The 55,319-nt window shown below is 70.4% G+C and carries 57 protein-coding genes and 1 pseudogene (1 of these 58 running past the window's edge); 32 read left to right on the forward strand and 26 right to left on the reverse strand.

Translation table 11 applies throughout. The annotated features are described in order from the left end of the window. The 3 genes and pseudogenes from ABZ880_RS45445 to ABZ880_RS45455 all read right to left on the reverse strand — a co-directional run. A pseudogene (locus ABZ880_RS45445) lies at positions 1-200 on the reverse strand (sugar ABC transporter substrate-binding protein); the annotation flags it as partial. Between the two features lie 288 nt (positions 201-488). After that, entirely contained in the window at positions 489-1,940 is a 1,452-nt protein-coding gene (locus ABZ880_RS45450) for a cytosine permease (RefSeq protein ID WP_361276598.1), read from the reverse strand. 105 nt (positions 1,941-2,045) lie between these two features. Continuing rightward, complete coding sequence (locus ABZ880_RS45455) at positions 2,046-3,491, reverse strand: glyceraldehyde-3-phosphate dehydrogenase (RefSeq protein ID WP_361276601.1); 1,446 nt, start codon at positions 3,489-3,491, stop codon at positions 2,046-2,048. Positions 3,492-3,676: 185 nt separating this feature from the next. Here ABZ880_RS45455 and gndA point away from each other — a divergent pair, with 185 nt between their 5' ends. Then, on the forward strand, positions 3,677-5,116 hold the full coding sequence (gene gndA / locus ABZ880_RS45460; protein WP_361276603.1) for an NADP-dependent phosphogluconate dehydrogenase: 1,440 nt from the start codon (positions 3,677-3,679) through the stop codon (positions 5,114-5,116). Positions 5,117-5,179: 63 nt separating this feature from the next. After that, complete coding sequence (locus ABZ880_RS45465; protein ID WP_361276606.1) at positions 5,180-5,659, forward strand: hypothetical protein; 480 nt, start codon at positions 5,180-5,182, stop codon at positions 5,657-5,659. Here the strand turns inward: ABZ880_RS45465 and ABZ880_RS45470 are convergent. Continuing rightward, positions 5,611-5,856: a PLDc N-terminal domain-containing protein gene (locus tag ABZ880_RS45470; protein WP_361276609.1), complete on the reverse strand. Its 246-nt coding sequence runs from the start codon at positions 5,854-5,856 to the stop codon at positions 5,611-5,613. The two genes, ABZ880_RS45465 and ABZ880_RS45470, sit on opposite strands and share 49 nt — an antisense overlap. Before the next feature lie 189 nt (positions 5,857-6,045). On the opposite strand from ABZ880_RS45470, the gene ABZ880_RS45475 reads away from it, so the two are divergent. Then, positions 6,046-7,539: a cytosine permease gene (locus ABZ880_RS45475; protein ID WP_361276611.1), complete on the forward strand. Its 1,494-nt coding sequence runs from the start codon at positions 6,046-6,048 to the stop codon at positions 7,537-7,539. Then, a complete protein-coding gene (locus ABZ880_RS45480) occupies positions 7,536-8,078 on the forward strand; it encodes an isochorismatase family protein (RefSeq protein ID WP_361276614.1) in 543 nt (180 codons plus the stop codon). The genes ABZ880_RS45475 and ABZ880_RS45480 overlap by 4 nt, the downstream gene beginning before the upstream one ends. Before the next feature lie 6 nt (positions 8,079-8,084). On the opposite strand, the gene ABZ880_RS45485 is transcribed toward ABZ880_RS45480, so the two are convergent. Then, a complete protein-coding gene (locus ABZ880_RS45485; protein WP_361276617.1) occupies positions 8,085-8,228 on the reverse strand; it encodes a hypothetical protein in 144 nt (47 codons plus the stop codon). A gap of 173 nt (positions 8,229-8,401) precedes the next feature. Between ABZ880_RS45485 and ABZ880_RS45490 the strand changes: the two genes are divergently transcribed. From ABZ880_RS45490 to ABZ880_RS45500, 3 genes are all read left to right on the forward strand, one after another. Then, the gene (locus ABZ880_RS45490) at positions 8,402-9,121 is read left to right on the forward strand and encodes a peptidase E (RefSeq protein WP_361276620.1); all 720 of its coding nucleotides are present in this window, start codon (positions 8,402-8,404) and stop codon (positions 9,119-9,121) included. 128 nt (positions 9,122-9,249) lie between these two features. Next, the gene (locus ABZ880_RS45495) at positions 9,250-10,491 is read left to right on the forward strand and encodes an acyl-CoA dehydrogenase family protein (RefSeq protein WP_361276623.1); all 1,242 of its coding nucleotides are present in this window, start codon (positions 9,250-9,252) and stop codon (positions 10,489-10,491) included. Between the two features lie 124 nt (positions 10,492-10,615). Next, positions 10,616-11,014, forward strand: a complete 399-nt coding sequence (locus ABZ880_RS45500) for an SseB family protein (RefSeq protein ID WP_361276626.1) — start codon at positions 10,616-10,618, stop codon at positions 11,012-11,014. 250 nt (positions 11,015-11,264) lie between these two features. Here ABZ880_RS45500 and ABZ880_RS45505 read toward each other — a convergent pair whose 3' ends face one another. The 9 genes from ABZ880_RS45505 to ABZ880_RS45545 are packed head-to-tail and all read right to left on the reverse strand — an operon-like array spanning position 11,265 to position 20,033. Beyond that, a complete protein-coding gene (locus tag ABZ880_RS45505; protein ID WP_361276629.1) occupies positions 11,265-12,617 on the reverse strand; it encodes an FAD-linked oxidase C-terminal domain-containing protein in 1,353 nt (450 codons plus the stop codon). Between the two features lie 20 nt (positions 12,618-12,637). Then, positions 12,638-13,744 carry an acyl-CoA dehydrogenase family protein gene (locus ABZ880_RS45510; RefSeq protein WP_361276632.1) on the reverse strand — a complete coding sequence of 369 codons (1,107 nt, stop codon included), beginning with the start codon at positions 13,742-13,744 and terminating at the stop codon, positions 12,638-12,640. After that, on the reverse strand, positions 13,741-14,748 hold the full coding sequence (locus ABZ880_RS45515) for an ABC transporter substrate-binding protein (protein WP_361276634.1): 1,008 nt from the start codon (positions 14,746-14,748) through the stop codon (positions 13,741-13,743). The genes ABZ880_RS45510 and ABZ880_RS45515 overlap by 4 nt, the downstream gene beginning before the upstream one ends. A 42-nt stretch (positions 14,749-14,790) precedes the next feature. Then, the gene (locus ABZ880_RS45520; protein WP_361276636.1) at positions 14,791-15,891 is read right to left on the reverse strand and encodes an LLM class flavin-dependent oxidoreductase; all 1,101 of its coding nucleotides are present in this window, start codon (positions 15,889-15,891) and stop codon (positions 14,791-14,793) included. 23 nt (positions 15,892-15,914) lie between these two features. Then, positions 15,915-16,880: an ABC transporter substrate-binding protein gene (locus ABZ880_RS45525; RefSeq protein WP_361276639.1), complete on the reverse strand. Its 966-nt coding sequence runs from the start codon at positions 16,878-16,880 to the stop codon at positions 15,915-15,917. Further along, positions 16,877-17,593 carry an ABC transporter ATP-binding protein gene (locus tag ABZ880_RS45530; RefSeq protein WP_361276642.1) on the reverse strand — a complete coding sequence of 239 codons (717 nt, stop codon included), beginning with the start codon at positions 17,591-17,593 and terminating at the stop codon, positions 16,877-16,879. Before ABZ880_RS45530 ends, ABZ880_RS45525 begins: the two co-directional genes overlap by 4 nt. Positions 17,594-17,595: 2 nt before the next feature. Further along, a complete protein-coding gene (locus ABZ880_RS45535) occupies positions 17,596-18,474 on the reverse strand; it encodes an ABC transporter permease (RefSeq protein ID WP_361276645.1) in 879 nt (292 codons plus the stop codon). Between the two features lie 12 nt (positions 18,475-18,486). Next, positions 18,487-19,329: a sulfurtransferase gene (locus ABZ880_RS45540; RefSeq protein ID WP_361276648.1), complete on the reverse strand. Its 843-nt coding sequence runs from the start codon at positions 19,327-19,329 to the stop codon at positions 18,487-18,489. Next, positions 19,320-20,033, reverse strand: a complete 714-nt coding sequence (locus tag ABZ880_RS45545) for a lysophospholipase (protein WP_361276651.1) — start codon at positions 20,031-20,033, stop codon at positions 19,320-19,322. The genes ABZ880_RS45540 and ABZ880_RS45545 overlap by 10 nt, the downstream gene beginning before the upstream one ends. Positions 20,034-20,391: 358 nt before the next feature. Between ABZ880_RS45545 and ABZ880_RS45550 the strand changes: the two genes are divergently transcribed. Both ABZ880_RS45550 and ABZ880_RS45555 read left to right on the forward strand, forming a co-directional pair. Continuing rightward, positions 20,392-21,246, forward strand: coding sequence for a LysR family transcriptional regulator (locus ABZ880_RS45550; RefSeq protein ID WP_361276654.1), 855 nt, complete (start codon positions 20,392-20,394; stop codon positions 21,244-21,246). A 41-nt stretch (positions 21,247-21,287) separates the two neighbouring features. Continuing rightward, positions 21,288-21,722 carry a VOC family protein gene (locus tag ABZ880_RS45555; RefSeq protein ID WP_361276657.1) on the forward strand — a complete coding sequence of 145 codons (435 nt, stop codon included), beginning with the start codon at positions 21,288-21,290 and terminating at the stop codon, positions 21,720-21,722. On the opposite strand, the gene ABZ880_RS45560 is transcribed toward ABZ880_RS45555, so the two are convergent. Beyond that, a complete protein-coding gene (locus ABZ880_RS45560) occupies positions 21,719-22,366 on the reverse strand; it encodes a TetR family transcriptional regulator (RefSeq protein WP_361276659.1) in 648 nt (215 codons plus the stop codon). The genes ABZ880_RS45555 and ABZ880_RS45560 overlap by 4 nt on opposite strands. Positions 22,367-22,468: 102 nt before the next feature. On the opposite strand from ABZ880_RS45560, the gene ABZ880_RS45565 reads away from it, so the two are divergent. Genes ABZ880_RS45565 through ABZ880_RS45575 form a run of 3 tightly spaced genes read left to right on the forward strand, consistent with a single transcriptional unit; the run spans position 22,469 to position 24,434 of the window. Then, entirely contained in the window at positions 22,469-22,843 is a 375-nt protein-coding gene (locus ABZ880_RS45565; protein ID WP_361276661.1) for a nuclear transport factor 2 family protein, read from the forward strand. 34 nt (positions 22,844-22,877) lie between these two features. Then, complete coding sequence (locus ABZ880_RS45570) at positions 22,878-23,291, forward strand: nitroreductase family deazaflavin-dependent oxidoreductase (RefSeq protein WP_361276663.1); 414 nt, start codon at positions 22,878-22,880, stop codon at positions 23,289-23,291. Between the two features lie 33 nt (positions 23,292-23,324). Then, complete coding sequence (locus tag ABZ880_RS45575; RefSeq protein ID WP_361276666.1) at positions 23,325-24,434, forward strand: hypothetical protein; 1,110 nt, start codon at positions 23,325-23,327, stop codon at positions 24,432-24,434. A gap of 69 nt (positions 24,435-24,503) precedes the next feature. Here ABZ880_RS45575 and ABZ880_RS45580 read toward each other — a convergent pair whose 3' ends face one another. Continuing rightward, entirely contained in the window at positions 24,504-25,313 is an 810-nt protein-coding gene (locus tag ABZ880_RS45580) for an SDR family oxidoreductase (protein WP_361276669.1), read from the reverse strand. 63 nt (positions 25,314-25,376) lie between these two features. Here ABZ880_RS45580 and ABZ880_RS45585 point away from each other — a divergent pair, with 63 nt between their 5' ends. Next, positions 25,377-26,162 (forward strand): helix-turn-helix transcriptional regulator, encoded by a 786-nt coding sequence (locus ABZ880_RS45585; protein ID WP_361276672.1) that lies wholly within the window; start codon positions 25,377-25,379, stop codon positions 26,160-26,162. Positions 26,163-26,232: 70 nt separating this feature from the next. Then, positions 26,233-27,315 (forward strand): hypothetical protein, encoded by a 1,083-nt coding sequence (locus ABZ880_RS45590; RefSeq protein ID WP_361276675.1) that lies wholly within the window; start codon positions 26,233-26,235, stop codon positions 27,313-27,315. On the opposite strand, the gene ABZ880_RS45595 is transcribed toward ABZ880_RS45590, so the two are convergent. Continuing rightward, positions 27,312-28,226, reverse strand: a complete 915-nt coding sequence (locus ABZ880_RS45595) for an oxidoreductase (RefSeq protein WP_361276678.1) — start codon at positions 28,224-28,226, stop codon at positions 27,312-27,314. The genes ABZ880_RS45590 and ABZ880_RS45595 overlap by 4 nt on opposite strands. A gap of 100 nt (positions 28,227-28,326) precedes the next feature. Between ABZ880_RS45595 and ABZ880_RS45600 the strand changes: the two genes are divergently transcribed. After that, positions 28,327-28,923: a TetR/AcrR family transcriptional regulator gene (locus ABZ880_RS45600; protein ID WP_361276680.1), complete on the forward strand. Its 597-nt coding sequence runs from the start codon at positions 28,327-28,329 to the stop codon at positions 28,921-28,923. A 111-nt stretch (positions 28,924-29,034) separates the two neighbouring features. After that, positions 29,035-29,523 (forward strand): anthrone oxygenase family protein, encoded by a 489-nt coding sequence (locus tag ABZ880_RS45605; RefSeq protein ID WP_361276683.1) that lies wholly within the window; start codon positions 29,035-29,037, stop codon positions 29,521-29,523. Here ABZ880_RS45605 and ABZ880_RS45610 read toward each other — a convergent pair. From ABZ880_RS45610 to ABZ880_RS45635, 6 genes are all read right to left on the reverse strand, one after another. Then, positions 29,520-29,930, reverse strand: a complete 411-nt coding sequence (locus ABZ880_RS45610) for a MarR family transcriptional regulator (RefSeq protein ID WP_361276686.1) — start codon at positions 29,928-29,930, stop codon at positions 29,520-29,522. The genes ABZ880_RS45605 and ABZ880_RS45610 overlap by 4 nt on opposite strands. Positions 29,931-30,006: 76 nt before the next feature. Next, the gene (locus tag ABZ880_RS45615; protein WP_361276689.1) at positions 30,007-30,357 is read right to left on the reverse strand and encodes a VOC family protein; all 351 of its coding nucleotides are present in this window, start codon (positions 30,355-30,357) and stop codon (positions 30,007-30,009) included. Positions 30,358-30,555: 198 nt separating this feature from the next. Continuing rightward, positions 30,556-31,587: a LacI family DNA-binding transcriptional regulator gene (locus ABZ880_RS45620; protein WP_361276692.1), complete on the reverse strand. Its 1,032-nt coding sequence runs from the start codon at positions 31,585-31,587 to the stop codon at positions 30,556-30,558. Then, positions 31,584-32,489: a carbohydrate ABC transporter permease gene (locus tag ABZ880_RS45625; RefSeq protein WP_361276695.1), complete on the reverse strand. Its 906-nt coding sequence runs from the start codon at positions 32,487-32,489 to the stop codon at positions 31,584-31,586. The genes ABZ880_RS45620 and ABZ880_RS45625 overlap by 4 nt, the downstream gene beginning before the upstream one ends. Further along, a complete protein-coding gene (locus ABZ880_RS45630) occupies positions 32,486-33,409 on the reverse strand; it encodes a sugar ABC transporter permease (RefSeq protein WP_361276697.1) in 924 nt (307 codons plus the stop codon). Before ABZ880_RS45630 ends, ABZ880_RS45625 begins: the two co-directional genes overlap by 4 nt. Further along, a complete protein-coding gene (locus tag ABZ880_RS45635) occupies positions 33,406-34,725 on the reverse strand; it encodes an extracellular solute-binding protein (RefSeq protein ID WP_361276700.1) in 1,320 nt (439 codons plus the stop codon). The genes ABZ880_RS45630 and ABZ880_RS45635 overlap by 4 nt, the downstream gene beginning before the upstream one ends. 229 nt (positions 34,726-34,954) lie before the next feature. On the opposite strand from ABZ880_RS45635, the gene ABZ880_RS45640 reads away from it, so the two are divergent. The 3 genes from ABZ880_RS45640 (at position 34,955) to ABZ880_RS45650 (ending at position 39,154) form a co-directional block, all read left to right on the forward strand. Beyond that, positions 34,955-36,976 (forward strand): beta-galactosidase, encoded by a 2,022-nt coding sequence (locus tag ABZ880_RS45640; protein ID WP_361276702.1) that lies wholly within the window; start codon positions 34,955-34,957, stop codon positions 36,974-36,976. Between the two features lie 133 nt (positions 36,977-37,109). Continuing rightward, positions 37,110-38,669, forward strand: coding sequence for a glycosyl hydrolase 53 family protein (locus ABZ880_RS45645; protein WP_361276704.1), 1,560 nt, complete (start codon positions 37,110-37,112; stop codon positions 38,667-38,669). Between the two features lie 197 nt (positions 38,670-38,866). Then, entirely contained in the window at positions 38,867-39,154 is a 288-nt protein-coding gene (locus tag ABZ880_RS45650; protein WP_361276706.1) for an ArsR family transcriptional regulator, read from the forward strand. Between the two features lie 6 nt (positions 39,155-39,160). Here ABZ880_RS45650 and ABZ880_RS45655 read toward each other — a convergent pair whose 3' ends face one another. Continuing rightward, positions 39,161-39,994: a ribonuclease BN gene (locus ABZ880_RS45655; RefSeq protein WP_361276708.1), complete on the reverse strand. Its 834-nt coding sequence runs from the start codon at positions 39,992-39,994 to the stop codon at positions 39,161-39,163. Between the two features lie 155 nt (positions 39,995-40,149). On the opposite strand from ABZ880_RS45655, the gene ABZ880_RS45660 reads away from it, so the two are divergent. From ABZ880_RS45660 to ABZ880_RS45680, 5 genes are all read left to right on the forward strand, one after another. Beyond that, a complete protein-coding gene (locus ABZ880_RS45660; RefSeq protein ID WP_361276710.1) occupies positions 40,150-41,112 on the forward strand; it encodes an SMP-30/gluconolactonase/LRE family protein in 963 nt (320 codons plus the stop codon). Between the two features lie 170 nt (positions 41,113-41,282). Next, positions 41,283-41,744 carry a fluoride efflux transporter CrcB gene (gene crcB / locus ABZ880_RS45665; RefSeq protein WP_361276712.1) on the forward strand — a complete coding sequence of 154 codons (462 nt, stop codon included), beginning with the start codon at positions 41,283-41,285 and terminating at the stop codon, positions 41,742-41,744. Continuing rightward, positions 41,741-42,121, forward strand: a complete 381-nt coding sequence (locus tag ABZ880_RS45670; RefSeq protein ID WP_361276714.1) for a DUF190 domain-containing protein — start codon at positions 41,741-41,743, stop codon at positions 42,119-42,121. The genes crcB (ABZ880_RS45665) and ABZ880_RS45670 overlap by 4 nt, the downstream gene beginning before the upstream one ends. After that, entirely contained in the window at positions 42,118-42,492 is a 375-nt protein-coding gene (crcB, locus tag ABZ880_RS45675; protein ID WP_361276716.1) for a fluoride efflux transporter CrcB, read from the forward strand. Before ABZ880_RS45670 ends, crcB (ABZ880_RS45675) begins: the two co-directional genes overlap by 4 nt. 72 nt (positions 42,493-42,564) lie before the next feature. Continuing rightward, positions 42,565-43,401, forward strand: a complete 837-nt coding sequence (locus ABZ880_RS45680) for an undecaprenyl-diphosphate phosphatase (RefSeq protein ID WP_361276718.1) — start codon at positions 42,565-42,567, stop codon at positions 43,399-43,401. A gap of 146 nt (positions 43,402-43,547) precedes the next feature. Here the strand turns inward: ABZ880_RS45680 and ABZ880_RS45685 are convergent, their stop codons facing one another. Then, positions 43,548-44,237, reverse strand: a complete 690-nt coding sequence (locus ABZ880_RS45685) for a GAF and ANTAR domain-containing protein (protein ID WP_361276720.1) — start codon at positions 44,235-44,237, stop codon at positions 43,548-43,550. Positions 44,238-44,438: 201 nt separating this feature from the next. On the opposite strand from ABZ880_RS45685, the gene ABZ880_RS45690 reads away from it, so the two are divergent. From ABZ880_RS45690 to ABZ880_RS45725, 8 genes are all read left to right on the forward strand, one after another. After that, positions 44,439-45,116: a FadR/GntR family transcriptional regulator gene (locus tag ABZ880_RS45690; RefSeq protein WP_361276831.1), complete on the forward strand. Its 678-nt coding sequence runs from the start codon at positions 44,439-44,441 to the stop codon at positions 45,114-45,116. Further along, positions 45,113-46,570, forward strand: coding sequence for an amino acid permease (locus tag ABZ880_RS45695; protein WP_361276722.1), 1,458 nt, complete (start codon positions 45,113-45,115; stop codon positions 46,568-46,570). Before ABZ880_RS45690 ends, ABZ880_RS45695 begins: the two co-directional genes overlap by 4 nt. Before the next feature lie 28 nt (positions 46,571-46,598). After that, on the forward strand, positions 46,599-47,615 hold the full coding sequence (locus tag ABZ880_RS45700) for an asparaginase (RefSeq protein ID WP_361276724.1): 1,017 nt from the start codon (positions 46,599-46,601) through the stop codon (positions 47,613-47,615). Positions 47,616-47,767: 152 nt separating this feature from the next. Further along, positions 47,768-49,183: an aspartate ammonia-lyase gene (aspA, locus tag ABZ880_RS45705; RefSeq protein ID WP_361276726.1), complete on the forward strand. Its 1,416-nt coding sequence runs from the start codon at positions 47,768-47,770 to the stop codon at positions 49,181-49,183. A gap of 328 nt (positions 49,184-49,511) precedes the next feature. Further along, positions 49,512-50,540 (forward strand): UDP-glucuronic acid decarboxylase family protein, encoded by a 1,029-nt coding sequence (locus tag ABZ880_RS45710; RefSeq protein ID WP_361276728.1) that lies wholly within the window; start codon positions 49,512-49,514, stop codon positions 50,538-50,540. Between the two features lie 5 nt (positions 50,541-50,545). Continuing rightward, positions 50,546-52,408 carry a glycosyltransferase gene (locus tag ABZ880_RS45715; RefSeq protein WP_361276730.1) on the forward strand — a complete coding sequence of 621 codons (1,863 nt, stop codon included), beginning with the start codon at positions 50,546-50,548 and terminating at the stop codon, positions 52,406-52,408. Positions 52,409-52,469: 61 nt separating this feature from the next. Continuing rightward, positions 52,470-53,492 carry a UDP-glucose 4-epimerase GalE gene (galE, locus tag ABZ880_RS45720; RefSeq protein ID WP_361276732.1) on the forward strand — a complete coding sequence of 341 codons (1,023 nt, stop codon included), beginning with the start codon at positions 52,470-52,472 and terminating at the stop codon, positions 53,490-53,492. A 37-nt stretch (positions 53,493-53,529) separates the two neighbouring features. Further along, on the forward strand, positions 53,530-54,957 hold the full coding sequence (locus ABZ880_RS45725) for a UDP-glucose/GDP-mannose dehydrogenase family protein (protein WP_361276734.1): 1,428 nt from the start codon (positions 53,530-53,532) through the stop codon (positions 54,955-54,957). Here the strand turns inward: ABZ880_RS45725 and ABZ880_RS45730 are convergent. Then, positions 54,891-55,319, reverse strand: partial view of a right-handed parallel beta-helix repeat-containing protein gene (locus ABZ880_RS45730; protein WP_361276736.1) — the final stretch only. 1,320 nt of this gene lie beyond the right edge of the window; only the last 429 of its 1,749 coding nucleotides appear in the window; its start codon lies off the right edge, out of view; its stop codon occupies positions 54,891-54,893. The two genes, ABZ880_RS45725 and ABZ880_RS45730, sit on opposite strands and share 67 nt — an antisense overlap.

A 55,319-nucleotide genomic window follows, 5' to 3' on the forward strand; every position in this document is an offset into this window, starting at 1 on the left:
AGGTCCCAGAAGGTGTCGCCGGGGGAGGCGTGGGTGACCATGGCGACGGTCATGCGGGGGGTGGTGGCCTTGCCGGCGGAGGCGGCGGCGTCGTTTTCTTCGGACTTCTTGCCGCCGGAGCTGCTGGAGCAGGCGGTGGCGAGCAGGGCGCCGGTCAGGGCGACGGCGGTGAAGGCGGCGGCTCGGTGGTGTCTGTGCATAGTCCCTTGCACCTCGCTGTGCGGTCGGGCGGATCGTGTGGGCAGCGCGGAAACCCGGGTGTGGCGGCGCGGGGGAGCGGTCTGCAGCGGTCATCGGTGGGGACCGCCTGCTTCACCGTCGCTAGAGCGCTTCATTAGCGCGCTCTAGTAGCACGCACTATGGAGCGCCCTCGGAGAGATGTCAACAGGTATGTCAGGACGTATCGACAAAAGACTCTGTGAGGTGCCGAAAGGCCTGGTGAGGCCGCCGACCCGGGCCGCCGCCCCGTGTGTGCCGACGGGGAACCGTCAGGGTTCGCGGTGCTCGTGCGCCGCCTGTTCCAGCGCCTCCGCCTCGGCCTCCGCGATCCGCTGCTCGGCGTCCACGTCGATGGAGCGGGTCAGCAGCCAGTACAGCACCGCGGCGACCGGCAGCCCGACGAACAGCGAGATGTCGGCGCCGTCCAGCGCGTCGGCGACGGGGCCGACGTACAGCGTGCCGACGGAGAAGAAGGGGACCATGACGCCGAAGCCGACCAGATACGCGATGATGCCGTGCCATCCCCAACGGCCGTAGATCCCGTGGGGGTTGAAGATCTCCGCGATGGCGTAGTGGCCGCGGCGCACCACGTAGTAGTCCATCAGGTTCACCGCGGTCCACGGGATGAACAGATAGAGCACCAGCAGCAGGAAGTTGTTGAAGTTCTCCAGGAAGTCGGAGGTCGCGGCCAGCGCGCCGACCAGGGAGAGCGCCGCGGTCAGGCCGATGGTCACCAGCCGTACGCCGAGTGTCGGCCGCACCCGTTTGATCGAGTCGATGGCGCTGATGAGCGTGAGCGAACCGCCGTACATGTTCAGCGCGGTGACGGAGACCAGGCCAAGGACCGCGAACAGCAGCACGATCGCGCCGAACCCGCTGAACACCTTGTCGCCCGCCGCGTTGATCGACCTGATGGTCTCGAAGTCCTTGCCCGCCCAGGCGGCCAGCAGCGCGCCGAGGACCATCAGCCAGATGCCGCCGAGGGCCGAGCCGAAGTACGTCCAGTAGAAGGTCTTGCGGACGGTGACGTTCGGCGGGAGATAGCGGGAGTAGTCGGAGACGTAGATCGCCCAGCTGATCTGGTAGCCGGCGACCACGCCGAACTGGGCAAGGAACGGCGTCCACTTGAAGGCGCCGAGGTCGAACGAGCCCGCCGGGTAGTGCAGCGTGACCAGGACACCGACGGTGAAGATCCCGAAGACGACCAGGAAGGAGTACGTCAGGAACTGCTCGGCCTTGTGGATGACGTCGTAGCCCACCAGCGCGATGACCAGGGCGACGACGGTGACCACGACCACCCACAGCTTGACGCCGCCGTGGACGGTGGTGTGCATGGCCTCGCCCGCGAGGATGGTGTTGAAGACGTTGAAGCCCGCGTACTGGACGTAGGCGAACAGCCACACCAACAGGGCACCGACGTAGCCGAACTGGGGCCGCGACTGGATCATCTGCGGCAGGCCCAGCTGCGGGCCCTGCGCCGAGTGGAAGGCCATGAAGAAGGTGCCGAGGACGGTGCCCGCCACGATCGCGATCAGCGACCAGATGAGGTTGCCGCCCTCGGTGATGCTGATCAGGCCCACCGCGAGCGTGGCGATCTGGGCGTTCGACATGAACCACAGCGGGCCCAGGTGCCAGAGCTTGCCGTGGCGCTCGTCCAGCGGGACGTAGTCGATGGAGCGGATCTCCAGGCCCGATACCCGGGGCTCTGATGCTGCGGTCACGGCGCCTCCAGAGTGCTGATCCGCCCCTGTGGCCCATGCATTCCCCGGAAGCGTCCGGTCAAGTGGTCGCATTGCCGACCCTTGACCGGACATTTCGCGGACGGGTCAGACCGCCGGGCTCGGGAAGGTCGGGTACTCCACCCCGGAGACGTGCTGGACGACGCGGATGACCTGGCAGGAGTAGCCGAACTCGTTGTCGTACCAGAGGTAGAGGATCGCGTTGTCGCCGTCGACCTTGGTGGCCCCGGCGTCGACGATCGAGGCGTGCCGCGAGCCGATGAAGTCGCTGGAGACCGCGTCGGGGGCGGTGGTGAAGTCGATCTGGCGCCTCAGCGGGGAGGTCAGCGACACCTCGCGGAGGTAGTCGAGGACTTCCTCGCGGTCCGTCTCGCGGCCGAGCCGCAGACTCAGGATGGCGATCGAGACGTCCGGCACGGGGACCCGGATCGAGCTGCCGGTGATGGGCGCCTTGAGGTCGGGCAGCGCCTTCGCCACGGCGGAGGCGGCACCGGTCTCGGTGATCACCATGTTGAGCGGCGCGGAACGGCCGCGACGGTCCGCCTTGTGGTAATTGTCCAGCAGGTTCTGGTCATTGGTGAACGAGTGGACCGTCTCCACGTGGCCGCGCAGCACACCGAACTCGTCGTCCATCGCCTTCAGCGGCGGCACGATCGCGTTGGTGGTGCAGGAGGCGCAGGACAGGATCTGCTCGTCCGGCTTGATCCTGTCGTGGTTGACGCCGTGCACGATGTTCGGGACGTCACCCTTGCCCGGCGCGGTCAGCACAACCTTGTCGACGCCGGGGCGCAGGTGCTGGGACAGGCCCTCGCGGTCGCGCCACTTGCCGGTGTTGTCGATCAGGATGGCGTTGCTGATGCCGTACGCGGTGTAGTCGACCTCGGACGGGTCGTTCGCGTAGATCACCTTGATCGCGTTGCCGTTGGCGAAGATCGTGCTGCTCTCTTCGTCCACGGTGATCGTGCCCTGGAACTGGCCGTGGATCGAGTCCCGGCGCAGTAGCGAGGCCCGCTTGACGATGTCCTGCTCGCCCCCGCCGCGCACCACGATCGCGCGCAGCCGCAGGCCGTTGCCGGAGCCGGCCTTCTCGATCAGCAGCCGGGCCACGAGCCGGCCGATGCGCCCGAAGCCGTACAGGACGACGTCCCGGCCCCCGCCGCGCTCGATCTTGTTGGCGCCCGTGGCACCCGCGACGGCCTCGGCGGTGAACGCCTCCACCGTCAGACCGCGGTCGTCGCTCTTGTAGCTCGCGGCGAGCCTGCCGATGTCGATCTGGGACGGACCCAGGTCCAGCGAGGTCAGCGTCTGCAGGAACGGCAGGGTCTCGGTGACCGAGAGCTCCTCGCCGGCGATCTGCCGGGCGAACCGGTGCGTCTTGAGGATGCTGACCACCGACTTGTTCACCAAGGAGCGGCTGTGCAGCAGGACGGTGACGTCCCGCTCGCGGTGCAGCTTCCCGATGATCGGGATCATCGACTCCGCGGTCTCCTCGCGGGTCTTCCAGTTGGTGAACGAGTCGTCGTTGACAGTCACAGATCCATCTTTCGAGCTAGGCAGCGCTCAGATGATAAACCGTCGATGTTTCGTTTGATCGATCGGGGGTGCCGGAGTGGTGAACGCCACCTGGATCGAGACGATCCGGCCGCCCGTCCGTACCTCACGGTCATGGGGCCGCCCCGCCCCGCCACCGCCAACGCACCGATCGAGGGACGAACACCATGAACGCAACCGCAGCCATCGGCGTGACCGGCCTGGGTGTGATGGGCCGCAACCTGGCGCGCAACTTCGCCCGCCGCGGCTTCACCGTCGCCGTCCACAACCGCACGGTCGGCCGCACGCGCGCGCTCGTCGAGGTGTACGGCGACGAAGGCACGTTCGTCCCCGCCGAGAGCGCCGAGGAGTTCGTGGCCGCCCTCGAACGCCCCCGCCGGCTCATGATCATGGTGCAGGCGGGTGCCGCCACCGACGCGGTCATCGACGAGTTCGCCCAGCTCCTCGAGCCCGGCGACATGATCATCGACGGCGGCAACGCCCACTTCGCCGACACCCGCCGCCGCGAGGCCGCCCTGCGCGAGCGTGGCATCCACTTCGTCGGCACCGGCGTCTCCGGCGGCGAGGAGGGCGCGCTCGAGGGACCGTCCATCATGGTCGGCGGCTCGGCGGAGTCGTACGACGTCCTCGGCCCGATGTTCGAGACCATCAGCGCCAAGGTCGACGGCGAGCCCTGCGCCGCCCACATCGGCAGCGACGGCGCCGGGCACTTCGTCAAGATGGTCCACAACGGCATCGAGTACGCCGACATGCAGCTCATCGCCGAGGCCTACGACCTGCTGCGCCAGGTCGCCGGCTACCAGCCGGCCGAGATCGCGGACATCTTCCACCGCTGGAACGAGGGCCGGCTCGGCTCCTACCTGATCGAGATCACCGCCGAGGTGCTGGCCCACACCGACCCCGAGACCGGGCAGCCGTTCGTCGACATCGTCCAGGACGCCGCCGGCCAGAAGGGCACCGGCCGCTGGACCGTGCAGACCGCACTCGACCTGGCCTCCCCGGTCACCGCCATCGCCCAGGCCACCTTCGCCCGCGCCGCCTCCGGCCAGAGCGAACTGCGCGCCGCCTACTCCGGGCTGCCCGGCGGCACCCGGCCCCAGCTCAGCCGCACCGAGGCCGACCGCTTCGCCTCCCAGGTCGAGCACGCCCTGTACGCGTCCAAGGTCATCGCCTACGACCAGGGCTGGAAGATGATCCAGGACGCGGCCGCCGAGTACGGCTGGAAGATCGACCTCGGCACCGTCGCCCGGATCTGGCGCGGCGGCTGCATCATTCGCGCCTCCTTCCTCGACCGCATCCGCGCCGCCTACGCCGCCGACCGCGACCTGGTCAGCCTGCTCGGCGAGATGGAGTTCGCGATGGAGATCACCGATGCACAGGTCCCCTGGCGGGAGATCGTCGCCTCCGCCGCCCGCCGCGGCATCCCCGTCCCCGCCTTCTCCGCCGCCCTCTCCCACTACGACACCCTGCGCGCCGACCGGCTGCCCGCCGCCCTCCTGCAGGGCCAGCGCGACTTCTTCGGTGCCCACACCTACCGGCGCACCGACCGCCCCGGCACCTTCCACACCCACTGGTCCGCCCCCGAGCGCCACGAAACCACGGCCTGACCAGCACCGTCCGGACGGACGCGGCGCCGTGACCATCCCCGGGGACCCCTCGTTCCCGACTGCATGATCCACATCAAGCGCGGACTCGTCACGGCCGCCGTCGCACTCGCCGGCCTCGCGGGCCTGACCGCCCCCGCCGCCCGCGCCACCGACAACGTCCCCTGCCACAACCCCACCAAGAAGGACCTCACCGACCCCGGCACCGGCCGCGCGTGGCCGGGGACGGAGGTCAGGTACTGCAACCTCACCCAGGGCCATGTCCCGGTGTACGCCACGCGTTCACCGGGCACCCCCGTCGTCGGGTATCTCGAACAGGGCGCCGCCAACTGGTTCGTCACCGAGTTGAAGGGCCAGACCTTCCGCGCCGGGTCCGCCGAGAACTTCTGGTGGGGCAGCGCCAAGGCGGACAACGGCCGCTGGGGCTGGGTCCCCGAGGTCTACTTCGCGGGCGGCGCCAACAACGAGGACGACGCAGGCCTGCTCATGCCCGGCGGCTACACCTGCGCCAACATCTGCCCGCCGCTGCCGTTCTGGGCGCGCTGAGGCTCGACTTCCGGCCCCTTGCCGAGGTAGAGCCAGGCCAGGCCGCCCAGGACCGGGGCCCAGAGCAGGGCGAGCACCCAGACCGTCTTCGGCAGGTAGCGCGTCCGCGCGGGCGGGGTCCTGACGCAGTCCACGAGCGTGTGCAGGTACAGCGCGACCACCAGGGCGTAGAGGGCGAAGACGGCAACGGTCGACATGGGCTGGTTCCTTCCCGATGGGCCCGGCGCCGCCAACGGGCACGGGGCTCCTGTCTGTTCGCCCCTTCATCGGACGAGGCCGCCCGATCGGTTCACGGCGGATGCCGACGCGTCCGCCCCATTGATCATTGACGCCCGACCGGCCCCCACTTAGCCTCCAGCAAACACACCAGAACAGGCAGGTCGACGATGGCAGACATCCCCGACGGCAGAGTGGTGGCGGGCCGACAGCTCCAGGTCGAGACGCACGGCCTCGACGTCATCAAGGACGCCGAGCGCAAGGGCAGCCCGCGGACGCTGTTCTGGCCCTGGTTCGGCGCCAACGTCTCCGTCCTCGGCCTGAGTTACGGCGCCTTCGCCCTCGGTTTCGGGATCTCCTTCTGGCAGGCGCTGATCGCCGGCGTCATCGGCATCGTCTTCTCGTTCCTGCTCTGCGGCTTCGTCGCGGTGGCCGGCAAACGCGGCTCCGCGCCCACGATGGTCCTCAGCCGCGCCGCGTACGGCGTCCGGGGCAACCGTCTGCCCTCGGTGATCTCCTGGGTCCTCACCGTCGGCTGGGAGACCGTGCTGTGCGCACTCGCCACCATGGCCACCGCCACCGTCTTCGACCGGCTCGGCTGGGGCGGCGGCACCGAGACCAAGGTGGTCGCCCTCGTCCTGGTCGGCGCGCTCACCGTCGTCGGCGGCGTGATGGGCTTCGACCTGATCATGCGGCTGCAGACCGTGATCACCGTCGTCACGGGCGTGCTCACCGTCGTCTACATCGGCCTCGTCGCCGACCAAATCCACTGGAGCACCGTCAGCGCCCTCCCGGCGGGCTCCGCCCAGGAGTTCATCGGCGCGCTGGTCTTCATGATGACCGGCTTCGGCCTCGGCTGGGTCAACGCCGCCGCCGACTACTCCCGCTATCTGCCGCGCAGTTCCTCCAGCCGCGGCGTGATCGGCTGGACCACCTTCGGCGCCTCCGTGGCCCCGCTGCTCCTGCTGGTCTTCGGCCTGCTGCTGGCCGGCTCCTCCACCAAGCTCAACACCGCCATCGCAGCCGACCCGATCGGCGCGCTCACCATCATCCTGCCGACCTGGTTCCTGGTCCCGTTCGCGGTGGTCGCCGTGCTCGGCCTGGTCGGCGGCGCGGTCCTCGACATCTACTCCTCCGGCCTGGCCCTGCTGTCGGCGGGTATCCGCATCCCCCGCTACGTGGCCGCCTTCGTCGACGGCGTCCTGATGATCGCGGGCTCGATCTACATCGTCTTCTTCGCCGACGACTTCCTCGGCCAGTTCATGGGCTTCCTCACCACCCTCGGCGTCCCCATCGCCGCCTGGTGCGGCATCATGCTCGCCGACCTGGCCCTGCGCCGCCGCGACTATGACGAGGGCGACCTCTACCGCCCCACCGGCCGCTACGGCGACGTACCGCTCACCCCGCTGCTCCTCACCCTGGCCGCCACCGCCCTCGGCTGGGGCCTGGTCACCAACTCCGCGGCCAGCTGGCTGACTTGGCAGGGCTACCTCCTCGAGCCGTTCGGCCTCGGCGGCAAGTCCGGCGCCTGGGCCTACGCCAACCTGGGTGTCCTCGCCGCCCTCGCCCTCGGCTTCCTCGGCACCCTGGCCCTGACCCGCACCCGGGTCCGCAGCCAGGAGGCCCAGGCCCCGAGCCCGGCGGACGAAGGAGCAGCCGTATGACCACCGGCCTGCTCGCCGTGATCGACATGCAGCGCGTCTTCGCCGAGCCGGACAGCCCCTGGGCCACCCCTCGCTTCACCGAGGCCGCGGCAGGAGTGCGACGCCTGCTGCCGGCCTTCGGTGACCGCGTGGCCTTCACCCGCTTCGTGGCCCCCGCGAAACCCGAGGGCGCCTGGCGCGCGTACTACGACCGGTGGTCCTTCGCGCTCCAGCCGCCGGACGACCGGCTCTGGGAGCTGGCCGACGAGTTCGCCCAGCACACAGGGCGTGTCGTGGACGCCACGACCTTCGGCAAGTGGACCCCGGAACTGGCCCGGCTCGTCGGCCCCGAGGGCCGCCTGGTCCTGGCCGGCGTCAGCACCGACTGCTGCGTCCTGTCCACCGCGCTCGCCGCCGCCGACGCCGGCATCGAGGTGCTGGTCCCCGCCGACGCCTGCGCGGGCGCGGACGACGACTCGCACGCCAAGGCGCTGCAGGTCATGGACCTGTACCGGCCGCTGGTCCGCGTGACCACCGTGGCGGAGCTGCTGGAGGGGTGAACAGCGCTACAGCAGGCCGATGTTGGTGAGCGGGAAGTTCCAGTCGTTGCTCTCGACGTTGCCGCGGCCGTCGTGAGCCGCGGCGGGTACGGCGAACAGGATCAGCCCGGTGAGGGCAGCGGTCAGGGCGGCGACGACACGACGCTTCACGGTTCCTCCTCGACGAGAGCCTCGACCACCCTGCCTCCGAGCCGGTCGCTCCGCTCGCCCGGACACGCCGTCCAGCCTGCGCATTCAGTCGCTTGGTGGCGATATCCCATTGCCAGCGCGGCTCACGCCACGGCAGGGTTCCCGGACACCCCGTCCCTCCAGGAGGCGCTCCCGTGTCCGCTGCTCCCGTACAGCACCGCCTGGCCCTCCTCGGCGGCGGCTTCAGCCTCGACGACGACGGAGTGCTGGACGACTGGCTGCTCAGCCACGCGCCCACCGCCCGCCCGCGCGTCTGCTTCCTGCCCACCGCCAGTGGAGACGCCCTCGCGTATGTCGAGAGATTCCTCGCCGCGTTCCGCTCGCGCGAGGACTGCGAGGCGTCCGTACTGTCGTTGTTCCAAAGGGAGTTGGACGACGAAGGGCTGCGCTCGTTCCTCTTGGCGCAGGACGTCGTGTACGTCGGCGGCGGCAACACGGCGAACATGCTGGCCGTGTGGTGGGTGCACGGCGTGGATCGACTGCTGCGCGAGGCCTACGACCGCGGCACCCTGCTGTGCGGCATCAGCGCCGGCGCCAACTGCTGGGCCGAGGGCTCGCACACCGACTCCTTCGGCCCCCTCACCTTCCTCCCGGACGGCCTGGGCCTGCTCCCCGGCTCGGTCTGCCCGCACTACGACAGCGAACCGGGCCGCCGCCCCTCCTACCGGGCAGCCGTGGCCGACGGAGCACTGCCCGCCGGCTGGGCGCTGGACGACGGCGTGGGCGCGCTGTTCACGGACGGCCGGCTGACGGAGACGGTGAGCAGGCTGCCGGGCGCCCGGGTGTACCGGGTGGAGCGGGACGGGCGGGGCGGGGCGGACGAACGGGCGCTGCCGTGCCGCCTGCTCAAGTGAGTGGCGTCGAGTGAGTCGCACCGGCGGGAAGACCTTGGCCTTATCCGGTCGGTACCGCAAGGCACTTGCCGTGTTCAATCACTCGTATCGCGTCACGAAACCGACGGCCCCACCCGTCAGGAGGCACCGTGCTCGCCGCTCCCGAACCCACCCTCACCGAAAGCGAGATCATCGAGCGCGCCGTAGCGCTCAGGCCCGTGCTGCTCGAACGGCAGCCGGAGACCGAACAGTTGACGCACTACCCCAAGGACACCCACGACGACTTCCTGCGGGCCGGCTTCTACCGGATGCTCCAGCCGCGGCGCTACGGCGGCTACGAGTTCGGGCTGCCCGCCTTCTACCGCGTGGTCACCGAGATCGCCCGTGGCTGCCCCTCCACCGGCTGGGCGCTCTCGCTCACCGCCGCCCATGTGCTCCAGGTCGCCACGCTCTTCGACGAGAAGGCGCAGGACGAGATCTTCGGCGCCGACGGCGACTTCCGGGCCGCGTCCACGGTCGTGCCGGTCGGGGTGGCACAGCCCGACGGCGACGGCCATGTCGTCCTCGACGGCACCTGGCCGTACTCCTCGGGGGCGCCGTACTCCACCCACTACGTGGGCCAGACCCTGCGCGCCCCCGCCACCCCCGGCGACCCGCCCGGGCCGCCCGTGCTGTTCGTCGCGCCGCGCGCGGTGTGGACGGTGCTCGACGACTGGCACGGCGTCCTCGGCCTGCGCGGCAGCGGCTCCAACAGCATCCACATGGAACAGGCCCGCATCCCCGCGTACCTCACCCGGGAGGCCTTCCTGCTCGACCTGCCCGTCGAGGGCGGCAGCGTCGGCTCGAAGCTGCACGGCAATGCGATGTACGCCGGGCGGGCACCGAGCTTCTTCCACGGCGAACTGGCTGCCATCATGATCGGCACCGCGTACGCCGCCGCCGACGAGTACGCCCGGGCCGTCGCCGCCCGCCCGCTCGCCCTGGAACCCGACCGCACCCGCGCCGGCCTGCCCGACTACCAGCGCCACCTCGGCGAGGCGCTCGGCCTGATCGACATGGCCGAGGCGGCGCTGCGGCGGACCGCGCAGGACTGGATGGAGGCGTGCCGGCGCAATGTGGCCGGCGAAGCACCGTTCACCGCCGTCGAGGACAACCGGCTCGCGCTGATGTTCCTCAACGCCGGGCGCACGGCATGGGACGTACTGCAGGGCACCCTCTTCCGCACCGCCGGTTCCCGGCATGCCCGCGACGGCGAGCGGATGCAGCGCTACTTCCGGGACGCGGCCACGTACTGGTCCCATGTGGGCGCCGGCATGTACGAGCCGCTGACCCGCCGGGTCGGCTGCGACCGCTTCGGCCTGCCCTCGGATGACATACCGCTGATTCCCTGACGGCCCGGTTCCCTGGGGAAAGCAGGAATGTCCTGGTCCGGAGCGGGTACGCGAGCAGGACCCGTGCCCGGGAGCGATCTTGCCCGGGGCGGGCCGTACGACCGCCGCTACCAGGGGATCTGCCATGGACACACCTGCCAACGACCACACCACCACACCGGCCCGGCAGGCGCTGGACGCGCTGGCCGTGAACACCGAGGACGAGAGGGCGCTGGACACGCTCGCCCTGAGCGAGGTGCTGGTGCCCGTGCCCGACGACGCCGGTCAGGAGGACGGCGACCCGGGCGCGGTGGCCCTGCCGGTCCTGGAACAGCCGGGCGGCGACCCGGTGGTGCCCGTGTTCACCTCGGAGGGCGAGATGGCCGAGCTGCTGCCGTTCGTCTCCCGCTACCGCCTGGTACCACTGGGCGCGCTGGCCTCGCAGTGGCCCGCCGATGATCTCTCGCTCACCATAGACGCCGGCTCCGAGCACCCGCTGACGCTCACCTCCGAAGGCGTACGGACGCTGCTGTCCCGGCCGTAGGACGGGCCCGGGAAGGGGGCGGACGTCCTCCGCCCCCTTCCCGCACCCGGGCTCCCGCGCGGCCCGCAGTTGAACGGCGCCGACCCCGCTCACGCCCGGCGCCTGCGGTCGCCGTGCCAGACGATACGACCGCCGCGACCGTCGCGCCGCTCCCGGATACGCGCCACCCGTCCGCAGAACACGGCGGATCGTGGCATTTCCGCGCCCCGCATGCAGAGAGTCGCGCGCACCCGGAGAATCGCCGGCGCCCTCAGAGACTCTTGCCGGGGTTGAGAATCCCTCGCGGGTCGAACACGTCCTTCAGCCGCCGCTGCAACGCGTGCGCGGCGGCCCCGAGTTCGTCGGCGACCCACTGCCGTTTCAGCACGCCCACGCCGTGCTCGCCGGTGAGCGTGCCGCCGAGCCGCAACGCCAGGGCGAAGATCTCGCCGGCCGCCTCCCAGGCCGCGTCCGGCAGCCGGTCCAGGGACGGGTCGACCACGATGATCGGGTGCAGATTGCCGTCCGCCGCGTGCGCAATGGTGAACACGGGCACGCTGTGCCGCGCGGAGATGTCCCGGATCTCGCGCACCGCCTCGGCCAGCCGGGAGCGCGGCACCGCGATGTCCTCGATCAGCGGTCGGCCCAGCCGTTCCAGAGCGGGCAGCGCGAGGCGGCGCGCGGCCAGCAGCCGCTCGGCCTCCGCCGGGTCCTCCGTGGTCTCCACCGCCGAGGCCTGCGGCGTCAGCACCTGCGCGATGGCCGCCGCCTCGGCCGCCGCACCGGCTCCGTCGCACTGCACCACCAGCAGCGCCGCACCTCGCTGGCGCAGCGCCGGGTCGATGGCTTGCAGCACCGGCCCGTCCACCAGCTCGGCCAGCGCGGGCACGACGCCGGCGCGCGCGATGGCGTACGACGCGTCGGCCGCCGCCTCGAAGGAGTCGAACCAGGCCGCGAGGGTGGCCGTGGCCACCGGGACCGGCCGCAGCCGCAGGGTCGCCGAGGTGATGACGGCGAGGGTGCCTTCGGAGCCGGTGAGCAGCGCGGTGAGGTCGTAGCCGGTGACGCCCTTGACGGTCCTGCGGCCGGTGGTGATCACCGTGCCGTCGGCGAGCACGGCCTCGAGGCCGAGCACGCTGTCCCGCGTCACCCCGTACTTCGCGCAGCGCAGTCCGCCCGCGTTGGTCGCGATGTTCCCGCCGATCGTCGACAGCGCCGCGCTCGCCGGATCGGGCGCGTACCGCAGGCCGTGCGCGGCGGCCGCCCGGTCCAACTCCGCGGTGATCACGCCCGGTTCGACGACCGCGAGCTGGTCGTCCGCCGAGAGCTCGAGGATGCGGTTCATCCGGGACAGGTCCAGGACGAGCGCGCCCTGGCCTGCCGTCGCCCCGCCTGACAGGCCCGTGCCCGCGCCGCGCGGAACCACCGGGACGCCCAGCGCGTGCGCGTGCCGGAGGGTGACGGTCACGTCCTCGGTGCGCCGGGCGTGCACGACGGCGAGGGGTTCGCCGGCTGCCGGGGTGCCGGAGCGGTCGGTGGTGTGCGCGGCGAGCGCGGCCGGGTCGGTGTCCAGCCGGTCGGGTGGCAGATCACGGGCGAGCAGGCCGAGGAACTGCGCTGACACGGTGGTTTCCGGTGCTGCTGTCACGGGTTCAGGGCCTTCGTTCCGATCGCGAGCAGGGAGATGTCCTCCTGGGGCGCGTGCACGGGCGCGCACTGGATGTCGCGGAAGTGCCGCTCCAGCGGGTTGCCTCGGGCCAGCCCCGGATTGCCGAGCAGCCGCACGGCGAGCTCCACCGCGCGGACCCCGTGCCGGTCGGCCAACACCCGTGCGCCCAGGGCCTGTTCGGGCGTGTACGAGGCGTCGGGGGCGTCGAGTTTCGCGGCGCCGTCGAACACCAACTGTTCGGCGCCGGCAAGCAGTACCTCGATCTCCCCGGCGGTCCGCCGGAAGCGTTCCGTACGGGCCACCGGATGACCGAGGTTGGCGGGCACCCGCTCGCCGGCGAAGGCGTGGAAGAAGGACTGCGCGGCCCGGGCCACACCCAAGTAGAGCGCCGCCAGCGGGAGATGAAGCGCGGCACCCGCCCGGTTGTCCTGCTCAGCGGCCGGCCCGTGCGGGCCGATCCCGATGACGTGCTCGTACGGGACCTGCACGTCCCGGAACGTCACGTCGTGACTGCCGCTGGCCCGTAGCCCCAACTGGTCCCAGCGGCCGGTGACTTCGATGCCGGGCGAGCCGCCGGGCACCAGGAAGGTACCCACCCGGGGCTCTGCCTCGTCGGTGGTCGCCCAGACCAGGAACAAGTCGAGCCCGTCGGCACCGGTCACGAACCGTTTCGTACCGCTGATCGCCCAGCCGTCGGCCGTGCGCCGCGCTCGGGTGGCGGGCAGGCCGCCCCGGGCGGGGGAGCCCAACTCGGGCTCCACGCGCGCGTGGTTGATCAGGACGGGGCGCTCGAACGACTCCTTGACCACCCGCGCGTACACCTCCTGCGGCCAGTGCGGCTGGGCGGCCTGGCGGGCGTGGGTGTTGAGTGTCATCGCCGCGATCAGGGCGACCGACGGGTCGAGCCGTCCCAGGGAGTGCAGGATCCGGGCGCTCTCCTCGACGCCCCCGCCCCGGCCGCCGTACCGCTCGCCGATCGTCGCGGTGAGCAGACCTGCGTCGTGCACGATCCGCAGGGACTCGGCAGGAAAGGCGGCCGAACGGTCGTACTCGGCGGCCAGTTCCGCGATGCGCTCAGTCACAGGGCCTTCTTCAGGTCGGCGTTCAGGTCGGTGGTCCAGAACGACTTCACGTCCAAGTGCTGCTTGAGGGCGCCGAGTTGGGTGAAGGCATCGGCGACCTTCTGCTGCGAGGCGATGGTGTCGTCCCCGACCGTGCGGGCCTTGGTCGGGCGCTGTGCCTGGGCGTCGACGAGGTCCTTCTTCGCCTGGGCGAGGGGCTGGTGGGTGGCCTCGGCGGTGATCTTCGCGAAGCCGTCCTGTTGGCCGTCGCGGACGTAGGTGTAGGCCTTGGTGATCCGTGCGATCAGATCGGCGGCGGCCGCCTTCTGCGCCGGGCTCGTCAGCACGCTGTCGCGCGCCGACCAGAGGAAGTTGCCGGACAGGATGTCCTTGCCGGAACCGACGGTGGTCGCGCCCTGCTGGTGGGCGGTGATGATCGACGTGCCGTAGGAGGCGAAGGCATCGATGCCGCCGCCGTTGAGGGCGGCGAGCCCGTCGTTGGGCAGGAGCGGCTTGGCGTCGATGTCGGACCACTTCAGGCCCGCCTGCTGCAGCAGCTTGTACAGGAAGTAGTGGGCGGTGGTGTTCTGGACGTAACCGACCTTCTTGCCCTTCAGGCCGGCGATGTCGGTCACCTTCGAGCCCTTGGGGACGACCACCTCCTGGTTGAGGGTGGCTCCGCGCTGCACGGCGACGACCTTGAAGTTGGGCTTGCCGTCGGCCGCCGCGAAGACCGGCGGGATCTCGCTGGAGGAGGCGAGGTCCAGCGCCCCGGCACGGATGGCCTGGAGCTGCTGGTCACCGCCCTGGAACAGGCTCCATTTGACCTTGTACGGGGTGTCGTCGAGGTGGGCGTACTTGAGTACCGCCTCTTCGACCCTCCAGCCGGTGGAGCCGACCCGCAGGGTCACGGAGGAGACGTCGGAGGAGGACTCGGCCTTGGCGTTGCCTCCGCAGGCGGCCGCGAAGGGCAGCAGCAGGGCGAGGGCGGCGGCGGACGTGCGCAGGGTGCGGCGGAACAACACGGGATCTCCATGAGCGTGTTCGCAATCCGAAGGGGGACAGGGTCAGGCGGCCCGGGAGGTCGCCGCTCGGTGGGCGAGTTCCTGCCTCACCAGCGGCAACACGTGACGGGCGTAGTCGATCGCGTCGTTGAGCGGGTCGTAGCCCCGGATCGACAGCAGGTCGCAGCCGATGTCGACGTAGTCGAGCAGCGCCTTGGCGACCGTCTCCGGGGAGCCGACCAGGGCGGTCGAGGCTCCGGCGGCGTTGGTGGCGACCGCCGGCGCGGTCCACAGGCAGCGGTCGTGGACCTCGCCGCGCTCGGCGATGTCGAGGAGGCGCTGGGAGCCGACGTTGGCCGGGCGGCCGGTGGTTCGGTAGTGGCGGAGCAACTCGGTGTTCTGCGCCTGGTCCCGGAGTACGCCCAGCGTGCGGTGCGCCTTCTCCCAGGCCAGTTCGTCGGTGGGTGCGATGATCGGGCGGAACGAAACCCATATACGGGGGCGGGGGCGTCCCGCGGCATCCGCGACCGCGTTCACCGCGGCGATCTGCTCGGCCGTCTCCTTCAGCGGCTCGCCCCACAGCCCGAAGATGTCGCCCTGCTGCCCGCCGACCCGGTAGGCGTCCTGGGAGGAGCCGCCCACGGAGATCGGGATCAGCCCGTTCACGGGCTTCACGTCGGAGTAGTAGCCCTCGAACCGGAAGTACTTGCCCTCGTGCGAGACCGGCCCTTCGGCCTGCCACACCTTGCGGAGGATCTGGATGTACTCGTCCGAACGCTCGTAGCGCTCGGCCTTGCCCAGGTAGTCGCCCTCGCGGTGCTGCTCCTCGTCGCTGCCGCCGGAGATGATGTGCAGCGTGAGCCGGCCGTTGCTGATCTGGTCCAGGGTGGCCAGGGCGCGGGATGCATGGGTCGGGAACACGACGCCGGGGCGGTGGGCCAGGATCGGCCGGATCCGCTCCGTGTGGGTGGCGACGAACTGGGCGATCTGGAAGGCGTCGGGCGAGGCCGAGTGGTAGGCGACCAGGGTGTGGTCGAAGCCGCCGTCGTCCAGGGCGCGGGCGTACTTGCGCAAGTGGTGGATGTCGAGGCCGGTCCGGCTCGAGGCGGCGGGGCCCGACGCGCCGGCATCCGTGTGGACGGCGCTGATGAACTCGACAGGCATGGTCAACTCCCTTGTCGAAAAGGTCACTTGAGGAGAGAGGTGTCGGCCGACTTCGCCACGTCGACGTTCGGGTCCAGCACGCCGATGCCGTTCATGAGGTCGGCCACGCCCTGCACGGTCTTGTTCACGTCGGCCGTGATCGGCAGGACCTTGCTGTACGCGGCGGAGGCGAGCGTCTTGGCGACGGTGGCGTCGGCGCCGTTGCGCTGTTCGATGGCCTTGGCGTAGGCCTCCTGGTGGGTGCTGGTCCACTTCAGGGCCGTGCCGAGGCGCTTGAGGAAGTCGGCGAGCGCGGCCTTCTTCGAGGAGTCGGCGAGGGCCTTCTCGGAGGCGTTGATGAACCCGATGCCGCTGACCCGGCCGTCCCCGCCGTCGACGAGGAGCCTGCCGCCCTGCTCCAGGGCGACGGCCTGGTAGACGCCGAAGATCGCCCAGGTCTTGATCTTCCCGGAGGCGAAGGCGGCCTGCGCGTCGGTCGGCAGCAGGTACTGGACCTTGACGTCCTGGTAGCTGAGGCCGTTCTGCCTGAGGGCGTTGGCCAGCAGATACTCCGAGACGCTGCCCTTGGCCGAGGACACCACGACCTTCTGGCCCTTGAGGTCCTTGACGCTGTCGATGCCGGAGTCCTTGCGGACGACGATGCCGACGTGCGTGCCGTCGTTCTTCAGCGCGGCGACGTTCTTGACCTTCACTCCGCCGCTGAGCGCCTGCAGCGCCGGCAGATCGGCGGAGTACCCGGTGTCGGCGGCACCCGCCTGCACCGCCTGGTACAGCGGGGCCGCGCCCTCGAACTCGGCCCACTTCACCTGGTACTTGGCGCCCTTGAGCGCGCCGGAAGCCTCGACGATGGTCTGCAGGGTCTTGGCCTGGTCGCCGATGGTGAGGGTGGCCTCCTTGGAGGAGGCGTCCGCCGAGGAGTCCGCGCCGCAGGCGGTCAGCGTCAGCAGGGCGGAAAGGCTCAGCGTGGCGGCGGCGATTCTGCGGATCACGAGGGGGTTCCTTCCAGGGTGTGGGTCACGCCGAGCCAGTTCAGGAGGCGGGCGCGCAGGGTCACGAACTCGGGGGCGGTCAGATCGCGGGGGCGGGGCAGCTCGACGGTCAGCTCATGGGCGATGCGGCCCTCGTCCATCACCAGGACGCGGTCGGCGAGCAGCAGCGCCTCCTCCACGTCGTGGGTGACCAGGAGGATCGCGCAGCCGTGCAATCGCCACAGCTCGGCGACGAGTTGCTGCACCTTGCCGCGGGTCAGTGCGTCCAGGGCGCCGAACGGCTCGTCCAGCAGCAGCAGTTCGGGCTCGCGCACCAGGGCGCGGGCGAGCGAGACGCGCTGGGCCTGGCCGCCGGAGAGGGTCTTGGGCCAGACGGTGGCGCGGTCCGCGATGCCGACCTCGTCGAGGGCCTTCAGCGCGAGGGTCTTGTCGGGTCGCCCGGGCAGCCCGAGGACGACGTTGCGCCACACCTTCAGCCAGGGCAGCAGCCGCGGCGACTGGAAGGCGGCACTGCGCCGCGCGGGCACGGTCACCTCGCCGCCGATCTCGTCGTCGAGTCCGGCGAGGATCCTCAGCAGTGTCGACTTGCCGCAGCCGCTGTGTCCGAGCAGGGCCACGAACTCGCCCTCGTGGATGTCGAGATCGAGGTCGTGCAGAACGGTGTTGCCGTCGAAGGCCCGCGAAAGCCCCCGTATTTCCACGCTGTTGGGCATCTCTAGGCCTCACCCTCGAAGTTGGCCCGCCAGGTCAGCAGCCGCCGCGACAGGATCCGTACCGCGAAGTCGCAGGCCAGCCCCAGCAGCGCGTACACCACGAGGCACAGCACGATGACGTCCGTGCGGAAGTACTGCTGGGCGTTGCTCATCAGATAGCCCAGCCCCGCGTCCGCGTTGATCTGCTCGGCGAAGACCAGCGCCAGCCAGGCGGTGGACAGCGCGTACCGGAGCCCCACGAGGGCACCGGGCAGCGCGCTCGGCAGAATCACGTACTTGATCAGGCCGAACCGGCCGAGGCCCATCATCCGTGCGGCCTCGACGAGTTGGGCGTCGGTGGAGCGGATGCCGCCGTAGATGTTGAAGTACAGCGGATACGTGACCCCTAGCGCGACCAGCGCGATCTTCGGTGTTTCCTCGATGCCGAACCACACGATGAACAGGGGGATCAGGCCCACCCAGGGGATCGCCCGGAACATGCCCATCGAGGAGTCGATGACGTCCTCGCCGAGCCGGAACAGTCCGGCCAGCAGGGACAGGCTCAGCGCGACCGACGCGCCGATCGCGAAGCCGATGGCGGCCCGGCGCCCCGACGCGGCGATGGCGCTGGGCAGTTCACCGCTCTTCGTCAGCTCGACAGCCTGTCGTGCGACATCGACGGGGGAGGCCAACACGGACTCGGGGAGCACTCCGGTGGCGGAGGTGAGGAACCACAGGAGCACGAGACCCACGGGTCCCGCGGCCCGGCGCACGGAGCGGGGGACGGTGAGGCGGCGGCCGCTCTTCGCGGTGCCGCGGATGGTGACACGGGTGGCCGGTGCGGGCGCCTCGGGGAGGTCCTGCTTCGACAGCACACCCGCGTCGAGCGGTTTCGTCGTCATGGCGGGGTTCCTTCAGGAGGGTGACGGCCCGGTCGCGGCCGGGCGGGCGGGATCGGCGGACCACGCGGACCAGGAGCCGGGGAAGAGCACCGCCTCGAACCCGGCGATCTCCAGCGCGGCGATCTGATGGGCGGCGGTCACCCCCGAGCCGCAGTAGACCCCGATGGGCTTCGCCCGGGTCGCCCCCTCCCCCTCGAACCGCTTGCGCAGCTCGTCGGCGGGCAGGAAGGTCCCGTCGGCCGCGAGGTTCTCCCCGGTCGGCGCGGACACCGCACCCGGGATGTGCCCCGCCCGCGGATCCACCGGCTCCACCTCACCCCGGTACCGCTCACCCGCCCGGGCATCCAACAGCAGCCCCTCTACGGCGAGTTCGGAGGCACCGTCGGCGTCGGTGACCGGCAGATGGCCTGCGCGCAGCACGACGTCCCCGGCCGGCGGATCGGCCGGAACCCCGGACTCAAGCGGCAGCCCGGCGGCCCGCCACGCCCCCAACGCCCCGTCGACCAGCGTCACGTGCGCGATGCCGGCGTACCGCAGCAGCCACCAGGCCCGCCCGGCGGCTGTGTTGCCCAAGTCGTCGTAGACAACGACCTGTTGGGCCTCGCGCAGCCCCCACTTCCTGGCCGACGCCTGCAGATCCGCGAGGTCGGGCAGCGGATGCCGCCCGCCCTCCGGGCTCGGCGGAGCGGCCAACTCCCGGTCCAGGTCCGCGAAGACGGCGCCAGGGATGTGTCCCTCGGCGTAGTGCTCGCGACCATGCGGATCGCCCAGCGCCCAGCGGACGTCGAGCACGACGGGCGGGGTGTCGGAGTCGAGCAGCTCACGGAGCTCGAAGGCAGTGATCGTCACACCCATGCCAGGTCGCCCTCCGCGATCGCGGGCAGCTCGGCCGACAGCCGCAGCCGCTCCAGGAACAGCACGACCGTGGCGGCGGAGGTGCGGTGCAGCGCGTCGTTGAGGACGTCGTGCCGACCGCCGGCGAAGGTCACCGTCCGCACGCCCGGATGCCCCTGGTAGGCACTCAGCGCGTCCCCGACCGGGCTCACCACGTCGTCCTTGCCGTGCAGGGCGAGGACCGGGACGTGCACCAGGTCGAGTCGCAACTCCGGCAGGTCCGGGGTCACTTCCAGGGCTCCCCGCCGGAAGTCCGGGTCGTGGGTGAGGCGGCCCTGATGCGTGGGGCAGGCGGTGCGGGCCTGGACCTCTGTTTCCCAACTCCCGGACGTCCAGGGCGCGGTGGGCAGGCCGGCCAGGATCAGCGCGTCGAGGCCTGCCGTCTGCTCGGCGGCCAGGTGCGCGGCGAAGCGGGCGCCCGTGTCCGAGCCGACCAGCACCTTCGGGCCGGGCAGCGACTCGTCGGCGAGCAGCTTGGCGGCCTCGTCGAGCACGGACGGATCGGCGGACGCGTCGCCGAGGGCGCGCACCCGGTAGGCGTCGAAGGCGAGTCGGCGGCCGAACCGCTCGTACACACCAGGGTGCTCACCGCGCCCCGCGAGCACGATCAGCGTGCCGCGGGCGGCGAGGCCTTCGGGTTCGTCCCAGGAGAAGGATGACGACATGAGGGGGCAACTCCCTTTGCGGAGCCGGGCGTTCGGGGCAGGGGTAGGCAGCCGTGCAGGGCATGCGGGCAGCCGAGAGGGGCTGTCACGTGTCAGCGAAGGTCAGCTGACAGTCAGTGACGAGCAGGCGTGATCAGCTCGGACGGTGGCGGCGCACCGAGGGGAAGCTCAGCGACAGCGCGCGCTGCACGCCACGCCGAAGTCGATGACTCGGCGCTGCGTCAGCAGGGCAGCAGAAGCGGTCGCGTGCAACATGCGCCCATCATGACCGGCGGCGGTCGACCGCGTCCAACGATGATTCCGCATCGAAACCGATCAGGTATCGCGATCGATCGGCGGCAGCGGTTAGTGTCACGGCATGCCCCAACCTGTCCTCGACATCGTGGCCCTGCGCAGCCTGACCGCGATAGCCGACTGCGGCGGCTTCCATCGCGCCGCCCGGACGCTCGCCCTGAGCCAGTCGGCGGTCAGCCAGCACGTCCGCAGGCTGGAGAAGACGCTGGGGTGGCCCGTCGTGGAACGCGAGGGCCGCGGCACCCGGTTCACCCCCGAGGGTCGCCTGCTGCTGGAACAGGCCCGTCGCATCCTCGCCGTGCACGACGAGGCCGTACGCACCCTGCTCGACGCGGACGGCGACACCGTCACCGTCGGCTCCACCGAGCACGCCGCCGACCAGTTCCTGCCCCGGCTGACCGCCGCCGTCCAGGAGGTGCGTCCCGGCTGCCGGGTGCGCTTCCGTATCGACCGCTCCGCCCGTCTCGTGGAGGCCGTGGAGCGCGGCAGCGTCGACGTCGCGGTGTACGTCACCGAGGCCGCCGCCACCGAGGGCACACCTGTCGGCGGACTCCCGCTGACCTGGCATGCGGTGCCGGGCTGGGAGCAGCCGACCGCGCCCGCCCCCGTGCCGCTGGTCGCCATCGAGGACCCTTGCGCGATCCGCCGCCGCGCCATCGCCACCCTCGCCGCCCACGGGGTGCCCGCCACGGTCGTCGGCGACGCCGGATATCTCGCGGGTGTCCTGGACATCGCCCGCACCGGCGAAGGGGTGGCCCTGCTCGCCGCGGTCGGCCCCGCCCCCGACGGCCTGACCCCCTATGAGGGCCTGCCGTCCGTCACTCCGATCCCCATGAGCGCCCTGGCCCGCCCGGGCGCGGACCCGGCAACGGTCGAGGCCGCCTTCACCGCCGTACGGGATCTGCTGCGGCAGGGCTGAGATCGCACCGCTGCCCACCACGGGCGCAGTACCGTCGTCGCATGGAACAGCGCATCACACTGATCACGCTGGGTGTCTCCGATCTCGCACGCTCCAAGGCCTTCTACGAGGCACTGGGCTGGCGCGGGCAGGAAGTCCAGGAGACGGTCTTCTTCCAGGCGGGCGGCCTGGGACTGGTCCTGTGGGGCCGGGACGAACTCGCGCGGGACTGCGGCCTGGAACCCGGTCCGGCGAGCGGCTTCGGCGGGATCGCCCTCGCGCACAACGTCCGGTCCGAGGCGGAGGTCGACGCCCTGCTCGCGGCCGTCGAACCGGCGGGCGGGACCATCACCAAGCCCGCGGCCGTCAACGCCATCGGGTTCTACTCCAGCGCCTTCGTCGACCCGGACGGCCACGCCTGGGAGATCGCCCACAACCCCGGATTCCCCCTGGCCGAGGACGGTTCGGTGACGCTCCCCGACTTCGGCGGCGTCTAGGAGCTCCCCTCGGAGGCGTAGTCCCGGAGCCCGTCCTCCAGCAACTCGAAGGCCCGCTCGGCCAGTTGACGCACCTCGGTGGCGAGGCGGACGGGCGCCTCGTCCGACAGGACCCGATGCCGTACGTGGGCGATCAGTGCGCGGTGGACTGCGAAGAGGGCGTCTGCCGCGACCCGGGCCGTGACGTCGTCGTCCGCAGCGGCCGACTCGGCGGCCAGCGCGGCGGCGAGGGCGTCGACGCAGGCGGTGAGGGCACGCTGCTCGCGGGACTGGAGGGCCGGGCTGTCCGCGATCATGCGGTTCATGGTACGGAGCCGGGTGAGCGCGAGGGCGTCACCGGCCTCGACCTGGGCCAGCAGCCCCGAGGTCGCCAGCAGCCGGCGCCGGAAGGCGGCGAGCGCCGACTCGCCGGGAGGACGGGTGCGGACCGCCTCGACGAGCTGTTCCCCGAAGGCCTCGAAGCGCGAGTAGAAGAGGTCCTCCTTGGTGGGGAAGTAGTTGAACACCGTCGCCTCGGAGACCTGTGCGGCACGGGCCACCTCGACGACCGTGACCCGGTCGAAGCCCCGCTCGGCGAAAAGCCGCCACGCGGTGTCGCCGATCCGGTCCCGCATCTGCTGCTTCTTCAGCTCCCGGAGACCCATGTGTCTCTCCACCCGCTCTTTCATAGGGTCACTCTAACTTTAGGGTTACCCTAGCAATGGCGCTCGACACGGTTCGTGGCACACCTGAGGAGGTCGACATCCATGGCTGCACGGAAAGAAGTCCTCGACCTGGTGCACAGCTGGACGCAGGGTGAGGAGCGCAACGACGTCGAGAGCGTGGACGCGCTGCTCACCGACGACTTCGCCGGCGTGGGGCCGCTGGGGTTCGTCCTGGGGCGCAGGCAATGGCTGGAGCGGTTCCGCAAGGGCCTGGTGAACCGCGCGTTCACCGTGCAGGATCCACAGGTGCGCGACTACGACGCCGCGGCGGTCGTGGTCGGCGTCCTGGCACAGGAGACCAGCCTGAACGGCGAGGACAAGTCGGACCGGTTCAGGGTCACACTCCTCGCGGTGCGCCAGGACGACGGCTGGCGGCTCGCCCATCTGCACATCGGTGCCCTGCAGCAGCGGAACTGACGAGGAATCAGAGGGACCGAAGGAGAGCACACCCATGAAGGACCGCACCTACCTCAAACCGCCCTGGATGCAACGGCACGTCGGCAACCGCCTCGCACCGCTCTTCGGCCGCTCCGTCGTCTCCCGGCTGTCGGTGCGCGGCCGGCACAGCGGGCGCTGGCGGACGGTGCCCGTCGCCGTCCTGGAGTACGAGGGTGAGCGCTACCTCGTCTCCTATCGGGGCCTGAGCGACTGGGCCCTGAACCTGCGCGCCTCGCCCGACTGCCGGCTCACCGTCCGCGGCCGCACCGAGGACCTCACCACCCAAGAGGTCCCGGAGTCCGAGCGTCCGCCCCTGATGGCGGCCTACCGCGAGAAGTACGGCAGCATGCCCACGGTCTCCGCGGTCCTGACCGCGCTCCCGGACCCGGCCGACCACCCGGTCTTCCGCCTGAGCGGCCGCAACTGATCGTCGGCCCGTGAAGCGGTCCACAATGGCCGCATGGATTGGATCTCGGGCGTGGCAGGCGGGCTGCTCCTGGCGGTCATGTTCTTCAGCGTCCTGCGCACCCTGGTGGTGCCCCGAGGCCTCTACTCGGCGCTGGTGTTCCGGCTGTGGTGGTTCCTGCGCCGTCTGCTCAGGCTCTTCGCACCCCACGGCGGCTACGACGCCATCGACCGCGCGCAGACCTGGCTCGCTCCGCTGATCCTGATCGGCATGCTCGCGACCTGGCTCGGCGGAGCACTGGTCGGCTACGGCCTGCTCTTCCACGCCGTGTCCGGGCTTGACTGGGGCAATTCCTTCCGCGAGGCGGGCTCCAGCCTGCTCACCCTCGGCTTCGCCGGCGGCGCCAGGCTGCGCCTGTCCGTCGTCGACTTTCTCGCGGCGGCCACCGGTCCGGTCCTCATCGCCCTGCAGATCGCCTACCTGCCGACGCTGTACGCCGCCTACAACCGGCGCGAGCTGGAGGTGACCCTGCTGCAGTCCCGGGCCGGGGAACCCGCCTGGGGGCCGGAGATCCTGGCCAGGCAGTGGCTGGTCGACACCGAGACCGCGCTGCCCGAGCTGTACCGGGCCTGGGAGCGGCTGGCCTCCGACATGGGCGAGAGCCACTCCACCTACCCCGTACTGATCGCCTTCCGCTCGCCCCGCCCGTACCGGCACTGGCTGGTCGGCCTGGTCGCGGTGATGGACGCCGCGGCCATGCAGCTCGCGCTCAACCCGCGCCTCGCCCCGCCCGAGGCACGCCTGGTGCTGCGCGCCGGGTTCACGGCCCTGCGGGACATCGCCCGGTCCGTACGCCTGCCCTTCGACCCGGACCCCGCCCCGGACGGCGCCGTCCAGCTCACCTACGCCGAGTTCGACGCGGCGGTCGCGATGCTGGCGGCGGCGGGCTTCCCCGCCGAACGCCCCACCGCCGAGGCCTGGCCCCACTTCCGCGGCTGGCGGGTCAACTACGAGGCGACCGCCTACGCGTTGTGCCGCCGGTGCGACGCGGTGCCGGCCCTGTGGACCGGACCGCGCGACTTCGACTCGGCCCCGATTCCACCGCGCAGACCGGCGGACCGCCGCCCCGGGGAGGGGCGGCCGGGGGTGCCGCCGTCGGGCTAGGTGCGCATCGGTGACAGCGCCCGACCGCTTCCTTGTCGCCTGCCGGCTCAAGGCGCGCCGCCTCGACGGTCAGGCTTTCGCGGCCAGCGGGCGCCACGCGTCCCAGATGGCAAGTCGCTGCTGGTAGGCGGCTTCTACGACGGGATAGGGGTAGGTGCCGAGGAACAGCCGCAGGGGCGGGTCGTCGGTGTCGACCAGTTCGAGGATGACGTCGGCGGTGGCCTGCGGATCCTGGGGTGCGCGGGCGGTGGCACCGGCCCGGCGTGCCTCACGGACCGGCTCGTAGGCGGCGATGGGTTCGGTGTGCACCGCGGAGTGGCCGGACCAGTCGGTGCCGTAAGGGCCGGGTTCGACGATCGTGACGCGGATGCAGAGCGGGCCGACCTCCTGGGCGAGTGCTTCGCTCATCCCCTCGAGCGCCCACTTGGAGGCGTTGTACAGCCCGAGGGTCGGGAACGCGGCCAGGCCGCCGAGGCTGGACACCTGCAGGATGTGTCCGCTGCCGCGGGCGCGCAGGAACGGCAGGGCGGCCTGCGTCACCCACAGCGGACCGAGCAGGTTGGTGTCGAGCTGGGCGCGGGCCTGCGCCTCGGTGGTCTCCTCGACCATGCCGAAGAGGCCGTAACCGGCGTTGTTGACGACCACGTCGAGGTGGCCGAACTCGTCGACGGCTTGCTGCACGGCAGCGGTGACGGCGGCGCGGTCGGTGACGTCCAGACGCAGGGGGAGAACGCTGCCGCCGTAGGTGTCGACGAGGGAGCGCAGGGACTCGGGGCGGCGTGCCGTGGCGGCGACCCGGTCGCCGCGGGAGAGAGCGGCCTGGGCCCAGATCCGGCCGAAGCCGCGGGACGCGCCGGTGATGAACCATGTCTTCGTCATGTCTCCACCGTGCGGGGGCCGCCGAGCCGCAGCCAGCACCCCGGGAGGGTTACCTTCGAGACCATGGCGAGCGACAACGTGCTGGGGGAGTTCCTCAAGGCCCGGCGGGGACTGGTCGCGTCCTCGCGCGCCGACCTGCCGACCCTCGGTCGACGCCGGGTCCCGGGGCTGCGCCGGGACGAACTGGCCCGGCTGGCCGGGATCAGCGAGCCGTACCTGACCCGGCTGGAACAGGGCGTCGACCGGCACCCCTCGCCGCAGGTGCTGGGGGCGCTCGCGCGGGCACTGGAGCTGGACGCCGACACCGCCGCGCACCTCTTCGCGCTCGCCGCCCCGGATCCCGTACGGCCGTCACACACCGAAGTCGACGCGGGCGTGCACCAGTTGCTGGATGCGGCGGTGGACAGCCCGGCGTATGTGCGCAACCGGCGCTTCGACGTGCTGGCCGCCAACAAGTGGGCCCGGGCGCTCGCCCCGATGTACGAGCCCGGACACAACCTGGCCCGGGACATGTTCTTCGACCCGCAGGTGCGTCGGCTCTTCCCCGACTGGCCGGAGATCGCCGCGCAGACCGCCGCGGCCCTGCGCGCCGAGGCCGACCTGCGCGATCCCGCGACCGCGTCGCTCATCGCCGAGCTGGAGGCGGACGACGACTTCCGCAGCCTGTGGGCGCGGCACGACGCACGGCCCTCCCGCGACGAGCTCAAGCGGTTCGTGCACCCGGAGGTCGGTGAACTGGCCCTGCGGCGGCAGGCGCTCACCGTCGGCGGCGCCGAACAGCAAGTGATCATCGTCTACCAGGCGGCTCCCGGCAGCCCCTCCGCGGACGCCCTCGCACGGCTGCTCTGACCATCCACCTGCCTCCGCGGGCGGTGGAGCCGACTGCCGGGCCGTGTCGACGGCTTGCTACGGTCCAGCCGTGTCCGCAGAGATCTCCCGGCTCGTCGACGAACTCGTCGCGCAGATGAGGGCCGAATCCGGCCCTGGCTACCAGCAGGCCCTGGGGCGGCTGGCCGAGGCCGCCCGCAGCGGGAGCGACAGCGCAACCGCGGTCGTCGAGGCACTCGCACCGTGGCTGCCGCGCATGGGCGGCATCTTCGCCAAGACCGTGGTGCTGGCGGGAGCGTGCGTGGAGTGGGGCGGCTCGCCCACGGCCCTGGTCGACGTGCTGCCGGAGCGGGCCGCACTGGCCATGGACATGAACGCGCTGGTGCCGGACCTCTGGGCGCGGGCGTCCAGGTGGAGGAAGCTGCCGGAGCCGAAGAGCTCGAACTGCACGCGCCTGGTGAACACGCTGCGCAAGCTGGCCCGGCCCGAAGAGGGCCTCCACGAGGAGGGCATGGCGCAGATCGCCATGTCCTGGTTCGACATGGAGGACTGGCTCCAGGCACTGATCGCTCTCCTTGCCGACCCCCGCTTCCGGACCGCCGTCGCCGCCCCGGTCAAGGCCGAACTGCGCGAGCACGCCGCCGCGGTCGCTGACCGTTCCCAACGCGCCGCCTGGGTCGGCCGGTTGGCCGCGGTCCTCGACGACGAGCCGCTGCTCGTCCTGGACCCCCGCACCCGCAGGGGCTACGCCCTGACGATGGGCGGCATCGGGGACAACTTCCAGCTGCACACCCTCCTCGCGGACCGGCTGATCGGCGATCCCGAGCAGGGGCTGGTCGCGGGCGAGCGCCCCGCGCGCACGTGGGTCGAGGCGGCGACCGACTCCGACCCCAACCTGGGTCCATGCGAGCCCGCGATACGCCGTTTCCGCCTCTTCGACGGCCATGGCGCCTACGTGTACCCCGAGGGCATCCCCGCCGACATCGAGCCGCTCGACGGCATCCGTGTGCTGGTCCTGCATCCGGCCAACGGCACCTTCGGCATGGGCATCGGCCGGGTCTTCCAGCACATGGAGCCCACCCTCCGGCTGGACCGCGTCCTCCAACCGGCCGACACGGAGGCCTGGTTCGACCGGCTCGCACCCGCTGTCGAGGACGACCTGATGGCGGGTTAGGCCGTGACCGCGGCCGGCTGCGGGAAGGTGACGCCGGTCAGCTCCTCGGAGACGGTCCACAGACGGCGGGCGACGGCCGGGTCGCTGGCCGCCGGCGAGCGGCCGACCAGGGTCGGGGCGCCGCGCATCTCGCCGAGGCCGTCCGGGCCGACGTAACTCGCGCCGGGCAGGTCCTGCACCGCCGCGTACAGCGTGGGCAGCGCGCCGGCCTTGCTGTTCTGGGCCATGAAGCGGTTGCTCGCCCACATCAAGGCGCGCCGCAGCGCACTCGCGTCGTGGCTCTGCAGGTTCGTGGCGGCATACCCGGGGTGCGCGGCCAGCGCGCGTACGGACGAGCCCGACTCGGCCAGCCTGCGCTGGAGTTCCAGGGTGAACAGCAGGTTGGCCAGCTTGGACTGGCTGTACGCCGTGATGGGCGCGTACTCGCCGGTGAGGTTGAGGTTGTCGAAGTGGATGTACGGGGTGCCCGGCATCTTGTGCGCGCCGGACGACACGGTCACCACCCGGTCGGTGATGTGCGGCAGCAGCAGGTTCGTCAGGGCGAAGTGGCCCAGGTGATTGGTGCCGAACTGCATTTCGAAGCCGTCCTTCGTGGCGGACTCCGGGAGGTTCATGACACCGGCGTTGTTGACGAGCAGGTCCAGGTCGCCGCGCCAGCTCCCGGCGAACTCGCGCACGGAGGCGAGATCGGCCAGGTCGAGGCGGCGCACCTCCACGCTTCCGTGCACGCCTGCGGCGGCGGCCTCGCCGCGCTTCGGATCCCGCACGGCGAGCACCACATGTGCGCCCGCTCCGGCCAGCGCCTGCACGGTGGCGATGCCGAGTCCGCTGTTGGCGCCGGTCACGACGGCGGTGCGGCCGGTCTGGTCGGGGATGTCGGTCACGTTCCACTTGCTGGGTGTAGTAGCCATGGCCGCCAATGTAGGCGGTGCCAACAATGCTGTCAATGACAACAATGGTGACGGCGACAACAATGTAGGCGGCACAAACATGACGGATACACTGACGACCATGCACACCCGCCATCGCCGCTATCACCACGGAGACCTGCGCTCCGCGCTGCTGACCCGGGCCGAGGAGACGCTCCGGGAAAAGGGGCCGGCCGCGCTGTCGCTGCGCGAACTCGCCCGCGATCTCGGGGTCAGCCATGCCGCGCCGAGCCGCCACTTCAAGGACAAGCAGGCCCTGCTGGACGCGCTGGCGCTGACCGGCTTCGAGCGGCTGACCACCGTCCTCGCAGCGTCACAGGACGGCGCCGGAGAGACGTTCGCGAAGCAGGTCGACGCGATGGTCCGCGCGTATGTGGGCTTCGCCCGGGACAACGCCGAACTGCTCGACCTGATGTACTCGATCAAGCACGACCCCGAGGCCTCCCACGCGCTGCTCGACGCCGCTCACCGCTGGTCGGAACTGGTCGTCCGCCTGATCGGCGAGGGTCAGACCAGGGGAGAGGTGCAGGAGGGACCGATGGAACGCGTCGGCCTCCCGGTCTTCGCCACCCTGCACGGCTACGCCGACCTCGCGGTGACCGGCATGCTGCCCCCAGAGGCGGACGAACACGGACTGGACGACGTGATCGCATTCATCCTGCGGGGGTGTGCGCCCTAGCTCTCCCGTCGCCCGGGGCTGGGGCGGCGGTGGATCGCTCACGCCGTCACGCCGCGGCAGTTCCGTTCGTCAACCCAAAGGGGGCCCGTATCCCCGGAGGGAGCGTGCGCGATGACGCAAGCCACGGTGGCAAGGATCGCGCGGCACGTGAGCCTTCTGGGCTGCGGAATGCTCGCGGGAATCGCCGTCACCGTGCTCTTCCTCGAACTGGCGCTACGACGGCTGAGCGGCCCGGAGTACGTCCGCGTCCGCCAGGCCGAGTTCACCGTCTTCACCAGGTTCATCGGCGCCGTCTTCGTGCCGACGCTCATCGCCGTGGCCATGCTGGCCCTCCAGGAACGGAGGCGACCCGTCGCACGCCGCCCGGAGGCCGTCGCGCTCGCACTGCTCCTGCTGGCCCTCGCGATCTCCCTCGCGGTCAACGGCCCCATCAACGTGGAGCAGTTGAGCCGGCATGCGCAGACTCCGCCCGCCGACTGGGCACAACTGCACGATCGTTGGCAGATCGCCCATGCCGTACGGACCGCCGCGATCGCGCTCGCGTTCGGCCGTCTCGGCGCGGCGGCCGCGCACCGGGACCGGATTGACGTTCCCTTCTAGGAACCGTCGGCCACGGCCTGCCCGCCCAGCATCCGCGTCAACACCTCACGCTGCAGCGGCTGCACCTCGGCGTGCAGGTCGCGCCCCTTGCGGGTGAGCGCGACCCACACGCCGCGCCGGTCCTCCGCGCAGACGGAACGCTCCACCAGACCGTCCTTCTCCAGCCGGCCGATCAGCCGGGACAGTGCGCTCTGGCTGAGATGAACCCGTCCCACGAGGTTCTGCACCCGGCACTGGTCGCCCTCGCCGGACGTCTCGGACGCGAGGATGTCGAGCACCTCGAAGTCGCTCGCGCCCAGGCCGTGCGGGTGCAGGACCCGGTCGATCTCGCACATCGTGCGCGCGTGCACGGAGAGGATGTCCCGCCACCTCTCCTCCAGCCGGGCTTCGGCCGTTCTTGCTGCCATACCCGCACGGTAACACCGAATCGGCCATTCGTTGAGTGTGCAATTAGTGCGGGCGCATACAGTCCGGGCGGGAACGTCAGGCGGCCGGGTCCTGGAGCAGCCCCACGAGATTGCCGTCCGTGTCCTTCACAAAGGCGATCAGCCGGCCGCCGCCGACGTCCTGCACGTCCTGCAGCACCTCGGCCCCCGCCTCCACCAGCGCGGCCAGCCGCCCCCGGATGTCCTCCACGTGCCAGTACGGCACCGGCCCGGTCATGCCCTTCGCGTGCCCGTTGGGGTCCAGCCCGACGTCCTGCCCGGCGTCCTTGAAGCCGACGTAGTACGGCTCGTCCGCGTACGGTTCCACCCCCAACAGGGCGCCGAACAGGGCCTTGGCCCGGGCGATGTCCTTGACGGGGTAGATGATCGTCTTGAGTCCGGCAGTCATGGCGTACTCCTCCGCGCTGGTCACTCCGACGGATTTCGTCGGTGGTTTCACGCTAGGGCGGGGGAGCGGGACGAGGCTTCTTCGATCCTGACCGGTTGCCGCGACCGCCGGCCGTGCCCAGGCCGACACGCCACGAGCGCGCCGCCGGCCGAAGCCGATCAGCGCGCCCGCGCGAAGAGAAGGCCAGACCACAGACCCTTACGTCGACTCCCGCTTCACCAACTCCGTCGGCAAGATCACCGCCGCCGGATCCTCGCCCCCGATCTGCGCCAGCAGCACCCGTACCATCTCGGCACTGATGCGGTCGTACGGCTGGCGGATCGTCGTGAGGGCGGGCGTGGCCTCCGTCGCCGCACTCGAGTCGTCGAAGCCGCCCACGGACACGTCCTCGGGGACCCGGCGGCCCGCCCGGCGCAGCGCGGCCAGCGCGCCCTGCGCCATCAGGTCGGAGGCCACGAACACGGCGTCCATGTCCGGCGCCTGCGCCAGCAGCCGTTCGGTGCCCGCCTCGCCGCTGGCCCGGCTGTAGTCACCTGAGACGACGAGCCGCTCGTCGATCTCGACGCCCGCCTCGGTCAGCACCTCCTTGTAGCCCGCGAGGCGGTCGACACCGCCCGGGGTGTCCAGCGGACCGGTCACGATGCCGATCCGGCGGCGGCCCAGCGACAGCAGATGGCGCACCATGTCACGGGCGCCGTCCCGGTCGTCCGCGGCCACATAGCTCACCTTGGAGCCGAGCCCCATGGGCTTGCCGCACTGGACGAGCGGCACCCCCGCCTCGCGCAACTGCTCGGCCACGCGGTCCCCGGAGTGGCTGGAGACCAGCAGCACCCCGTCGACGTGACCGGCGGTGATGTACCGCGTGATGCGCCGCCGCTCGTCCTCCGTGCCCGCCAGCATCAGCAGCAGCGGGATGTCGTGCGCGGCCAGCGCCTGGGTACAACCGCTCAGCAGGACATTGAAGTTGGGGTCCTCGAAGAACCGCTCCTGAGGCTCCGTCAGCAGGAAGCCGATCGAGTCCGAACGCCCGGTGATCAGCGACCGGGCGTGCCGGTTCACGACGTAACCCGTCTTGCGGATCGCCGCGTTGACCGCCTCCTGGGCGGTCGGGCTGACGTAGTGCCCGCCGTTGAGCACCCGCGAGACGGTGCCCCGTGAGACACCCGCCTCGCGCGCCACGTCGTGGATCGTCGGCGGTCTGCGTCGGCCCCCCGTGTTGCTCATGGTCATGACTTTACGGCCCCGGACAGCAGATCGAGGCTCCAGAAGCGCTGGATGACCAGGAAGAGCGCGATCAGCGGGATCACCGCGAGGAACGCACCCGTGATCACCAGGGTGTACAGCGCCGGCTGGTTCGATCCCTGCTCCAGCAGTGTGTACAGGCCGAGCGTGATCGGGAACTTCTCGTCGTCGCTGAGCATGATGTACGGCAGCAGGAAGTTGTTCCACACGGCCACGAACTGGAACAGGAACACCGTCACCAGGCCGGGCACCATCATCGGCAGTGCGACCCGCGTGAAGATCCGCCACTCGCTCGCGCCGTCCATCCGCCCGGCCTCCACCACGTCGGCCGGAACGGCGGCGGTCGCGTAGATCCGCGCGAGGTAGACGCCGTAGGGGGAGAGGATCTGTGGGAGCAGCACCGACAGGTACGAGTCCGTGAGGTCTGCCTTCGCCAGCAGCAGGTACTGCGGGATGGCGAGGATGATCGGCGGCATCAGGACGCCCGCGAGCAGGATGTTGAACATCGTCTCGCGGCCCCGGAAGCGGTAGGTCGCGAGCGCGTAGCCGCTGAACGCCGATACGCACGTCGACAGCAGGGCGCCCAGACCGGCGTAGAGGGCGGAGTTGCCCATCCACTTCCAGTACACGCCGTCGCGGTAGGCGTTGAGCTCCTTGATGTTGTCGGCGAAGCCGGTGCCCGGCAGGAACGTGAATGTGGAGAACAGCTCGCGCCCGGACTTGGTGGACGCGATGGCGACCCACGCCACCGGCAGCAGCGTGTAGATCGCGCCGATCAACAGCGTGACCGTCGGGACCAGCGCGATCCGGCGGTGCAGCGGTGGGCGGTCCTGGGCGGCACGCCTGGTGCTCGCTGTGGACGGTGCTTTCTGGACGGCAAGAGAGCTCATCGTGCTGCCTCCTGCTTCTGGCGACGGTTTGCGGCCCGCAGGAAGCCGAACGACAGGGCGAGCGTGGCGAGGGCGATGATCACGGCCTCGGCGGCCGCCTGGTAGATGTCACCCTTGCGGAATGCGTCCTGATACACGGTCATCAGCGGACTCCATGTCAGGGGCAGGGAGTTGGTGAGCGGCTTGAGGGTGGTCGGCTCGTTGAACACCTGGAGCGTTGCGATGATCGAGAAGAAGAAGGTCAGCACCAGGGAGGGCGCGACCATCGGAATCTTGATCTTCAGAGCGGTCTGCAACGGCGTCGCCCCGTCCAGCTTCGCCGCTTCGTAGACCTCGGCCGGGATCGACCGGAGCGAGGTGTAGATGACGATCATGTTGAAGCCGGTGCCTCCCCAGACCGCGATGTTGGACATGGCGAGGTACAGCGGACCGCCGTCGAGCAGATCGGGCTGTGGCAGGTGCAGCTTCTCGAGCACGTAGTAGAAGGGGCTGACGTCCGGCAGGTACAGAAAGCCCCACATCAGAGCGGCCACCACGCCGGGAATGGCGTACGGCAGGAAGATTGCGAGCCGGGTGAAGGGGGCCAGCCGTACCTTCTCCGAGTCGAGCATCAGCGCGAACAGGAGGGCGAGGCCGAGCATCACCGGGACGACGATGCAGCCGTAGCCGAGGACGCGCAGTGCCCCGTCCACGAGCTCGTTGTCGGTGAGGGCGTCCGTGTAGTTCTCCAGGCCGGCCCAGACCTCCTTGCGGGCGCCCGAACCCAGGCCGAGGCCGGAGACGTGCACCTTGCGGAAGCTGAGGTAGAAGGCGTAGCCGATGGGCAGCGCGAAGAACAGGGCGAAGAGGATGGTTGCGGGGAGGAGGAAGGCGTACGGGGCCCCCTTGACCCCGTACGACTTCCGGCGTGCGCTGGTCACTCGGAGACCTCGAAGCCCTGCTTCTTGAGGTCGGCGACCGTTGCGTCCTGCATCGTGTCCAGGGCGGCGGTGAAGTCCGACTTGTTCTTCGCGGCGGCGCCGAAGGCGTCGTTGAAGGTCGTGTACGCGACGTTCACGTTCGGGCCCCAGGCGGAGGGTGCCGTCGTCTTCGCGATCTGGGCGGCCTTGGTGTAGAAGTCTGACTGGTTCGAGAAGTAGGCCGGCGGGTTGGCGAAGGCGCCGCTGGTCTGGGCGTTCGTGGCGGCCGGGTAGATGCCGCTCTCCTTGGCCAGTGCCTGCAGCGCGGCGCTGTCGGTGTTCAGCCAGGCGGCGAACTTGGCGGCGGCCGCCTTGTGCGCGGAGTCCGTGGTGACGGCGACGGAGGAGCCGCCCCAGCTGCCGGTGACGTTCTCGCCGGCGGACCACTGGGGAAGCGGGGCCATGGCCCACTTGCCCTTGGTCTCGGGCGCGGCCGTGGTCAGCGTGCCCGGTGCCCATACGGCGGAGACCCAGGCGATCTGCTTGCCGGTGTTGAGCGCCTTGTTCCAGGCCGGGGTGTACATCGGCTGGTTGTCGATGGCGCCTTCCTTGACGAGGCCGCCCCAGAACGTGGCGACCTTCTGCGTCGCCGCGTCGTTGATCGCGACCTTCCACTTGTCGCCGGAGGTCGTCCACCACTTGGCGCCGGCCTGCTGGGCGAGACCCGCGAAGAGGCCGGAGTCGTTGGCGGAGAAGGTGGTCAGGTCCTTGTCCGGGGCCTTCTTCTTCAGTGCTCGGGCGGTCTGGGCGAACTCGTCCCAGGTCGTCGGGACCTTCAGGCCGTACTTCTTGAACAGGTCCGCGCGGTAGTAGAACATCATCGGCCCGATGTCCTGCGGCACCGCGTAGGCCGCGTCCGTGCCCAGCGTGACCTGCTGCCACACACCGTCGGCGAACTTGCTCTTCGCGTCACCGATGTCCTTGGAGATGTCGGCCAGCGCGTCATTGCTGACCAGTGTCGGCAGCGCCTGGTACTCCGCCTGCACCAGGTCGGGGGCCTTCTTCGCCTTGTGTGCGGTGAGGATCTTGGTGACCAGCGAGTCGCCGGACGCCTGCTTCTTGAAGACGACGGTGATCTGGTCCTTCTTGCCCGGACCCTTGTTCCACAGGTCGACGACCTTGTCCATGCCGGGCACCCAGGCCCAGTACGTCAGTGTGACCGGCCCGGACTCGGTCTTGCTGTCGCTGTCGGACGAGCCGCAGGCAACGAGTGCGGTGGTGCCGAGGGCGACGGCGATGGTGGATGCCACGAGGCGACGACGCGTCGTGTTGGGCATGGATCTCTCCCCTGACCTGGGTTCCCGCCTCTTGCGGGAACCTGCCATGCGAATCACAGGAGCCGGGTCCCCGCCCGTCGCGGGGACCTGTCATGCTCTCTGTGAGCGTTCACAGTAGAGAAACATCCCGGACACTTGTCAATGGTTGTTGCTGTGCGGTTATGTTGGGCCCGCACCGCCGCCGCTGTGTGTGCACGTTCCCAAATGATCGATAAAACGGGAGAGATCCATGCCGGAGACCAGCCCCAGGGGCCTCACCAGGCTCGCCTTCGGTGGGGACTACAACCCCGAGCAGTGGCCGGAAAGCGTCTGGCACGAGGACGTCCGGCTGATGCGGGAAGCCGGCGTGACCATGGTGAGTGTCGGGATCTTCTCCTGGGCGCTGCTGGAGCCCTCACCCGGGGTGTACGACTTCGGCTGGCTCGACCGCCTCTTCGACCTGCTGCACGAGCACGGCATACGCGTCGACCTGGGCACCCCCACCGTCTGCCCGCCCGCCTGGTTCTACCGCGCCCACCCCGACGCGCTGCCGGTGAGCCGGGAGGGCGTGCGCTACGAGTTCGGCTCCCGCGCCGCCATCTGCCACAGCAACGCCGACTACCGTGCAGCCGCGGCGGCCGTCACCACGCAGCTCGCCGAGCGCTACGGCGACCACCCCGCCCTCGCGATGTGGCACGTGCACAACGAGTACGGTGTCCCCGTCTCGGCCTGCTACTGCGACTCCTGCGCCGCCCACTTCCGCCGCTGGCTGCAGTCGGCGTACGAGACCGTCGAAGCCGTCAACGAGGCCTGGGGAACGGCCTTCTGGGGCCAGCGCTACGCCGGCTTCGAGCAGATCAACCCGCCGCGCGCCACCCCGACGGCCGTCAACCCGGCCCAGGCGCTGGACTACAAGCGTTTCGCCGACGCCACCATGCGCGAGAACTTCGTGACGGAGCGGGACATCCTGCACCGCCTCTCGCCGGGCGTCCCGGTCACGACGAACTTCATGACCGCCCTCAGCCAGTGCGACTCCGTGGACTACTGGGCCTGGGGCAGCGAGGTCGACCTCGTCACCAACGACCACTACCTGATCACCGACGGCCGCCGCACCCATGTCAACCTCGCGATGGCCGCCGACCTGACCCGTTCGGTCGCGGGCGGTGCTCCGTGGCTGCTGCTCGAGCACTCCACCTCGGGCGTCAACTGGCAGCCCCGCAACCCCGCCAAGGCCCCCGGCCAGATGGCCCGCAACTCGCTGGCGCACGTGGCCCGCGGCTCCGACGGCGCCATGTTCTTCCAGTGGCGGCAGTCCCGGCGCGGCGCCGAGAAGTTCCACTCGGCGATGCTCCCGCACGGCGGCACCGACACCCGCGTATGGCGCGAGGTCGTCGAACTCGGCGCATCGCTCGACTCGTTGAGCACGATCCGCGGCACCCGCACCCGGGCCGACGTGGCGGTCCTGTGGGACTGGCACTCCTGGTGGGCGCAGAACCTCGAATGGCGCCCCAGCGAGGACCACGACGCACGCGAGCGCGCCGACGCCTTCTACGAGGTCCTCTACGACCGCCACCTCACGGTCGACTTCGCCCACCCGGAAACCGACTTGTCGGTCTATCCCCTTGTCGTCGTGCCCGCCCTGTACCTGATGACGGAGGCGGCCGGGAACAACCTCAAGGAGTACGTCGAGAACGGCGGCACCCTCGTCGTGTCGTACTTCTCCGGCATCGTCGACGAGCACGACGCCGTCCACGAGGGCGCCTACCCGGGGGCGCTCAGGGACGTGCTCGGCCTCACGGTCGAGGAGTTCTCGCCGCTGCTGCCGGACCAACTGGTGCGCATCACCGGCCCCGACGGCTCCGAGCTCAGCGGCGACGTGTGGACGGAGTTCGTCGTCCCGCGCGGTGCCGAGACCGTGTGGACCTACGCCGACGGCCTCACCGCCGGCCATCCCGCCGTCACCCGCCACCGCCTCGGCGAGGGCACCGCCTGGTACGTCTCCACCCGCCTCGGCGCCGAGGGGTTGGACGCCCTGCTCGGCTGGGCGATCGAGGACGCGCGTGTCGCGCCGCGCGCCGACCTGCCCCGGGACGTCGAAGTCGTGCGCCGCACCGGCGAGTCGGGCAGCTACCTGTTCGCGATCAACCACACCGCGTCGGATGCCAAGGTGCCGCTGGACGTATCCGGCACCGAGCTGCTGACCGGCGAACGCGCCGCGGGCCGCCTCGCGGTCCCCGCCGGAGCCGTCCGGGTCGTACGACTCGACGGCTGAACCGACTCCCCTTCGCCCGCGTGTGCCACGAGAGCCGCGGGTGGAGGGGCCCTCCCTCCGCACCCACCGGAGGGACACCCCCATCCTCAGGGGATCTCCCCATCCCCATTCGTCGAAGGGACGACGGACGACGATGTTCCATCCCAGACGCACGCTCAGGGCCCTGCTGCTGCCGCTCGTGGCCGGGCTCGCCCTGGTCGCCCTGCCCGCACCCAGCGCGCAGGCGGCCAGCACGCTCACCAACGGCGGCTTCGAGTCGGACGGTGCGGGCGTTGCCGGCCCCACCGGCTGGTCGGAGTACGGCGACACGGGCGCCTCGTACACCGAGTCCGGTGGCCACAGCGGCAGTTACCGCCTGTCCCAGTACGCGTCCTCCGCGTACAAGGTGGAGACGTACCAGTACCTGTCGGGGCTGACCAACGGCAACCACACGCTCACCGCCTGGGTCCGCTCCAGCGGCGGGCAGAACTCGGCCTACATATCCCTGAAGAACTGCGGCAGTTCGGAACAGAGGACCGATCTGCCGGTCTCCACCAGCAGCTGGGTCCGCATCGTCACGTCGATCAATGTGACGAACAACCAGTGCACGATCAGCATCAACAGTGACGCCAACGCCGGCAACTGGATCAATGTTGACGACCTGACCTTCGCATCAGGATCAACCGGACTGTCCGTCAAGGGCGCCGACATATCGTCCCTCGCCAAGAGCGAGGCCCTCGGCGGCGTCTACAAGACCAGCTCCGGCACCGCCGGCGACGCGGTCACCATCCTGAAGAACGCCGGCATGAACTACGCGCGCCTGAAGGTGTGGGTCAACCCCGCCGACGGCTACAACAACAAGACGCGCGTGCTGGCCATGGCCAAGCGCATCAAGGCGGCCGGCATGAAGCTGCTGGTCGACTTCCACTACTCGGACAAGTGGGCCGACCCGGGCGCCCAGAGCAAGCCCGCCGCCTGGTCCGGCCACAGCTACAGCCAGCTGAAGACGGACGTGTACAACCACACGTACGACGTGCTCAACGCGCTCAAGTCCCAGGGCACCACCGCCGACATGGTCCAGGTCGGCAACGAGATCAACGGCGGCATGCTGTGGTCCGAGGGCTCCACGGACAACTGGTCGCAGCTCGCCGGCCTGATCAACTCCGGCTACAGCGCGGTCAAGGCGGTCTCCTCGGGCACCCAGGTCGCACTGCACCTGGCCAACGCCGGTGACGACTCCACCGTCCGCTGGTGGTTCGACAACGCCAAGACGTACGGCATCAACTACGACGTGATCGGCCTGTCGTACTACGGCTACTGGCACGGCTCGCTGGCCGCGGCCCAGACCACCCTGGACGACGTGGCCTCGCGCTACAGCAAGCCCGTCTTCATCGCGGAGACGGCCTACCCGTTCACCCTCGCCCAGGACGACTCCCTGGAGAACCAGATCGACACCACCGGCGAACTGGTCACCGGCTACCCGGCCACCTCGGCGGGGCAGCTGGCGTGGATGAACGCGGTCGCCAACATCGTGGAGGCCGTCCCCAACGGCCGTGGCCTCGGCGTCTTCTACTGGGAGGCGACCTGGACCGCGGTCGCCGGCAACGGCTGGGACCCGACCGACTCCACCTCCGGCAACGGCTGGGAGAACCAGGCCCTGTTCGGCTACGACGACAAGGCGCTCCCGGCGATGGCGTGGTTCAGCCACCGCTGAACCGCGAGGAGAGGGCCCGGCCGCAGGGGAGCGGTCGGGCCCTCGCCCTTTGTTCCCGGCGATGGGGCCGAACGGCCCTGTGTTCATTGGGCCGTTCGGTCCCGGACAAGGGTCGCCGAGTCCCGGACACGGCGGCGTCGACTGCGGGAGAGTGGGAAGACGCGGTTTGCGGTGGTCCGTCCGGAGAGGGGGACGACATGCTCAGGACTCCCGTCAGCGAGAAGCGCCTGGACATCCTGGAGTGGCTGAAGGATCCGGCGGCGCACTTCCCGCCGCAGCCGCACGGCGACCTCGTCGAGGACGGCGTCACCGCGGACGCCGTCGCCGCCAAGCTCGGCGTGCCCCGCGCGGTCGCCTGCACCCACCTCGAACTCCTCACCGGCATCGGCCTGCTGCGCACGCGCAGGATCCGCCGGCGCACCTACTACCGGCGCGACGAGATACGCATCGCCGAGGTGGCCCGCATGTTCGAGAAGGGCTGGTAGGCCACCCTAGGAGCGCAGGGCCGACGGTCCTGGCCCGTGGTCCGTCGGTTCCGGTGCCGTCGGGTCCGGCGGCGGGTCGAGGTGCCCGAGCCGCTCGCACAGGATCCGGCCCAGCAGCGCGCCGCCGTAGACGACGAACCCCACACCGACGAGCCAGGACTCCACCACCAGGACGGTGCCGACCGGGCCGTAGCTGATCGCGTTGGTGACCAGCAGCGGGGTGAACACCAGGTACGAGAAGCCGCGCAGGCCGACCAGGCCCGCCATCGTGGCGAGCGCGCCGGGCAGCAGATAGCGCCAGGGCACCTGGCGGCTGAGCAGAAAGTGCGGCCCCCACCAGAAGAACAGCAGGCCGACGCCCATGCTCAGCAGGATGCGGGGCGGACCCTCCAGCACGGTGCGGGTCTGGACCTGCGCGTACAGGTATCCCATGAGCATGACCAGCCAGACCGCGTGCCGCCAGATCCGGTGCCAGGGAGCGGCGGCCGTCTTCCAGATCCGCTCGTAGCCGTTCTGCATGCTCGACGCGAAGGACATGCCGAACAGCGCGAGCAGCACGACGCTCAGCGCACTGGTGGTGCTGATCACCTGGCGGGTCGGGCCGAAGACATGCGCGAGCGCGTCGGCGGACCGTCCGGACAGGGCCATGCCGTCCACCAGCCACAGCGCGAACCCGCCGTGCCCCAGCGGATCGGCCGCCGCCACCAGGATCAGCAGCGGCGCCAACGTGACCAGGGCGAGCGTGGCGAAGCCCATGGCCCGGTGCAGCAGCTCCAGCTCCTTGCCGCGCCGGTGCAACTCGGTGAGCCCCAGCCGGTGCCAGACGGCCGACCGCGACATGGGGACCACCCCTTCCTCCGGCCCGGAGCTACCGGTGGTGGTGTCCTGAGTGGCCAGGAATACGTCCCGGTAAACCTGATCGGGTGACGCGGCACCCGGCGGGCATGCGTATGCATGCCAGCATGAACTGTCCCGGCCTCGACGAGGAGGTTTTCATGGACCGTCCCAGTGAACTCGTCCCGCTTCGGTACGTCGCCATCGGCGGCCGCGGCCCCGAGGACGTCGTATCCGACGCCCGCGGCCGTGTGCTGACCGGAGTGGAGGACGGCCGCATCCTGCGCATCGACGGCCTGACGGGCGATGCGCCCGCCCGCGTCGAAGTGCTCGCCGAAACGGGAGGGCGGCCGCTCGGCCTCGAACTCCTCCCGGACGACGCCCTGTTGGTGTGCGACGCCGAACTCGGGCTGCTGCGCGTCGACCTCCGAGAGGGCTTCGTGCGCATCCTCGCCGACTCGGTGGCGGGGGAGAGGCTGCGGTTCTGCAGCAACGCGGTCGCCCTGTCCGACGGGAGCATCTGCTTCACCGTCTCCAGCCGCCGCTACCCCCTGGACCAGTGGATCGGCGACATCGTCGAACACACCGGAACCGGCCGCCTGCTGCGCCTGGCGCCCGGCAGCGAAAACCCCGAAGTCCTCCTGGAGGGGCTCCAGTTCGCCAATGGACTCGCCCTGAGCGCCGACGAATCGTTCCTGGCCGTCGCCGAGACCGGCGCCCGCCGGCTGACCCGCTACTGGCTGACCGGTCCGAGCGCGGGACGCAGCGAACCGCTCGCCGAGAACCTGCCGGGCATGCCCGACAACATCTGGCGCGGCTCACCCGACGGCCCGATCTGGGTCTCCCTCGCCGGCCCCCGCATCCCCCCGCTCGACCTGCTGCACCGCACCGCCCCCGCCGTCCGCGGCGCGGCCGCCCGTATCGCCGTCCACGCCCCCTATCGCCCCACCGGCGGCATCGGCGTCCTGGCGGTCGACGACCAGGGGGAGACCGTCCACCACCTCGCCCGCCGCCGCTCCGGCTTCCGCATGGTGACCAGCGTCTGCGAGGCGGACGGACACCTGGTCCTGGGGAGCCTGTGGGAGCGGGGCATCGCGGTGTGCGAGCGCCCCGCCCCGAAATGACCCCGCTCCGGGCCGGGCGCTACCCTGTAGCCCGGCCGCGACCACCACATCGCGGCGCGGCGGTGGGGCCCGCCGTACCCGAACCGCGGCAGTGGTGCCGCCAACGGTCCCTACTTGCGAAGGAGCGGCGCCCGCACGCCCGGGCCCCGGCGAGTAGGAGACGTACGACCATGACAGCCCCGGAAGCCGAGAGCCTGCGCGCCGGTCCCCGCACCCCGCGGCGCTCCGCCTGGCGCGCCCAGGCCCCTGTCGTCGCGGTGGTCGCAGTCGGCGGCGCCGCCGGCGCCACCGCCCGCTACGCGCTGTCCCTGTGGTGGCCGACCCAGCCCGGCGGCTTTCCGTGGGCCACCTTCTGGACCAACGTCGTCGGCTGCGCGGTGATCGGCCTGTTCATGGTGGTCATCACCGATGTGTGGGCCGCCCACCGCCTGGTACGCCCCTTCTTCGGCACCGGCGTGCTCGGCGGCTTCACCACCTTCTCCACCTACGCCGTCGACATCCAGCAGCTGGTCGACTCCGGCCACCCCCGCACCGGGCTGGCCTACCTCGCCGCGACCCTGCTCGCGGCCCTCACCGCGGTGTGGCTCGCGGTCGCCGCCGCCCGCCGTGTCCTGAAGTGGAGGCAGCCATGACGAGGCTGACCGGCAGCGCCCTGCGCGTGACCGTCTTCATCGGCGAGAACGACACCTGGCACCACAAGCCCCTCTACTCCGAGATCGTCCACCGTGCCCACATGGCAGGCCTCGCCGGCGCCAGCGTCTTCCGCGGCATCGAGGGCTTCGGCGCCTCCTCCCTGATCCACACCTCGCGGCTGCTGTCCCTGAGCGAGGACCTGCCGGTCGCGATCGTCATCGTGGACACCGACGAGCGCGTGCGCGCCTTCCTGCCCCAGCTCGACGAACTCGTCGGCGAGGGCCTGGTCATCCTCGACGACTGCGAGGTCATCAGGTATGTCGGCCGCGAGGATAATCCCGGCAGAACGGACGCGAAGGGTAAGAAGTCGTTGTGAACTGGCTGTTGGTCGTCGCGGGCGCCATGGTGGGCGCCCCGCTGCGCTACCTCACCGACCGCGCGGTCCAGTCGAGACACGACTCGGTCTTCCCCTGGGGCACCTTCGCGGTGAACGTCACCGGCTGCCTGATCCTGGGCCTGCTGACCGGCGCTGCGGCCGAGGGCGCCGCCGGAGCCCACCTCCGCCTCCTGCTCGGCACCGGCCTGTGCGGGGCCCTGACGACGTACTCGACGTTCTCGTACGAGACCCTGCGGCTGACCGAGACCGGGGCGGGGCTCTACGCTGCCGCCAACGTCCTCGGGAGCGTGACGGCGGGCCTCGGCGCCGCCTTCGTCGGGGTGTCGATCGCCCAGGCGCTCTGGGCGTAGTCACCCGGATCACACCCGCGCGTAGTAAGACTGTCTACAGCACTGTCGACCAACTCTGCAGAACTGGATCCCATGAGCGTCATTAACGTCGGTCAGGCCGTCGTCCTCGGAGCCGTCGAGGGGGTGACCGAGTTCCTGCCCGTCTCCTCCACCGGACATCTGAAGATCACCGAGGGGCTGATGGGTATCCCCGTGGACAACGACGCCGTCGTCGGCTTCTCGGCCGTCATCCAGGTCGGTGCGATCGCCGCCGTGCTCGTGTACTTCTTCAAGGACATCGTGCGGATCGTCTCCGCGTGGGGCCGCGGCCTGGTCAACAAGCACGAGCGCTACCACCACGACTACAAGTTCGCCTGGTGGGTGATCGCCGCGACCGTCCCGATCGTGGCGGTCGGCCTCGCCGCCAAGTCGCTCATCGAGGGCCCCCTCGCCTCCCTGTGGGTGGTCGCCGGCTCGCTGCTCGTCGGCAGTGGCGTGATGTGGGCGGCGGACCAGATGGGCCGGCACAAGCGCGGTGAGGACGACACCACGTTCAAGGACGCCATGCTGGTGGGCAGCTCGCAGATCCTCGCCCTGCTCTTCCCCGGCTTCTCCCGCTCCGGCGCCACCATGTCCACGGCCCTCATCCTCGACCTGGACCGCGTCGCCGCCACCCGCCTGTCCTTCTTCCTCGGCATCCCCGCCCTGACCGGCGCAGGCCTCTACGAGCTCAAGGACGCCCTCGGCACGGGCGTGGGCGCCGCCCCGCTCGCCGTCGGCACGATCGTCTCCTTCGTCGTCGCCTACGCCTCCATCGCCTGGCTGCTGAAGTTCGTCGCCAAGCACTCCTTCAACGCCTTCGTCGTCTACCGGATCATCGTCGGCGTACTGCTCCTGGGCCTGCTGAGCACGGGAGCCCTCAGCAGCTGACCCCGGTCCCCAGAAGCGGCGGACGCGTGAAGGTCGCCGGGCTGGGGACTTGGCCTTCAGGCCGGGTTCAGCTGCGATCCCCTGGGGGGCTGTCCCGGTCAGGCTCCTCTGGTTCAGCCAACGAGCCGGGGGAGCCGCCCGTGCGGTCAGTCCACGCTGCCCTGCTCGCACACCCGCCGGGCGACCTCACGGAGCTTGATGTTGTTCTCCTGCGAGAAGCGGCGCAGGGTCTCGAACGCCTGCTTCTCGGTGAGGTTGTGGGCGCCCATGAGGATGCCCATGGCCTCGCCGATGACGTGGCGGGTGGCGACGGCGTGTTCCATCTGGGCGTGGGTGCGGGCGCTGGAGAAGGCGATCGCGGCATGCGAGGCCAGCAGCCAGCCGGCCAGTTCGCTGGCATCGGTGAAGACGCCGGGGTTGCGGGAGTAGATGTTCAGCGCGCCGAGCTCTTCGTCCTCGGTGTACAGCAGGAAGCCCATCATGCTGCCCACGCCGAGCTCGCGAGCCCGGGGCGCGTAGCCGGGCCAGGCCGGCTGCTCCCGGGTGAAGTCCGCGATACGGAAGACCCGCTCTCCGTCCACGGTGCGGGCGGCGTCGAAGCATGGTCCCTCGCCCAGTTGCTCCTGCAGCCGGTCGCTGTCGACGACCAGCTGCTCCGTGGGGGCCAGCGTTTCCACCTTCTTGCCGTGGAGCATCAGAATGCCGGCCGCGTCGCAGCCCTCCACCAGTTCTGTGGCCGAGTGCGTGATCCGTTCCAGTGTGGCGCCGACCGACTCCTGGGCGAGGAGATCCCGGGCCATCGACGCCATCTGCTGCGCGAACCGGCCCCAGTCCATGGCGTCCTCCGCATCTCGGTTCGTCCGGTCAGGAGTCCGTCTACCCAGCCTTGCACGCAAGCTTCACGGTGTGCAGCGGGCCATCCTTGGGCCGCAGGGGGAGACATCCCTTGACAGTTCCTGCCCGTCACCCGCAGGATCACTCCCGTGAACCTGTCAGACAGCAAGACAGCCAGTCAGGGTCCGCGGCGTATCAGCGCCATGGAAGCGGTCCTGGCACATCTGCGCGACGCCATCGAGCGCGGCGACTACGCCGTGGGGGACAAGCTGCCCTCCGAGGCGGAGCTCTGCCGCACCCTGGAGGTCAGCCGGCCCGTGCTGCGCGAGGCCCTCCGGGCCCTGCAGACGATGGGCCTGACCGTCTCCAAGACCGGCAAGGGCACCTTCGTCGTCGCCAACGCCGTCGAGGACCCCACCTTCGGCGACTACGCGGCCAGCGACCTGCTGGAAGTGCGCCGTCACGTGGAGATCCCGGTGGCGGGCTACGCGGCCGTGCGCCGCACGCCCGAGGACTTGGACCACCTGGCGCACCTGCTGGAGCGCATGGAACGGGAGACCGACACCACCTCCTGGGTCGCGCTGGACTCGCTGTTCCACCTCGCCGTCGCCCAGGCCGCCCAGAACCCGGTCTTCCGCCGGGTCATCGAGGAGATCCGGGACGCACTGGCGCGTCAGTCGGCCTTCCTCAACGAACTGGGCGGCCGCCGCGAGCAGTCCAACCGCGAGCACCGGGCGATCGTCGAGGCCCTGATGGACGGTTCCGAGCTCGACGCCGTGGAGGCCATGGCCCACCACTTGGACCGCGTCGAGACGACCCTCACCGACATCGTGCGCCCCCCGCGCACGGACATCCCCACGGAAGGCGGACCCGAGGCGTGAGCGAGCAGCACCTCAAAGAAGAGACACGCACACCGGCCGCACATGTCGACGCAGGCGACGCGGGCTACAGCAAGTCCCTGAAGTCCCGGCACGTCAACATGATCGCCATCGGCGGCGCGATCGGCACCGGTCTCTTCCTCGGCGCAGGCGGCCGCCTCGCCGACGCCGGCCCGTCCCTGTTCATCGCCTACGCGGTCTGCGGCATCTTCGCCTTCCTGGTCGTGCGCGCCCTCGGCGAACTCGTCCTGTACCGGCCCTCGTCCGGCGCCTTCGTGTCGTACGCCCGCGAGTTCCTGGGCGAGAAGGGCGCCTATGTCGCGGGCTGGATGTACTTCCTGAACTGGGCCACCACCGGCATCGCCGACATCACCGCGGTGGCCGTCTACACCCACTACTGGGGCATGTTCTCCGACATCCCGCAGTGGGTAATCGCGCTCATCGCGCTCGCCGTCGTCCTCACCGTGAACCTCATCTCGGTGAGGATGTTCGGAGAGCTGGAGTTCTGGTTCGCCATCATCAAGGTGGGCGCGCTCGTGGCGTTCATGCTGATCGGCATCTTCCTGCTGGGCACCCAGCACCAGGTCGACGGGCACAGCCCCGGCCCGGCCCTGATCACCGACAACGGCGGCGTCTTCCCCAACGGCATGCTGCCCATGCTGCTGATCATCCAGGGCGTCGTCTTCGCCTACGCCTCCGTCGAGCTGGTCGGCGTCGCCGCCGGCGAGACCGAGAACCCCGAGAAGATCATGCCGAAGGCGATCAACTCGATCATGTGGCGCGTCGGCCTCTTCTACGTCGGCTCGGTGCTCCTGCTGTCGATGCTGCTGCCCTGGAACAAGTACAGCGCCGCCGAGAGCCCCTTCGTGACCGTGCTGTCCAACATCGGCATTCCCGCGGCCGGCGGCGTGATGAACCTCGTCGTCCTCACCGCGGCCATGTCCTCGCTCAACTCCGGCCTGTACTCCACCGGCCGCATCCTGCGCTCCATGGCGATGTCCGGCTCCGCCCCCAAGTTCACCTCGGTGATGAGCCGCAGCCAGGTCCCGTACGGCGGCATCCTGCTCACCAGCGGTATCTGTGTCCTGGGCGTCGGCCTCAACTACGTGGTCCCGGCGGACGCCTTCGAGATCGTCCTGAACTTCGCGGCGATCGGCATCCTCTCCACCTGGGGCATGATCATGATCTGTCATCTCCTCTTCTGGCAGAAGACCCAGAAGGGCGAGCTGACCCGCCCGGGCTACCGCCTGCCGGGCTCCCCCTGGACCGAACTCGTGACGCTGGCCTTCCTCGCCTCCGTCCTGGTCCTCATGTACGCCGACGGAGGCGCCGGCCGCACCACCGTGCTGTGCCTGCCGCTCATCGTCGGAGCCCTGGTCGGCGGATGGTTCGGCATCCGCGGCCGGGTCGCCCGCAAGGCCGGCGAGACCCAACCCACGACCGGAACCGGCGCGTGATTCGCGCGCTCCCTGACAAGAGGCAGTGATGTTCAGCAGTTCTGTCGCGGACCCACCCCTTATCCGCGAGCCCCTCCACGCCCCCGTCGCCCACCTGATACGCGGCGGGGTCGTGGAGGGCATCCACTACGGCTCCGTCGTCGTCCTCGACACCGACGGGCAGGTCCAGTTCCAACTCGGCGACATCGAGGCCGCCTTCTACCCCCGGTCGGCCCTCAAGCCCGTCCAGGCCGTCGCCATGGCCCGGGCCGGCCTCCCGCTCGACGGCGACCTCCTCTCACTCACCGCGGCCAGCCACTCCGGCGAGGAACGCCACCTCGCCGGCACCCGGCGCATCCTCGAGCTCGCCGGGCTCACCGAGGACCGTCTGCGCAACGTGCCGGACCTGCCGTACGACCCGGCCGTCCGGGACGACTGGATCCGGGCCGGCCGCCTGCCCTCGCGGCTCGCGCAGAACTGCTCGGGCAAGCACGCGGCGATGCTCTACACCTGCGTGCTCAACGGCTGGTCCCTGGACGACTACCTCGACCCCGAGCACCCCCTCCAGCAGGCGATCGCGGAGATCGTCGAGGACCTCACCGGGCAGCGCATCGCCCAGGTGACCGTCGACGGCTGCGGCGCACCCCTGTTCTCCATCTCCCTGCACGGTCTTGCACGGGCCGCCGCCCGAATCACCACGGCCGTCGCCGGTACGCCGGAGGCACGGGTCGCCGACGCGATGCGTGAGCACGCCGAGATGGCCTCCGGGGCCGGGCGGGACGTGGCGGAGCTGATGCGGGCCGTGCCGGGGCTGCTGTCCAAGGACGGGTTCGAGGGCGTTCAGGTCGCGGCCCTTGCCGATGGGCGGACCGTTGCCGTGAAGATCGCCGACGGGGCCAACCGGGCGCGTGTTCCGGTGACCGCGGCGGCGCTCGCGCGGGCCGGCGTGGATCCCTCGCTGCTCGCGGAGTTCGCGGGGGAGCCGTTGCTCGGCGGAGGCGAGCCGGTGGGTTGCGTGCGGCCGGTGCGTGCCCTTGACCCGGTTCCGCTGACCGTCTGTGCGTAGCACCTGGATTGATCGGTTGTTCCGGATCTGCGGGCCCGTTGTGGCCGGTCGTGCCCACACGGCGTCAGCCGCAGATCAACAACGTCCCGCGCCCCTGAAGACAAAGACAGGGCGCTCACCCTCACCCCTTCTGAAAGAGGACCCGCACCCTCATGACGACCGCTGCCACCCGTAGCGAACACGACCTGCTCGGCGACCGCGACATCCCCGCCGATGCCTACTGGGGCGTGCACACCCTGCGTGCCACGGAGAACTTCCCCATCACCGGCGCCACCATCTCCGCCTACCCGCACCTGATCGACGCCCTCGCCGCCGTCAAGGAGGCCGCCGCTCTCGCCAACGAGGAGCTCGGGCTGCTGGCGCCGGAGAAGGCCGCCGCGATCGTCGAGGCCTGCCGGGAGATCCGGGACGGCAAGCTGCACGAGCAGTTCGTCGTCGACGTCATCCAGGGCGGCGCCGGCACCTCGACCAACATGAACGCCAACGAGGTCGTCGCCAACCGGGCGTTGGAGTTGATGGGGCACGAGAAGGGCCAGTACCGGTTCCTGCACCCCAACGAGGACGTCAACCTGGGGCAGTCGACCAATGATGTCTATCCGACCGCCGTCAAGATAGCGACGGTCTTTGCGGTACGTGGACTGCTCAAGGCAATGGCTGTACTGCAGGACTCCTTCGCCCGTAAGGCCGTCGAGTTCCGCGATGTGCTCAAGATGGGCCGTACACAGTTGCAGGACGCGGTGCCGATGACGCTCGGTCAAGAGTTCTCCGCGTATGCCGTCATGATTGACGAGGACCGTAACCGTCTTGACGAGGCCGTCCAGTTGATCCATGAGATCAACCTCGGCGCCACGGCCATCGGCACCGGACTCAACGCCCCCGCCGGATACGCCGAGTCGGCCCGCCGCCACCTCGCCGCCATCACCGGGCTGCCGCTGGTCACCGCCGCCAACCTGGTCGAGGCCACCCAGGACTGCGGCGCGTTCGTCCAGATGTCCGGCGTGCTCAAGCGGATCGCCGTCAAGCTCTCCAAGAGCTGCAACGACCTGCGCCTGCTGTCGTCGGGGCCGCGCGCGGGCCTCGGCGAGATCAACCTGCCGCCGGTGCAGGCCGGTTCGAGCATCATGCCCGGCAAGGTCAACCCGGTGATCCCCGAGGTCGTCAACCAGGTCGCCTTCGAGGTGATCGGCAACGACGTCACCATCACCATGGCCGCCGAGGCCGGACAGCTCCAGCTCAACGCCTTCGAGCCGATCATCCTGCACTCCCTGTCGGAGTCCATCACCCACCTGCAGAGCGCCTGCGTCACGCTGGCCGAGCGGTGCGTCGACGGCATCACCGCCAACACCGAGGCCCTGCGCGCCACCGTGGAGAACTCCATCGGCCTGGTCACCGCCCTCAACCCGCACATCGGGTACACGGCCGCCACCGACATCGCCAAGGAGGCCCTCGCCACCGGCCGCGGTGTGGCCGAACTCGTCCTGGAGAAGGGCCTGTTGCCCGCGGAGCGGCTGGCCGGGCTGCTGCGCCCGGAGGTGCTCGCCGGCAGCGGTGCGCCGCAGGTGATCTGACGAGGTGTCACTCGCGTGCCGTGCTGGTCGGCCCGGGCAGCCGGACCATTGCGGCACGCGGGTGCCGTCACACCCAGGGATGAATGCGCGACGACCGCCGTGCACCGGCCCCACCGGGCGGTGGCGGTGTTGCACCCCACCTCGGCACCTGCGCTGGTACCGGCTGATCGGCGCAGCCCGGTTCGCCACTCATCGGAAAGTGCTACTAATGCTCATATGGTGAATTCTGCGGCCTTCGAAACGGGCCGTCTCCTGCCCCGGTGAACGACCCCTGTTCTTCCTGCGTCGGGCGGAGTGACGGAATGCTTCGATGAATCCAGGAGAATTCATGCGTGTGGCCGTTACGGGTGGCGGCGGTTTTCTCGGATCGCATCTGTGCGAAACACTTCTCCGACGCGGTGACGAAGTCGTCTGCCTCGACGACTTCTCGACCGGAGACCCCGAGAACGTCGCCCCGTTCATCGGGAATCCGGCATTCGAGCTCGTCCGCACCGATGTCAGCCGGTCGATCGGGGTGGCGGGTGCCGTCGACGCGGTGGCCCACCTGGCGAGCCCGGCCTCGCCCCCCGACTATCTCCGACGCCCGCTGGAAACGCTTGCTGTGGGCAGCCGCGGCACGGAGAACGCACTGCGTCTGGCGACGCACCATGACGCCCGCTTCGTGCTCGCCTCCACGAGCGAGGTCTACGGGGACCCCGAAGTGCACCCGCAGGACGAAACGTACTGGGGGCATGTGAATCCGATCGGACCGCGCAGCGTGTACGACGAGGCGAAAAGGTTCTCCGAGGCAATCACCCAGGCCTACCGGACGCACTGCGGTACGAATACCGGAATCGTTCGGATCTTCAACACCTATGGTCCGCGCATGCGCCCGCACGACGGTCGGGTCGTGTCCAGCTTTGTCGTTCAGGCCCTCGCCGGAGAACCGTTGACCGTCTACGGCGACGGAAAGCAGACGCGCAGTTTCTGCTACGTGGACGACCTGGTACGCGGAATCCTCGCCATGCTCGACCGCGACGAGCCCGGACCGGTGAACCTGGGCAACCCCGTGGAGCTGACCGTGCTCGAACTCGCCGACCGCGTGCTCAAACTGACGGGGTCTCAGGCCGAGGTCCAGTTCCATCCGCTGCCCGTCGACGATCCCACCCGTCGCCGGCCGGTCATCACCCGGGCGTCGGAGCGCCTGGGCTGGCGCCCGGACGTCGGGATCGAGGACGGTCTGCGCCGCACGGTGGAATGGTTCGCCGCCAGACCGGACGACGTCGCCGCCGCACTCGCGGCGATCCGGGGCGGCCAGCAGGCCGGCGTCGCCACGTCCGTACCCGGCCCGTTGCGCGCGACCCCCGCAGCATCGTGACCCAGATGGATCCCGACCTCTCGTCGGGCATCACCCTCGGCTCCACGCTGACCTCGCGGGACAACCCCGGCGACACACTGGAAGCCCATCTGCGGACGCTTTCGGAGGGCAACGTCGTCGACGCACCGGCCGACGGACCCGTGTTCGCCAAACAGCCCAGAGCGCTCGAGCCGCGCCCCGGCGACTGGGTCCCCCGTCTGCGGCGAACGGACCGGATCACGGTGGCGCTGCTCGCTGCGTGCTGGGCGGCCGCCCTGGTCTGCTTCTGGGAGTGGTGGCTGCGCGAGGAGCACCGGGTCGGCTGGCTGGGGTTCGCGGTGAACAGCGCACTGTTGCTGTATCTGTCGCTCCTGCCGCTGTACTTCGTCGTCGCCGTGCTGCGGCTGCGCACCCTCTCCCCGGAGATCGAGGTGTCCCCGCTGCGGACCGCGTTCGTGGTGACGCGGGCGCCGTCGGAGCCCTGGAAGGTGGCCCGCACCACCCTCAGCGCGATGCTGCACCAGGACTTCCCGCACTCGTACGACGTGTGGCTGTGCGACGAGGACCCGGACCAGGAGATCCTCGACTGGTGCGCGGCGAACGGTGTGCGCGTGTCCTGCCGGCGCGGTGTCGCCTCGTACCACCGGGACGTCTGGCCGCGGCGCACCCGGTGCAAGGAGGGCAACCTCGCCCATTTCTACGACCACTGGGGCTACCGGGACTACGACGTGGTGGCCCAGCTCGATGTCGACCACGTTCCCCACCCCCGCTACCTGGCGGAGATGGTCCGCCCGTTCGCCGATCCGGCCATCGGCTACGTGGCCGCACCCAGCGTGTGCGACGCCAACGCCCGTACCTCCTGGTCGGCGCGCGGACGGCTGCACCGCGAGGCCACCTTCCACGGACCCATGCAACTGGGCCACAGCGACGGTCTGGCCCCGCTGTGCATCGGTTCCCACTACGCCGTGCGGACCCGGGCCCTGCGGGACATCGGCGGACTCGGGCCCGAACTGGCCGAGGACTTCTCGACGACTTTCCTGCTCAACTCCGCGGGCTGGCACGGCGCGTTCGCCATCGACGCGGAGGCGCACGGCGACGGCCCCATCACGTTCGCCGCGATGGTGACCCAGGAGTTCCAGTGGTCACGGAGCCTGGTGGTGATGCTGCTCGGCATGCTCCCGAAGCATCTGCGGCGCATGCCCGGCCGGCTCCGGCTCCGGTTCGCGTCCGCCCTGTCGTACTACCCGCTGCTGGCGCTGACCACCACCTGCGGTCTGCTGCTGCCACCGGTCGCCGCGGTCACGGGCATCCCGTGGGTCGACGTCGACTACCTCTCCTTCCTCGGGCACTTCTGGGCCATGTCGTTCTTCCTGGTCCTGCTCACCATGCTGCTGCGTCGGCGCGGACTGCTGCGGCCCGTCGACGCGCCGGTGCTGAGCTGGGAGGGCTGGCTGTTCGCCCTGGCCCGCTGGCCGTACGTCGCCTGCGGAGCCGCCGTCGCCCTGATGCAGCGGCTGCGACCCAAGAACGTCGTCTTCAAGGTCACACCCAAGAGCCGTGACGGGATGGAACCTCTGCCGCTGCGCCTGATGCTGCCCTACCTCCTGATCACCGTCGTCCTCTCCGGCTCGGCCGTGGTCGGGGAGCTGACCGGTCCCGCCGTCGGCTACGTCTTCCTGTGCCTGCTCGGTTCGCTCTCCTACGCCCTGGTCACCCTCGCGGTCGGCACGCTGCACATCCGGGAGACCGCCAGATCGGCCGGCGTCGGCGTGCACCGGGCCCTGCGCACCGCCGCCCTGCCGTTGACCGCGGGTCTCCTCGCCCTCGTGCCTCTGGCCTGGGCCCTGCTGATCTTCCCCGTCTATCTGCGCGGATTCATCACCGGTTGACGCCACCTGCACAAACGGCGTCCCGACCGGATGCCCTTCCCCTGACGGAACGAGGTGCCCCATGCCCGAAACGGTCCTGGTGACCGGTGGCGCAGGTTTCATCGGCAGCCACACCTGCGTCGAACTGCTCACCCACGGCTACGAGGTCGTCGTGGTCGACAACCACGTCAACAGCTCGCCCCACGCCCTGGAGCGCATCACCAAGACCGCGGGCCGGCCGCTCGCCGGTGCCTTCCACGTCGACGTGCGCGACCGGAAGGCCCTCGCGGAGGTCTTCGCCCGCCACCGGGTGGACTCGGTCATCCACTTCGCGGCCCACAAGGCCGTCGGTGAGTCGGTGGCTCATCCGGTCGAGTACTACGACACGAACGTGGGCGGAACCTGCACCCTGCTGTCGGTCATGCGCGAACACCAAGTCCACCGGCTGGTCTTCTCCTCCTCGTGCTCCGTGTACGGCGACGCCCAGACGGTTCCGCTGACCGAGCAGAGCCCCGTGGCACCCACGAACCCCTACGCCCGCACCAAGCTGACGTGCGAGCGGATCCTGGAGGACGTCTGCGCCCACCTGGCAGAGCTGAGGGTGCTCGCGCTGCGCTACTTCAACCCGGTCGGAGCCCACCCGAGCGGCCTGCTCGGCGAGGATCCGCGGGGCGTACCGAACAACGTGATGCCGTACGTCGCCCAGGTCGCCGTGGGACGCCGACAGAAGCTCAGCGTCTTCGGAAACGACTACCCCACACCCGACGGCACCGGCGTTCGCGACTACATCCACGTCATGGACGTCGCGGAGGGACACCGGGTGGCCGTCGAGCACCTGGACGACCGCAGGGGCATGCAGACGTTCAACCTCGGCACCGGGACCGGAACCTCCGTGCTCCAACTGGTCGCCGCCTTCGGCGAGGCGAGCGGCCGCCCGATTCCCTACGAGGTCGTCGACCGCAGGCCGGGCGATGTGGCCGAACTCGTCGCCGATGCGCGCGCGGTGGCTGCGGCCTGGGACTGGACCACCACACGTGATGTCGCCGCCATGTGCCGTGACGCCTGGCGCTTCCAGCAACTCAACCCGGACGGCTACTCCCGCTGACCCAGGGATTCGGTGGCCCGCGAGACAGGAGAACTTGATGCGGTTGACCGTCATCGGTACCGGATACCTCGGAGCCGTGCACGCCGCGTGCATGGCGGAGATCGGACACGATGTCCTCGGCGTCGACACGGACACGAGGAAGATCGAGGCGTTGGCGGCGGGCCGGGCACCCTTCTTCGAACCCGGTCTGCCGGAGATCCTCATCCGGAACACCCAGGCCGGACGGCTGCGGTTCACCACCTCGCTGGAGGAGGCCGCGGACTTCGCCGACGCCCACTTCGTGTGTGTCGGCACCCCGCAGCGCGCCGACTCCCTCGCTGCCGATCTGCGCCATGTGGAGGCGGTGGTGGACGGCCTGGCACCGCTGCTGACCCGGGACGCCCTGGTCGTCGGCAAGTCGACCGTTCCGGTCGGCACCACCCGGTCGCTCAGCCGCAGGATGACGGCACGACTGCGCCCCGGCGTCGACGCCGAGGTCGCCTGGAACCCGGAGTTCCTGCGCGAGGGGTTCGCGGTCCGGGACACGCTGTGCCCCGACCGTCTGGTCCTCGGGGTCACCTCGTCCCGGGCCGAGCAGCTGCTGCGCGAGGTGTACGCACCGCTGTTGCGCGTCGGCACTCCCTGCATCGGAACCGATCCCGCCACCGCGGAACTGGTGAAGGTCGCCGCCAACTCCTTCCTGGCCACGAAGATCTCCTTCATCAACGCCATGGCGGAGGTCTGTGACGCCGCGGGCGCCGACGTGGTCACCCTGGCCGACGCGCTCGGCCACGACGCGCGCATCGGGCGCCGCTTCCTGTCCGCCGGTCTCGGCTTCGGTGGGGGCTGCCTGCCCAAGGACATCCGCGCGTTCCTGGCCCGGGCCGAGGAACTGCAGGTGGGCGAGGCGGTGAGCTTCCTTCGCCAGATCGACCGGATCAACCAGCACCAGCGCTTCCGGACGGTCGACCTCGCTCGTCAGCTCGTGGGCGGCAGCCTCGACGGACGGCGGGTGGCCGTGCTCGGCGCCACCTTCAAACCCGACAGCGACGACGTGCGCGACTCACCGGCCCTGGCCGTCACCGCGGAGATCGTCGCTCAGGGCGCCGACGTCGTCGTCCACGACCCGGAAGGCCTCGACAACGCGCGAGAGGCGCTGCCCGGGCCCGCGTACTGCACCGACGTCGTCCAGGCGTGCCAGGACGCGGACGTGGTGCTGCACCTCACCGAATGGCGCCAGTACCGCACCCTCGACCCCCTCGAGCTGGCGGAGGTGGTCCGGGCACCACGGATGCTGGACGCCCGCAACGCCCTGGACCCGGCGGTCTGGCGGGCGGCCGGCTGGCACCTGCGCGCCCTGGGACGCCCCGCTCCCGTCCCGGCACCGGGCCACGGCGACGCGATCAGAGTGACGATCCCTCACGCCTTCGGAACGGCCTGCACTGCCCCCACGACGGGAGACCCCGTCAGCCGCGCCCCGAAGTAGTCCACCGGCCCCGGCTTCACACCCAGGGCGCGCAGGTCGACAGCGGCACCGGCCAGCGTGCCCACGCACTGGGACGCCAGGGCACCGCGTGTCGGCCCGACGCCGTACAAATTCGGGCCGGACGCGGGCAGCGCGACCTGGGCCAGGCAGGGATCGGCGTCGGTGCCGGTGGCCCGCGCACCCTGCGCCTCCTGGCCCGCCGACTGGCGCCAGGAGGCCAGGTCGGTGTACCAGCGTTCGCCCCACTGCAGGATCCAGCCGCCCTTGCTGTGGTAGTCGTTGCCTTGCATCAGCACGTCCGACGTGTTGAAGGCGCCCTGGGCGGCCACCACGGGAGCGCCGTCCGTGACGAACACGTTGTT

This window comes from Streptomyces sp. NPDC047043 (genome assembly GCF_040644055.1).
Lineage (GTDB): Bacteria > Actinomycetota > Actinomycetes > Streptomycetales > Streptomycetaceae > Streptomyces.

Excerpts from the sequence above, each read along its gene's own strand:
- gndA (WP_361276603.1), top strand. The coding sequence starts at position 3,677 with ATGAACGCAACCGCAGCCATCGGCGTGACCGGCCTGGGTGTGATGGGC.
- ABZ880_RS45465 (WP_361276606.1), top strand. The coding sequence starts at position 5,180 with ATGATCCACATCAAGCGCGGACTCGTCACGGCCGCCGTCGCACTCGCC.
- ABZ880_RS45470 (WP_361276609.1), bottom strand. The coding sequence starts at position 5,856 with ATGTCGACCGTTGCCGTCTTCGCCCTCTACGCCCTGGTGGTCGCGCTG.
- ABZ880_RS45475 (WP_361276611.1), top strand. The coding sequence starts at position 6,046 with ATGGCAGACATCCCCGACGGCAGAGTGGTGGCGGGCCGACAGCTCCAG.
- ABZ880_RS45480 (WP_361276614.1), top strand. The coding sequence starts at position 7,536 with ATGACCACCGGCCTGCTCGCCGTGATCGACATGCAGCGCGTCTTCGCC.
- ABZ880_RS45500 (WP_361276626.1), top strand. The coding sequence starts at position 10,616 with ATGGACACACCTGCCAACGACCACACCACCACACCGGCCCGGCAGGCG.
- ABZ880_RS45520 (WP_361276636.1), bottom strand. The coding sequence starts at position 15,891 with ATGCCTGTCGAGTTCATCAGCGCCGTCCACACGGATGCCGGCGCGTCG.
- ABZ880_RS45530 (WP_361276642.1), bottom strand. The coding sequence starts at position 17,593 with ATGCCCAACAGCGTGGAAATACGGGGGCTTTCGCGGGCCTTCGACGGC.
- ABZ880_RS45535 (WP_361276645.1), bottom strand. The coding sequence starts at position 18,474 with ATGACGACGAAACCGCTCGACGCGGGTGTGCTGTCGAAGCAGGACCTC.
- ABZ880_RS45540 (WP_361276648.1), bottom strand. The coding sequence starts at position 19,329 with ATGGGTGTGACGATCACTGCCTTCGAGCTCCGTGAGCTGCTCGACTCC.
- ABZ880_RS45545 (WP_361276651.1), bottom strand. The coding sequence starts at position 20,033 with ATGTCGTCATCCTTCTCCTGGGACGAACCCGAAGGCCTCGCCGCCCGC.
- ABZ880_RS45550 (WP_361276654.1), top strand. The coding sequence starts at position 20,392 with ATGCCCCAACCTGTCCTCGACATCGTGGCCCTGCGCAGCCTGACCGCG.
- ABZ880_RS45555 (WP_361276657.1), top strand. The coding sequence starts at position 21,288 with ATGGAACAGCGCATCACACTGATCACGCTGGGTGTCTCCGATCTCGCA.
- ABZ880_RS45560 (WP_361276659.1), bottom strand. The coding sequence starts at position 22,366 with ATGGGTCTCCGGGAGCTGAAGAAGCAGCAGATGCGGGACCGGATCGGC.
- ABZ880_RS45565 (WP_361276661.1), top strand. The coding sequence starts at position 22,469 with ATGGCTGCACGGAAAGAAGTCCTCGACCTGGTGCACAGCTGGACGCAG.
- ABZ880_RS45570 (WP_361276663.1), top strand. The coding sequence starts at position 22,878 with ATGAAGGACCGCACCTACCTCAAACCGCCCTGGATGCAACGGCACGTC.
- ABZ880_RS45575 (WP_361276666.1), top strand. The coding sequence starts at position 23,325 with ATGGATTGGATCTCGGGCGTGGCAGGCGGGCTGCTCCTGGCGGTCATG.
- ABZ880_RS45580 (WP_361276669.1), bottom strand. The coding sequence starts at position 25,313 with ATGACGAAGACATGGTTCATCACCGGCGCGTCCCGCGGCTTCGGCCGG.
- ABZ880_RS45585 (WP_361276672.1), top strand. The coding sequence starts at position 25,377 with ATGGCGAGCGACAACGTGCTGGGGGAGTTCCTCAAGGCCCGGCGGGGA.
- ABZ880_RS45595 (WP_361276678.1), bottom strand. The coding sequence starts at position 28,226 with ATGGCTACTACACCCAGCAAGTGGAACGTGACCGACATCCCCGACCAG.
- ABZ880_RS45600 (WP_361276680.1), top strand. The coding sequence starts at position 28,327 with ATGCACACCCGCCATCGCCGCTATCACCACGGAGACCTGCGCTCCGCG.
- ABZ880_RS45605 (WP_361276683.1), top strand. The coding sequence starts at position 29,035 with ATGACGCAAGCCACGGTGGCAAGGATCGCGCGGCACGTGAGCCTTCTG.
- ABZ880_RS45610 (WP_361276686.1), bottom strand. The coding sequence starts at position 29,930 with ATGGCAGCAAGAACGGCCGAAGCCCGGCTGGAGGAGAGGTGGCGGGAC.
- ABZ880_RS45615 (WP_361276689.1), bottom strand. The coding sequence starts at position 30,357 with ATGACTGCCGGACTCAAGACGATCATCTACCCCGTCAAGGACATCGCC.
- ABZ880_RS45620 (WP_361276692.1), bottom strand. The coding sequence starts at position 31,587 with ATGACCATGAGCAACACGGGGGGCCGACGCAGACCGCCGACGATCCAC.
- ABZ880_RS45625 (WP_361276695.1), bottom strand. The coding sequence starts at position 32,489 with ATGAGCTCTCTTGCCGTCCAGAAAGCACCGTCCACAGCGAGCACCAGG.
- ABZ880_RS45635 (WP_361276700.1), bottom strand. The coding sequence starts at position 34,725 with ATGCCCAACACGACGCGTCGTCGCCTCGTGGCATCCACCATCGCCGTC.
- ABZ880_RS45640 (WP_361276702.1), top strand. The coding sequence starts at position 34,955 with ATGCCGGAGACCAGCCCCAGGGGCCTCACCAGGCTCGCCTTCGGTGGG.
- ABZ880_RS45645 (WP_361276704.1), top strand. The coding sequence starts at position 37,110 with ATGTTCCATCCCAGACGCACGCTCAGGGCCCTGCTGCTGCCGCTCGTG.
- ABZ880_RS45650 (WP_361276706.1), top strand. The coding sequence starts at position 38,867 with ATGCTCAGGACTCCCGTCAGCGAGAAGCGCCTGGACATCCTGGAGTGG.
- ABZ880_RS45655 (WP_361276708.1), bottom strand. The coding sequence starts at position 39,994 with ATGTCGCGGTCGGCCGTCTGGCACCGGCTGGGGCTCACCGAGTTGCAC.
- ABZ880_RS45660 (WP_361276710.1), top strand. The coding sequence starts at position 40,150 with ATGGACCGTCCCAGTGAACTCGTCCCGCTTCGGTACGTCGCCATCGGC.
- crcB (WP_361276712.1), top strand. The coding sequence starts at position 41,283 with ATGACAGCCCCGGAAGCCGAGAGCCTGCGCGCCGGTCCCCGCACCCCG.
- ABZ880_RS45670 (WP_361276714.1), top strand. The coding sequence starts at position 41,741 with ATGACGAGGCTGACCGGCAGCGCCCTGCGCGTGACCGTCTTCATCGGC.
- ABZ880_RS45680 (WP_361276718.1), top strand. The coding sequence starts at position 42,565 with ATGAGCGTCATTAACGTCGGTCAGGCCGTCGTCCTCGGAGCCGTCGAG.
- ABZ880_RS45685 (WP_361276720.1), bottom strand. The coding sequence starts at position 44,237 with ATGGACTGGGGCCGGTTCGCGCAGCAGATGGCGTCGATGGCCCGGGAT.
- ABZ880_RS45690 (WP_361276831.1), top strand. The coding sequence starts at position 44,439 with ATGGAAGCGGTCCTGGCACATCTGCGCGACGCCATCGAGCGCGGCGAC.
- ABZ880_RS45700 (WP_361276724.1), top strand. The coding sequence starts at position 46,599 with ATGTTCAGCAGTTCTGTCGCGGACCCACCCCTTATCCGCGAGCCCCTC.
- aspA (WP_361276726.1), top strand. The coding sequence starts at position 47,768 with ATGACGACCGCTGCCACCCGTAGCGAACACGACCTGCTCGGCGACCGC.
- ABZ880_RS45710 (WP_361276728.1), top strand. The coding sequence starts at position 49,512 with ATGCGTGTGGCCGTTACGGGTGGCGGCGGTTTTCTCGGATCGCATCTG.
- ABZ880_RS45715 (WP_361276730.1), top strand. The coding sequence starts at position 50,546 with ATGGATCCCGACCTCTCGTCGGGCATCACCCTCGGCTCCACGCTGACC.
- galE (WP_361276732.1), top strand. The coding sequence starts at position 52,470 with ATGCCCGAAACGGTCCTGGTGACCGGTGGCGCAGGTTTCATCGGCAGC.
- ABZ880_RS45725 (WP_361276734.1), top strand. The coding sequence starts at position 53,530 with ATGCGGTTGACCGTCATCGGTACCGGATACCTCGGAGCCGTGCACGCC.